The following is a 57671-nucleotide window of genomic DNA, read 5'->3' as shown; positions in this document are numbered from 1 at the left end:
TCATAAGGCGCGATACTCGGATGCGCATTGCCCAAGCGCGGCGGCGATTCACCAGTGGCTACGGTACTGCTGGCTTGATTCGTGAGTCCTGCCAGCATGGATGTCATCAGCGAAATATCTACCTTTTGCCCTAGGCCACTTTGTTCGCGTTCGCGCAGGGCAAGCAGGATTCCGGTCGTTGCATTCTGGGCCGCAAGTACATCGACTAAAGCCACACCGACTTTGCTTGGCGTCCCCTCTGGTTCTCCGGTAATACTCATCAATCCGCCGACAGCCTGAACCAGAAGGTCAAACCCTGGAAGAGTGGCACCACCCCGGTCACCGAATCCGGATATTGAGCAATACACCAGGCCGGGGTTCGTTTCCTTAACAGATTCGTAGTCGAGTCCGAATTGGGTGAGCACACCGGGACGAAAGTTTTGTACGAGCACATCTGCATCGTCAATAATTTTGCATAATTCGCGCAGTTCGTCGGAGTTTTTGAAATCAACGACAATTGCCTGTTTATTACGGTTCACTGCCGAGTAGTACGTGCTCACACCATCGCTGGTGACAGGTGGCAACCACCCTCGCGTTTCGTCCCCCGCGCGACTTTCGACTTTGAGCACCTCGGCCCCGAAGTCGCCCAGCGTCATGGTACATAACGGACCGGCAAGAATCCGCGACAGGTCTACGACCTTAACGCCTTGCATTGGTTGAGTCATGGGCCACCTACGATCTAATCCTAAAAAGTACAGTTACATGTTGCATGCAACTGTATGTCAATTAGATCTTGTGTTCAATAGCACAGGGAATAATCGGGGCTAAAAGATGAGCTCTTCCAAACGAGACAAGTACTGCTCATCGTCAAGCCCTGGCGTGCGTGCGCACACGGCTCGTACGAGCATTTGTGCAGTGCGCAAAACGTGATTCTGCATGGCGATCTGCGCGCCGGACGAATCACGATTCAAGATTGCGTTCATGAGCTCGTCACGGTCACCCGCTAGATCTTGGCTAGTTCGCGCCTGTGGGATCGTGACCTGCCCATGGGCTAAGACCAAATTGCGCAGCTCTCCGACAATGCCGTCAAGTTTTGCGTTACGCGCCAGCCCAAGTAAGTAAAGATGGAACTTTTTATCCGCCTCTAAGGTGGCGCGGCCATCTCCGGTTTGCCCCACCAGGATCATCTCGTGGTGCAGTTCGCGTAAGACTTCGAGATCAGCTTCACTGGCATTAAGTACCGCACGGGCTGCGGCTGGCGGCTCCACAACCAAGCGAAGTTGGAATACCTCGACAATATCGTCCAAGGAAATCTGATTCACGCGCACACCACGATTTTTCGCGACGGTCACAATGCCTTCTTTTTCGAGCAACTGCAACGCTTCACGTACCGGAGTACGCGAAACTCCAAGCTTCTCAGAAATAGCAATCGCCGAGTAGTGATTGCCCGGCGTCATTTCACCGGAAACAATCGCCGCACGAATCTTGGTGGTGACTTGATCCGTCAATGACTCTTTAGGCAAAATCGGTTGCATGCTACTCATATTGGAAGTCTAACTGTCCGGACTTCAATAACCCCGCAAAACTGACCGATGACCGCGCACCGAGTAGGGTTAAACCGTGACTTCACACAAAATAGCTTCCCTGCCTGAACTGGCTGAGACTCTTCGACTCACGGCGCTGAACGCCGCGCTACAGGCTGCTCCCGTAATACAAGGAGCATTTCGAAACAACATCACCGTTGAAGAGAAAACTAACAGTCATGATCTAGTCACCGCCGTGGACAAGCAAAGCCAGGAGATCATCACCAGCTCGCTGCGTACCGCTTTTCCGGACTCTTGGGTTCTTGGTGAAGAGAATATTGACATGGATTCGGGAACACCGGCGGCCGCCCAAGTGCAATGGATCGTTGATCCAATCGATGGGACCAGCAACTTCGTGCACGGCATTGCGTTTTTTTGCGTCTCTATCGCTGCGGCCATCGACAATCAGTTGGTTGCCGCAGTAATCGTCGACCCGATCTCTGGCGATCAATTTAGTGCTAACGCCGAGGCTGCATTCCTCAACAATCAGCGTCTTAGCCCGGGTCAACGTCCCGAGCAGGCACGAGCGAATCTGATGACCGACTACCCCGGCGCTGAATCCATGATTAAAGACGGACCTCTGGCTTTGGAACTATTCGGAGCATGGATTCACGACTTTGCCACGGTACGTCGCAAAGTGTCGGCCGCGCTGGCGCTCGCGCACGTGGCGGCCGGATGGTGCGACGCTAGTATCGGTTTTGATACCAAACCGTGGGACATCGCCGCCGGCGCACACCTAATTCGGATGGCTGGCGGGACTTATCGAGGTTTGGCTTTCGGCAAACAGGTCACTGCCGATCACCTCTGCGAAGGGTTCATCGCCCAAGGCCCCGGAGCTAATTACGAATCACTCAACAATGCTGCGCTGCGAGTACATCAACTGCGCACTCAGACGCGCTCCAATCAAATCTGACAATAGCGAATTTTTTACCAAAGCAGGGTAATTTCGCTGTCTTCGGTCGTACCATGAGGGCATGGCACCACATATCCAAAGGACTGCACATTCCGCCGTGCAGCATCATGGTGGCGGAGGGGTGATCATCGGAGGTATTGGGGCAATATTGCTCTTCGCGACCTTCGCAGTGATGTTGGCGATCCAGTCTCTGGACTGGGAACCATTGCTCATCGGTGTAAGTATGGGCGTTTCCACATTGCTATTCGGAGTGGTTTACCACTTCACGCATTAGCACAGACACCTTCGGCGCCCCCTTTCGAGGGCGCCGAAACTAGGTGCTATTCCCCTAGGTGGGTCGGCGCAAACATGCGTAGAAGCGTCTGCACAACGATCACATTAGGTCCTTCGCCCGCAAATGATTCACGTAGCGCCTCACCAATCTGATCTACTTCCACCAACCGCGCTGGAACCCCGAACGATTGAGCAAGCGCCACAAAATCGGGACGCGTTAGCTCGGTAGCTGTTGCCTTACCAAAAGCCCCTTCCATATATTCACGCAGAATTCCGTACCCGCCATCATCAACGATTAGCCATGTCACAGGCACGTTGTGTTGCTTCGCGGTGGCCAGCTCAGCGATTGAATACATGGACGAACCATCGCCCGATACAGCTAGAACTCGCGATTGTGCGGCCGAGGCACCCTTGATTTGCAGGCCAATGGAACCGCCAATGGCCGACGGGAATCCAAAGCCTAATCCACCGGCGCCTTGCGCCGAATGGAATTCACCATCGCGAGAGTCCCAGCAGCTCCAGCCCCAGTAAGCCGCAATCGTCATATCCCAGAAGGTCTGCATATCCGCTGGCACCGCTTCACGGATATCGGCCATGAACTTCTGTTCGAGGTCCAGCCCTTGTCCGCGCAATCGGTCCTGCACCTTGCCTAGGGTTTGAGCAACCAGTTGCGCCGGGCTTTGTCCGTGCCAGTCAGGGGTACTAGACAATTCAGTGGCGTTGAGTTTCGAGATTAGAAATTCCAACGCAGTCTTGGCATCAGCGCGGATTCCCAGGGCCGGGGTGTTTGACTCCAGCACCCGTGGCTCGGCATCGATTTGAATCATGTGTCCTCGAGGAGCCAGGGTGAAATAGTTACTGGACACTTCGCCTAGCGACGAGCCCACAACGACCAAGACGTCTGCGTCCTCTAAGACCTCGGTGACGTAGCGGTCCTCCACCCAAGACTGCAAAGAAAGCTCGTGTTCCCAAGGGAATGCACCATTGCCACCAGGGGTACAAAGCACTGGCGCATTAAGCTTCTCGGCGACCTGCAACAGTTCACTTGCTGCTGAGGCCCGTCGCACTCCACCACCGGCGACAATGACTGGTCGTTTAGCATCTGAGAGCCAGCGAACTGCCTCATCAATCAGCTCTACCCGGGGTGGATGCTCATAAGCCTCGGCCAGAGCATCGTGCACGGGTGGAACAAAGACCGGTGCTAGTAGGACGTCCTGCGGCACTTCAACCCAGACCGGACCCATCGGTACGGTTACCGCCTGGGCCCACGCATCTTGGATCGCCGAAGGTATACCGGAGGCGTGATGCACCGTTTGCTGGAACTTGGTGACGTTCGCAGCCGAAGCCTTCTGGTCATCAAGTTGGTGCAACATGCCTTTACGTCGTGCGCCCAAGCCATCCAGCGGGATCTGGCTTGCAATAACCACCATGGGTACACCGGTGGCGTAGGCTTCCTGCAATCCGGCCAGCGACGTCAGTGCTCCGGGGCCGGTGGAAAGGAAAAGTACTCCTACCTCACCGGTGGCGCGACTATAACCATCCGCGGCGAATGCCGAGTTGTTTTCCACCCGCGAAGAAATGAATTGCAGATTGGAGCGGGACAATGCGTCAAAAAGACCCAATGCATGTTGCCCGGGAATCCCGAAGACTGTTTTAGCTCCGAGAGCACTGAGCGTTTCAACAACGAGGTCACCACCGTTACGCTGCACTTCGTTGCTCATTAGCTGTTCTGTCCATTCAGCTGACGGTATTCACTGATCAAGCTGATCAAGTCATAGGTGACGTGCGAGGCCGCAACGCCCGTGAGCTCTGCATGATCATAGGCAGGTGCCACCTCAACGATATCGGCGCCCACAATTTTCATTCCACGCAGGCCGCGCAAAATCTCCAACAGTTCGCGGCTAGTAATACCGCCGGCTTCTGGCGTGCCAGTGCCAGGGGCATGTGCTGGGTCAAGAACGTCGATATCTACCGAGATGTAGAGCGGACGGTTGCCGATACGATCTCGCAGTTTGGCAACAATTTCTTTAACGCCCTGATAGTAGACATCTGAGCTGGTAACGATACCAAAGCCGAAACGCTTGTCATCTTCGAGGTCCTTCTTGCCGTAGAGGGGACCACGGGTTCCCACATGGCAGATCGCTTCAGTATCGAGGATGCCTTCTTCAACAGCACGACGGAATGGTGTGCCGTGGGTATATTCGGCGCCGAAGTAGGTATCCCAAGTGTCCAAGTGCGCATCGAAGTGCAACATAGCTACCGGTGCTCCTGCGCGCTGTGAGGCGGCACGCAGTAAAGGTAGTGCAATGGTGTGGTCACCACCGATAGTCACCAACGTTGCACCGTCCTCGGTCAGCTCCAGTGCGTTGTGTTCGATGGTCTCAATGGCTTCATTGATATTGAACGGGTTGACTGCCATATCCCCAGCGTCGGAGACCTGGCTCAAGGCGAAAGGCCAAACGTCGATGGCCGGGTTATAAGGACGGATCAATCGCGACGATTCACGCACGTGGTTTGCGCCGAAGCGGGCCCCGGGGCGGTAAGAAACACCGGTATCGAACGGAACGCCAACAATTTTGATATCCGACTTTGATACCTGATCTAGGCGTGGCAACCGTGCGTAGGTTCCACCGCCTGCGTAACGGGGAATGACGGCGGCATTGATGGGGCCGATGTTCCCATTTTCTTCGATCCGTACTTCTTTCATGAATGATTCCTCCCGGCACACCCAATCAAGAGTTGCCTAATATGAAACATGAGTTTCCTCCCATGCTATTTATTGGCGCGCCTACCGTCAAGGTGTATTCGTCCAGAATGGGGACAAGTTTGTAAACATTGAGAGCCCCACTCTCCCGCGCTAACGGAAAAGTGAGGCTCTCAAACGGTCACTTAGGCAAATTTTTAGTCGTGTCCATGAGGTCCTGCCTTGGAACATCCAACTCGTCGCGTAGTCGATGCCCCGGCTCGCCCTGCAGGAGAATGACGTGGGCCCCTGCAGACAGACCGAAACATTATCTTGAATATCAAATCTGGACTACAGGCCGCCCTACCCTCTTTCAGGTTGCTTAGCGGCCATGCCGTGCTAAATCCGCGGCACCGATCAACCCGGCATCCGCACCGAGCTGCGCACGGACAATGCGGGCATAGGGTCTATATCCACGTCCCGGGAGGAGTTTTTGGTACGTTGCCTCGGCCGTTGCAATCAGGGAAGTAGAAGCAGATCCCAGTCCCCCACCAATCACCACGACACCAGGATCCAGAACTGCTGCAAGGTTTGAGATCCCCAGTCCTAACCAATGCCCCATCTCTTCAATGAGTTCCATACAGGCTAGGTCACCATCGGCTGCCAAAGATGTCACCATCGCGCCGGTGACCAACGCAGGGTCCGAGGAGCAGGCGTCACGAAGATTATGCGCCCGGGGAGAGTTGAGCCGGACAAGCTCTGCGGCTTCGCGTCCCAGCGCGTTGCCTGAGGCATATTGCTCCCAACACCCGCGGTTGCCGCAGGGGCAGCGGTGCCCCTCTACTACTAAGGTCTGATGGCCGAACTCGCCGGCAACGCCAAAGCTGCCCCGTAAAATTCGATTATCAAAAATGATTGCGCCGCCAATGCCGGTGCCAAGCGTTAGGCAAACGCTGAGCTTTTCGCCGCGTGCGGCACCAAAACGATGCTCTGCCCATCCAGCAGCATCCGCATCATTGTTCAAGCTGACCTGGCGGTTCATTTTAGCTTCGAGACGTTCCAACACCGGCTCATCGCGCCAAGCAAGATGAGGTGAAAAAAGGACGTGAGAGCCACTTCGATTAATCCACCCGGCAGCACCGATACCTACTGGTAGGTGTTGGTTACCATCGCTCAGCTCAGTAACTACGGCGGCGATAGCATCTTCAGTCAAGGCTGCGTTCTGGCCCGGAGTGGGACGGAAACTTCGGCGTAGGATCTGGCCATTACCATCTACAACGCCCCCGGCAATTTTAGTTCCCCCGATGTCGATTCCGATCGCGAGGTTCTCGGCAGGCATGGTTTCCTCCCTCTGAGTGAGCGCTGTCTGGTGGTTAAGCTTTAAAGGACTTCTTACTGCTATCAACTATGGCCCGGTCCACTTCATGGAACCCGAGGGTGAAACCTAACGAGAGTACTAACGACTTGATGGCAATCTCGTCGAGTTCGTCTGCCACATATATGAGTTGTACCGGGCCAGCAAGCACCAGCAGCAACACGGTCCAAAGCCCATATACCCATGAAGTTTTAGCCTGAGCCATCTGTGGGTAGCGTGAGCGCCGGTAAATAGTGCGAAGCCCCAACACTAAAATTACGCCGGCAAGAATCCCTGCACCTAGAATGAAAAAATTACGTTGAGTGCGAATCAACGTCATGGTTACGCCAATGAGGACACCGAGAATTGCAGACATCCACCAATTGGCAGAGCGTAGTTCCGACTGTTCAGCCCGTGGCTCACTTTCCGTCACGGAGCTCCCTTCGGTTATTTAGCGGTGTCGATTAAAGTTGTTAACAGTGTTTCAAGGATACGCTTTGGAATTTATCTAGCTAAAACGGTCAGTTGAGCGTGGTGAAAATTTTCCCCAACAAACCGTTCAACCTCGCTCACAGTAAGAGAGTCCACGTGACTACGGCCGTCTGATCAGTTGTATTTTCCCAACTGTGTGGCTCGCGGCCCGGAAAAGTCACGGTGTCCCCGGCCTGCAATTCGATACGATCCTCGGGCAACACCAAGGTGAAACCTCCGGAAATCACATGCAACACTTCCACTTTGCAGTCCACCGAATATAGTTCGGCTTCACCCGCACCCTGTGGCGCGACCTCAGCCCTAATCATTTGCACACGTGTTTCGGTGCGTGGAGTAACAAGCTGTTCGGTGATTCCCTCACCGCCGAGGGCAATGCGTGGTGCGTCTTGAAGCCTCACTAGTTTTGTTTCGGGTACAGAAAAAAGTTGGCCAATTTCTAGTCCCAACACGTCGCAGAGCTTGAGCAATGTCGACACCGATGGGCTTGTCAGGTCTCGTTCGACCCGAGACAAGAAACCTTTAGTCAACCCCGACATCTCGGCAACTTGGTCGATTGTTAGCCGGCGCGTTTGTCGTACGCCTCGCAAGCGGGCGCCAATATTGATCGCTGTGCCGGTGGGTTCTACGGGCAGTGTTTTCATGCGCTCCCACCATTCTTGTTGCCAAGACTCCACGGATTGGTGGCCCTCGGTCTCAGATGTGGCCAAACCATTCTGATCAGACCCTTACATTGGGTCAGTTTACCAATAGGAAACCCGGACCCGCCTTAAGCAGTCGCGGTCCTGCTAGCCACACCACCTTAATGTCGTTTCGGTGCTATCCATTAGACGCGACTGAAATTAGACTCAGCGCATGGACACCAAAAACGATCCGTCCGCCCAAAGGCTTCGCGCATATTTGAATGAGGCGCGTAGCAACGTGCTGTGGAAGTGCGAGGCGCTGAGCGAAGAACTGGCCCTCCGTCCGATGACGCCTACCGGCACTCACATGCTAGGCATCGTGCACCATCTAGCAGTGACCGAATATGGTTATTTCGGTGAATGTCTAGGGCTGGTCCCTAACGATGATCAGGTACTCCAATTACTGCAAAGCACGGATTCACAAATCGATTTTTTGCCTCCGGCAGATTACTCGGTTCAAGACGTATTAGACCTGTACCGAAAATCCATCGCCTTCGCCGAAGCGGCGTTGGATAATTCAGAGTTATCCTCTCCGGCCCTCATCCCTTGGTGGTCGGTCCATCGCCATAGCACCGTAGAACATCTCATCGTCCATATGATCTCAGAGACCTCTAGGCACGCGGGACAGCTTGATATCGTTCGTGAGTTGCTCGACGGTCAGGTTGGTCTTCGGGAACAGGCCCTAAATCTCCCGAGCTACAGTTCCGCTCAATGGCAAGAACAATATCGGCACTTGCAACAGCTTTCGCAAGAGGCCATCCAGCGTTAGTAGGGCGTCCAGTGGTTACGTCTTCGGCGAGCGCAGGGCCGGTAATCCTAGTATTACGTAGCACTACGCGGGCGCAGCTGGCGTCGGTGTAGCATCGTAATGTTGCTTCACGAGATGCGGCGTCAAGCTCCGACTGGCCGCACACCAACCCCAGGTTCATGGGTGGTTCGGATGAAGAAGCGGTCCGTACGCCGACCGGCTGCGGGCAAGAGCTCTCTTGAGGGTACGTGCTGCCATGAGTATCAATGTTCTTCCGATTATCGATCTGCAAACCGGTCAGGTGCAGTTTCCGCTGCATGGGGTCTGGGTCAGTTATTTTGTTACTAATCCTCGACGTCTCGCCGAATCACTGACGCGCACCGTACAAACCCCTAGTTTTGATGTTTCCCGAGAAGAACTCTCTGTTTTCATCGCATGCTCCGGGCATAATCGCGGTATTGCCCGTGTATTTAGCCTTGCCAAATTCCCAGCTCTGACTTCGCTCACTAAACTGAACAGTTGAACCTACCTCGGATCATTAGCCTGCCTACTAGATCCACTCTGTCTCAGGAGACTCATCCCCGTGATGACCCAAAGCTCAACACCCCAACCAACCAAGGTACAAGTACGTCGCTGGCGTAAATATATGGCCGACGAAGTCGCCGAAGGTGCGATCTACCGCGAACTAGCGGTCAAACGCACCGGGCAAGAACGCCAGATTTTGCGCGGACTGGCCGAAGCCGAAGAACGCCACGAAAACTACTGGCGCGCAAAACTAGGCGAGCATGCCCGACCGGTCCGCCCCTCGCTGCGTCGGACTATGTTGCGTTTCATGGCCCGCCATTTTGGTTCCGTCTTTGTTTTGGCGTTAGCCCAGCGCGCCGAAGGTAATTCTCCCTACGCCACCGATCAAGATGCCGCCCCGCAAATGGCTGCAGATGAACAGGTGCATGAGGAGGTTGTTCGTGCCTTGGCGACCGCGGGCCGAACCCGTCTATCTGGCAACTTCCGCGCAGCGGTCTTCGGAGCCAACGATGGTCTAGTTTCAAATTTGGCGTTGGTCATGGGTATTGGCGCTACGGGGGTGGCGTCCTCATTTGTGCTCTTCTCCGGTATTGCCGGTTTGCTGGCAGGTGCGCTGTCCATGGCAGCCGGCGAGTTCGTCTCGGTGCGCTCCCAACGTGAACTGCTCTCCGCATCACGTCCCACTCAGGTCACACTCTCTGCGGCTCAGAACCTAGATTTGGACGCGAACGAATTGGTCCTGATTTATAAGGCCCGAGGGATGAACGATGAGGATGCAGAGCACCGTGCCGCCGAACGCATGGGTCTATTCACTTGCGATTGCAACCCCTCGTTCTCGCTCCACCCGGAAGTACACTCGGCTGAACTTGAACGCGAACATGAGGAACTTGGATCGGCTCCCGGAGCGGCCATGTCATCCTTTATGTTCTTTGCCTCTGGCGCGGTTATTCCAATTCTTCCCTATATCTTTGGGCTCTCTGGCCTTGCCGCGGTGATTGTAGCCGTCGTCTTAGTCGGTATTGCGTTGCTTCTCACCGGAGGTATTGTCGGTTTGCTCTCCGGGGCTTCCCCAATCAAACGCGGTATGCGTCAGCTTGCCATTGGTTTGGGTGCTGCTGCGGTTACGTACTGTCTGGGTCTGCTCTTCGGAACTTCGGTAGCGTAGCGCTCGCTGCTTGTCTGGCCGTTGCCCATTGGGGCGGCGGCCAGAAGTTTTTTAAAACTGTCTTGTCTCAAGACAGCGGTGACACTTCTGTATCAGGACATCGGTAACACTCGCTGTCTCAAGACTTCGGTAACACTTACCCCTTCTCGGAGCTGGTTCGAAAGCTGACAGTCGCTTGAGCGATACCGACATACTTCGTTCCTTGAGCAGGTCGAGGAAAATCTGCTATCAGCTCACCGTCTTCAGTTGAGACGAGGATATTCTCCGGATCCCAATCCACCAGCACCACGCGCGAACCCATACGGGAGGTCAGGTGGAAGGTGATTTCACCCAGTCTCAATGTTCCGTTCGTGTAGACCTTCATCTTCCGGTGCCCGTTCTCACCCAGAGATTTGATTGCGCCGCGTAGCTTGCCAGGATCAACCACCTGATTGGTAACTGCTGCAGTCTCGGCTCGTGCAATAGCTTCTGTATTGCTGATCGCATCATCAATCCGCTCGGCATACACAGCAACGATTCGGGCTGTGGCATCGGCTTCGATTGCTTGGTCAACCACAGGTAGCTTCAGGCCGGAGCCCCCATCGCTGGGGCGAGGCTCTGCCGCGAGCTCGGTAGCATCCCACGATTGTTGAGGCGTAATCCTCCCCGGCAACCCTTGGTGAGGACGCTGGGTGTTGTAGATCAGGTCGAAGCGATCCACGAATTCTTGCAGTTGCTCAAGGCTCTGCGCGATTGGCTGCTTGTCCAGCCATTTGAACAGGGTCTGATGGAAGCGCTCGTTCTTGCCCTGAGTGGTAGGCCGTCCCGGCTTACCAGTGATGGCCTTGACGCCCAAGGAAGTTACATACGCGACCAGCTGACCGACCCACCCATGGCGAGATGGATTTAGGGCCAGCCCGTTGTCTGATAAGAGCCTTTGCGGAACACCATGTGCTGCGATACCTTTGCGCATCACAATCAAGGCGTCTTCACTGTTTTCGCTGCGTGCCACATGCGTGGCGACGGCCAAACGGGAATGATCGTCTTGCAGTTGGAAGATCACGCATTTACGCCCACCGGTGAGGACATACTCCGTAGCATCCAGCTGCCAACAAGCATTCGGTGCCGGATAGACGAAACGGCGGTACGCAGCGCGTGGCCGCTTATTCGGAGAGGAACGAGCCACGTTCATTTCACGAAAAGTTCTCGCTAATGAAGCGATGGACGGCGCCGGGAAACCCAAGGAAATCATCTTGTCATGCACACTGATCGGGCCGTGGTCCAGACCGGAGGCTTCTAACGCAGCACGTACTGCTACCGCCTGCTTTTTGGAGTCTTCGGTGATTCGGGTCGGAGAGGTTTTCGGGCGGCGTGAACGCGGCTCCAAGACGGCGTCTTGCCCATCGGCTTTGGCGATCGCACGGAGCTTGTAGAAGGTTTTGCGGCTGAGTTGATGCTCGTCGCAGAACGTGGTCACGGCACCACGTGGGGCATCATCAGGCCATTGGGCTATTGCTAGACGGGTCCGCGGATCAACCGGTTCGTTACTCTTCACTGACCTAGTCGAGCGGATGCAGCGGGTTTCATGCCAGTTACTGCTGGAAGTTATTAATTATGGGTGGAAGTGTCACCACTAAAAACCCCGGAACTGTCACCGATGTGTTGATACAGAACTGTCACCGATGTCCTGCGACATAACAAAGTTTTTTAAAACCGTGTGCGGCGACGCAACGGAGTCATGGTTTCAATGAATGCGACCGCTTCATCCACGGTGTCTACCAACGCAATTCGCTCTTCCATGGCGCGGCCCACGGCCAGCGCTTGCAACAGAGGCCAGACCGGTAGCTCCTCGCGCCAATGTTTGTCTCCGACCAAGACGATAGGGGTGACGCGCGCACCGGTCGCATAGTAGTTTTCGCAGGCATCTTGGAAAATTTCTTGGACGGTCCCGGCGGCTCCTGGCAACACTATGATTCCGCCGTTTGATTGTTCGAGCAAGATCGCTTCACGAATTGAATTCGTGAAGAACTTGGCAATATGCGTGGCAAAGAGGTTCGGAGGCTCATGCCCATAAAACCAGGTGGGAACGCCCAACGAATGATTTTTGCTAGGAAATTGCTCACGCACTCGTACCGCCGTGCGCGCCCACAAGGTGCGGTGACGGATGGCATCAGGCGCCTGCGCCAAAATGTCCAACGCCGCAACGATGTCTTGGGGCTCATAGTCTGCAAGCCAAGCACCTGCATTGGCGGCTTCCATCGCACCAGGACCTCCACCGGTCACAATCGAATAGCCCGTACGGGTGAGGCTGGCCCCTAGCTTAACTGCATCGGCAAATTCTTGGGTTCCGCGTTGAACCGCATGCCCACCCATGACCCCAATCATCGGGGTGTTGGCGAAAACTCCGTCGTACACCGCGTTTAACATTGCCTGCCCAATATGGTGGTCATGCAATGTGCTAGCCATCGCCATGTCGTCCGTAGCAAATTTCAGCGGTGATTTAGCTTGTGAATAGGTATATATCTGCGCATCAGGCACCTGCGCATATGGAACTTCTTTGATCCCTGAATACAGTTCATACGGGGTATATAAATCTCGTTCGGAAATGTCAAAAGGCAGTTGCGCTCCGCTACTCATGCAAAGCCCACCGGTAGCTTCAACCAGAGCACGCCCATGGGAGGAGAAGACACAATCGATAAAAAGACAGTCTGCTAGATCAAGAGCACCCAGGACCGAGTCTCTTGTCTGCAAATCAACCCGGTGTACACGCCAGTTCCTGGCACGTGCCAACTGGGTATCGAGAGCTTCGGCGGCTAGCCTGTCGAATTCCACCAAAGTGGTGATATTGACTGCACGGGCGGGGATATACGGCCACACTTGAGACATGTAACTAAGCTACCGCGAATACGGGTGATTATTCACAGTTAGGGTTCTCAACTTCCACCAGCGCGCGGAACGTGAAACGATGAGAGGATGACTGATTCTGTGCCACCACTCATCGACGCAAGGCACCTACTGGCGTACTTGGGCGACGTTCCATTCTTCTTCGGGCAGCAGCTCGCCAAAAAAGACGAATCGGTAGTTGACGTCGCTTTTGATGAAAGCAGTAGCGTCATCTCCGGCACTATCGTAGAAGACGACCAGCAGTTTGCCTCCACTATCACGGTGGTTCGAAGTGCAACTGGCTGGACCGTAGAAAGTACCGACTGCAGTTGTAACAAAGGATCGGTCTGCCCTCATGTCGCGGCTCTCGCGCTGACTGCAAATAAGATTGCAAACCAACCACGTCCGTCAATGGCCGAGGCGAAAAGAACCGTTTCTGCTTGGTCAACTCAGGTAGATACCTGGTTTGAGGAACCAGAACCGGGTCCATCCGAGGGACTCTTAGGTTCTCCCAATGATCCTGTAGTGGCTATGGCCCTGCAGTTCATGGTTTTTGACTCTAAAAATACTTCTCAGCAACAACAGTGGATGCCCTCCGGTTCGGTGCCACACCCCACTCGGAACAAGCGATTCCGCTTAGGCGTTCGCCCCATGGTGCGTAATTCTGAGGGCCGCTGGGTTCGTGGCCAGCTTCGGTGGACCACCATTGCCTTTAAAACTTACGGCTGGAACTTGCTTCGCGGCCAGCACCATTGGTTTACTCGCTTTGCAGCCCTGGCACGGGGCAATACACAGCTGCAGTTCAAGGTCGATGAAGATTGGCTGTTTTTAGACGAGTACGCTTCCAACTTGTTGTGGCCAATGCTCGACGAGGCGCAAGAGCTTGGAATCGAGCTCATTGCCACCCGTCACGAGACCACCGTAAACATTGATCGCCAGTCTCGTTTTGAGCTTCTGGCCAGCCTGACGGAAGATCAGTCTCTCAACGTTGCGGGCCAACTGCACATTGCTGGACAAAGCCTAAGCCTTAACGCAGAGTCCCCCGCGGGAACCGTCGCTGATCATGGTTTTTACGTCGAACTTGATGCTCCAGACCAAATATGGTTGGCGCCTAGCGACGAAATAATTCCTGCCCAGCACCGCCGTTGGTACCAGAATCGTGAACCGCTACAGATCCCTGCAGACCAAATGCAGGACTTCTTTAATGAGTCGTATGCTCGACTTGCGCGCCGCTTTAGCTTGCGCAGCATTAGTGAAGGACTGGTACTGCCCTCGCTGGCGCCACCTGAGGTTCATGCCACGGTGAATTTCAGTCGTGAAGAACAAGCCGACGGCACGGTCAAAGATTCGGCAGCTATTTACTTCCAGATCCGGTACCCAGGGGTCCCCTACGACCACGAAGTTTATGATGCGCAAGCAGAGCAAGCGCTATACCGGACCGTTAACGACGTTTTTGAGAAGCACACCGACACCAGCAACCACGATCTGTCCTCAAGGTTCTTCGCCGGAGAACATATGATCACGTTCGTTTCGGATCTGCTTCCTGCGCTGCGCGGTCTATCCATTATGAAAATCACTGAGGAAGGAATCCGCCCGGTATACCGTCAGCTGCGTGAACTTCCACAGCTGAAAATCAATGCCGTGAGCCACGAACGTAATGACTGGCTGGACTTAGGCTTGCTCATCACCGTTGGTGACCACGAGGTTCCTTTCTCCACCATCATGGAGGCACTGACCAGCGGTTCCATGAAGGTCAAGCTGCCCGACAACACCTGGTTCTCATTGGATCATCCTCTGTTTGCCAAGCTGAAGTCGCTTGTCGACGAAGCACAATCCCTCAACGACAAACCAAAAGACGCGGACTTGAAGCTCTCAGTCTTCCAAGTCTCGCTCTTTGACGAGTTTGATGAGCTGGCCGAAGGTATCGACGGGGCTGACCTCTTTATAGGGCGCATGCGTTCGCTGCTACGTGTGGCAGAGGGCGAAGAAGCTCAAGTACCGGACACCCTTAACGCTACGCTTCGCCCTTACCAGGTTGAGGGATTCCAGTGGCTTGCGCGTCTGTATCAAGGCGGATTCGGCGGAATCCTCGCCGATGATATGGGGCTGGGTAAAACCTTGCAGACCATTGCTTTGATGCTTCATGCCCGCAAACTCTGGGACGACCCAGAGCATATGGCCACTCTTCCCGCAGCACAACGAATGAGCGCGCCGTTCCTTGTCGTGGCTCCAAGCTCGGTTGTATCAAACTGGGAGATGGAAATTAAACGATTCGCCCCAAGTTTGAGGGTGATTACGGTGGAGGGAACTTTCGGTTCAGAACATGAGCTGAAAGAACTGGTGGCAAACTATGATGTCATCCTGACGACCTACACCTTGCTTCGCCTGAACGATGAGGTCTATGAGGGGCAACGCTTTGCTGGCCTTATTCTCGATGAGGCACAGTTCGTGAAGAACCGTTCAACGAAGGCTCACCGCAGTGCGGTCAATATCCAGACAAACTTCAAACTGGCTGTGACTGGTACTCCTATGGAGAATAACCTCTCTGAACTAGGGGCATTGTTGTCTCTGACCTCCCCGTCGCTGTTCATGAACTCCAGTCGTTTTAACCGTCAGTTTGCTCGACCTATCGAGGTGCTCGGCGATCGCGAAACGCTACAGCTTTTACAGCGCCGCGTGAAGCCATTCATGCTGCGCCGTACCAAGGAGTCTGTGGTGCTGGACCTTCCTGCTAAGCAGGAGCAGCAGGTCCTAGTTCGTTTGAGTGACGAACATCAGCATGTCTATGACACTCATCTGAACCGCGAACGCCAGAAAATTCTGCACTTGGTTGAAGACCTGGACCGCAACCGCTTTACGATCTTCCAGTCGCTCACTCATTTGCGGATGCTTGCGTTGGAACCATCCCTAGTGGATCCTGAACTTTCAGAGATCCCAGGTTCGAAACTGGAAGCGCTCTTTGAGCAACTTGAGGATGTGCTTAGCGAAAATCACCGCGCCTTGGTCTTCTCGCAGTTCACCTCTTACTTGAAGATTTTTGCTGCGAAGCTAGAAGCGCAGGGTATTCCCTATGTGTATCTGGATGGCAATACTCGAAACCGCGCCAAGGTAATCGAGCAGTTCAAGGACGGCGAAGCTCCATTGTTCTTGATCTCGCTGAAAGCCGGTGGTTTCGGTTTGAACCTGACCGAGGCTGATTACTGCTTCCTCCTTGATCCATGGTGGAACCCTGCCGTGGAAGCTCAAGCCATTGACCGCACACACCGCATCGGTCAGACCCGTCAGGTGATGGTCTATCGCATGATTGCTCAGGGAACCATTGAGGAAAAGGTGGTGGCCTTGCAGGACACCAAACGGAAGCTGATCTCTACCGTGATGGATGAGGCCGATGGTTTTTCCAAGGCTTTGACGGCTCAGGATATTCGCGGGCTGCTTGAGTAACAGCTTGATTACATCTGTGCTGTTTGACGGGCTTTTACCAGCGAATCGCGCTATATTCAATATGTCTCGTTGCGTGTTCTCTGCCACACTGAGCGTACGCAAAGAGGTAGCCTCGGAGGTCTTCTCCGGTGGCATAACGCAAGATGAAGGCGGTTATAACCGTGTCCCTGATTAAATCGGAGACTCTGAGTGCACCGAGCGACGACTGGATGAGCGCGTCGGTGAGCACCGAACAAGACCGTGTGGTGATTGAAACCGAGCAGGAACGTCTATCCCTAGACAACGAACGACTCCTGGAAAAAATCCGGCGAGTTATCGCTTCGCCGCTCGAGGAGATTTTCTATAACCCGAAGCACCGCATGCTGTTAATTCCGGGAGCCTTCGCTGTCATCGGCTCCTCCTTTTTGAGGGTAGACACCGATGCGGCGGCTGGCCTACGCGGCTAGTATTCTTCCCACCGTATGCCCCAAGATACCTACAGGCAGTCTTGGGGCATCTTTATGCCCTGAAACTTCGTGAAAAACGTGCGTTATCCGAAGACTACTGAGGGAAAGTCTTGGCATTTGCCTCATTCAGGACACTGCTAATCTTCATTTTTCCGACGTTTTCGCTAGCTATCCGACTCGATATCCCAAGTATTGACGAGCACTAACCCTTGAACCGCCGTAGCAGAAACCAACCACGAGACTTTGAAACTGGGCAGATCTCGGTTTGATCTGTGTTATATATCGCAAATTCCTCATGGAAGGACTGGGCTATATCTGCTGGTTCTCGGTTATTATTCCCTTCTGCACGTTGATAATTCGACGTGGTTGATCCTAAAATTTCGACGTGAAACTAGCCGCGCAGATCGATTGCATTATGCAACTAATCGCCTAGTCAGCCTATATTCCTCGGGGTTCTTCCGTATTGCAATTGGACTCATGGAGCATGGCGCAACATTCGAGCCCCGCTGACTCGGATGCATTAACCTCCAAAACCAATACAAATGCTTTACTCCACGCGCAAGTGCCATTGCGTATTTTGCTAGTCTTGTTGCTTGTCCGATTATGCACTTCATCGTTCGTTGAGCAATCGTCGCCAGTGATCTGGGGAGAATTCGATCCAGCCTGCAGAAAGTTTCTGAGGCTAGGCCATCATGTGGCACGATTCCCCGTAGCCTTTCAGCACAGGAAAGCTGAGCGACCTAGAGCATACGAGAAGATTAAGAAAGATATGAGGAGTGAAGCTTATGGAAGCAGCGAATACTCGTGGGCCGAAATTTTTCAAGAAACGCCGGCTGAAGGTAGAGGACGTCAACGTTGTTGACGATTCGATGCTCAAAAAAGCAATCGGCGGTACCGTTGTCGGCAACTTGATGGAATGGTACGACGTCGGCGTCTACGGATACCTAGCGGTAATTATCGGCAAGTTATTCATGCCAGATACCGTTGCCCCGTCCATGCAGACCCTATTTAGCCTCGGTGTTTTCGCCGTAACCTTCGTGGCACGCCCACTAGGCGGCGTCATCCTTGGACAGCTCGGTGACCGTGTCGGCCGCCAGAAGATTCTTGTCTTCACACTCCTTATGATGGCCTTGGCGACGTTTGGCATCGGTATTTTGCCAGACTACTCAGTTTGGGGCGTCGCAGCACCAATTCTTCTCGTCGTCCTGAAGCTGGTTCAGGGCTTCTCCACCGGTGGTGAGTATGCCGGCGCCACAACCTTTATCACCGAGTATGCACCGGATAAGCGTCGCGGTTACTATGCGTCGCTTCTGGATCTCGGCTCATACATGGGCTTTGCCGTGGGTGCAGCCTTCGTCTCGATCCTCCAGCTAACCCTCACCGAAGACGTGATGGAAGGCTTCGCTTGGCGCATACCGTTCTTAGTTGCCTTGCCCCTTGGTGTCATCGCCCTGTGGTTCCGTTCCAAGATCGAGGACACTCCAGCATTCAAGGAAGCTCAGGAAGCAGCCAATCAGGTCAGCGACGACGCCAAGAACTCTGCAGATGCTCCGAAGGGTGTCATCGACCTGGTCAAATCCTATTGGCGTGAACTGCTCACCGGTTTCGTTTTGGTTTCAGCGGCAAACACCGCGGGCTACGCACTAACCAGCTATATGCCAACGTATCTGACTGAAACCTTGAAGTACGATCCGGTGCACGGTAACTTGCTGACCTTGCCTATTCTGGTGGGCATGTCTTTGTGCATCCCATTAGCGGGCCACTTATCGGACAAGATCGGTCGCCGTCGCGTGCTGTTCATCGGTTCGGTCTCCGCGGTGCTACTAGCCGCTCCGGCATTCTTGTTCATGATGCACGGAGCCATCTGGTCCACTCTGCTTGGCCTAGCCCTACTGGCGATCCCAGTGACATTCTACGTCTCTAACCTCGCCTCCTCGCTGCCTGCGCTGTTCCCTACCTCTTCTCGCTATGGTGGAATGGGGATCTCGTATAACTTTGCAGTCGCTATTTTTGGTGGCTTCGCTCCGTTCATCATGCAAGCCCTTGTGACAATGTCAGGCTCTTCACTGGCTCCTGCCTTCTGGGTTATGGGGACGTCCGTAGCCGGCTTTATTGCCGTGTGTTTCCTCAAAGAATCAGCACGCAAACCACTTCCGGGTTCTATGCCGTCGGTAGCTACCGATGCTGAAGCCGTTGAACTAGTGAAAACTCAGGATGAAAATCCAGATCTTGACGTTGATGCTTTATTTGATGAGGCACCAGCGAACCCCTAACGCACTGGTTTTTGATTGACCAACGGCCACCGTCCCAGATATCTGGGACGGTGGCCGTTGGTTTCTGCTCTGTCTATTCCCCTGGGATCCCGCAACACTGCGAACCCTATAAAATCTTCACGGGATACAGAAAGGGCCTGGTTGCGGATCTTTACCGATCCGCAACCAGGCCCTCAACTTAGTTTCAGCTTAGAGAGCAGCGAAAACTTCGCGTAGCAAGCGAGCAGCCTCTGAAGGAGTCTTGCCCACCTTCACGCCTGCAGCTTCCAAAGCTTCCTTCTTTGCCTGAGCGGTACCGGCAGAGCCGGAGACGATGGCGCCTGCGTGGCCCATGGTCTTACCCTCTGGGGCGGTGAAGCCAGCCACGTAGCCAACAACTGGCTTGGTGACGTTAGCCTTGATGTACTCAGCGGCGCGCTCTTCAGCATCGCCACCGATTTCACCGATCATGACAATAGCCTTGGTCTCTGGGTCAGCTTCGAACGCTGCCAGTGCATCGATGTGGGTGGTGCCGATCACTGGGTCACCGCCGATTCCGATTGCGGTCGAGAAGCCAAGATCGCGCAGTTCGTACATCATCTGGTAGGTCAGGGTACCGGACTTGGAAACCAAGCCGATTGGGCCCTTCTGGGTGATGTTGTTCGGGGTGATACCGACCAACGCTTCACCTGGGGTGATGATACCTGGGCAGTTAGGCCCGATGATGCGGGTGATCTGGTTACCGTCGGCGTCAACCTTCGACTGTGCCAGAGCCCAGAACTCAGCGGAGTCCTGTACTGGAACACCTTCGGTGATGACAACAACGAGACCAACTTCAGCCTCGATAGCCTCAACTACAGCGTCCTTGGTGAACTTAGGTGGCACGAAGACGATCGATACGTCTGCGCCGGTTTCAGCCTTGGCCTCAGCCACGGTGCCGTACACCTTGATGTCCTGGTCACCGTGGGTGACGGTGGTGCCAGCCTTGCGGGCGTTCACGCCACCGACAATGTTGGTGCCAGCCTTGAGCATCAGGGCGGTGTGCTTGGTGCCTTCGCCGCCGGTGATGCCCTGGACGATGACCTTAGAGTCCTTGTTCAGGTAAATGCTCATTGTTCGCTTATCCCTCTTACTTCGCTGCGTTGGCGAGCTCGGCAGCCTTGTCGGCGCCCTCATCCATGGTTGCTGCCACAGTTACCAATGGGTGGTTGGCTTCGGCCAAGATGGCGCGACCCTCTTCAACGTTGTTGCCGTCTAGACGAACAACCAGTGGCTTGTTCGCTGCGTCACCCAAGGTGTTCAGCGCGCCAACGATGCCGTTTGCGACAGCGTCACACGCGGTAATGCCACCGAAGACGTTAACGAAGACCGACTTGACCTGTGGGTCGTTCAGGATGACGTCAAGGCCATTAGCCATGACCTCAGCCGATGCTCCACCACCAATGTCCAAGAAGTTAGCAGGCTTGACCGAACCGTGGTTCTCGCCAGCGTAGGCAACAACGTCAAGGGTCGACATAACTAGGCCAGCACCGTTACCGATGATGCCTACTTCGCCGTCCAGCTTGACGTAGTTCAGGCCTGCTGCTGCAGCCTTGGCTTCCAGTGGATCAGCCGCGTCCTTGTCTTCCAGAGCTTCGTGATCTGGGTGACGAACCTCGGAGGCGTTCTCATCCAGGGACACCTTGCCATCAAGGGCAACGATGTCACCGGCACCGGTCTTCACCAGTGGGTTAACCTCAACGAGGGTGGCGTCTTCTTCCTTGAATACAACCCAGAGCTTCTGGATGGTATCTGCGACCTTGGCGCGCAGTTCTTCAGGGAAGTTAGCTTCAGCGACGATCTCGGCAGCCTTGGCTGCATCGATGCCAACCAACGGGTCAACGGCGACCTTAGCCAAAGCGTCGGGGCGCTCGACAGCGAGCACCTCGATCTCCATGCCACCTTCTACCGAGCACATGGCCAGGTAGTTTCGGTTTGCACGGTCCAGCAGTACCGAGAAGTAGAACTCCTCAGCAATGTCGGCGCCCTGAGCGATCATGACCTTATTGACGGTGTGGCCCTTGATGTCCATACCGAGAATGTTGGTTGCGTGCTCGAAAGCTTCGTCTGCGGTCTTGGCAACTTTAACGCCGCCAGCCTTACCGCGGCCGCCAACCTTGACCTGTGCCTTAACTACAACTACGCCGCCAATCTTCTCAGCTGCGGCTTTAGCTTCTTCCGGGGTGTAAGCGACGATGCCGGCAAGCACGGGAACGCCGTGTGCCTCGAATAGATCGCGCGCCTGGTACTCATACAGGTCCACGGGTTTGTGTCCTTCGTTCGAAGTTCATGCTGACTCGCGACATGGCCATAGATCGAGATCTATGCCATGCCTTAGAGAGCGCACCGCAACTATCGGCAGTCATACGGCGCCGTAGCCGTGCGCACTTCTCAGACTATCCCTAGTTTTGCAAACTTCCCACTTTTACAGCACGTAGAGAACTTTCCGTGAAGTTTCCGCGCAAGCGAAAACTTCATTACTTACCCCAAATAATTCGCGGTTATTCGACGATTTCCAATGGTGCATAGCGCAGTAGGAGCCGTTTTTCAGAATCCACAAATTGCACTTTTGCAACCGTTTTGTCTCCGGCTCCTTCTATGGCAATAACAACTCCCAAGCCAAAGCCGGAATGTTTTACGTTTTGTCCAACCTTTGGAACGACAATTTCTTTGTTTTGCTGTACACGCTGTTTTGCGACGGGCGCGGCGTTATGCCCCCGGGAGATTGCATTAGATGCGGTACCTGCCGCCCAATGCGATCCACGATCATAACGACTGGTGGCGAAATTCACCGTTCCGCTACCCGAACCCCACCCGGAAGACATTGACCCTTCACGTTTCCATTCCAATAAGTGGGACGGAATTTCGTCAAGGAACTGGCTTGCAGGGTTGTACTGCGATTGCCCCCAGAGGCTACGCTGTTCAGCCCGAGTGAGGTACAAGCGTTCTCTGGCACGAGTTAAACCTACATAGGCCAACCGACGCTCCTCGGCCAGTTCTTTTTCGTCGGTCAGGGACCGCTGATGCGGGAAAATACCGTGTTCCATACCGGTCAAAAAGACCACAGGAAATTCTAGGCCCTTAGCCGTATGCAAGGTCATCAAGGTGACCACACCTTCGCGAGCAGCCATTGCGGCACCCTCGTCATCTGCGGGAGCTTCAGGGATCTGGTCAGCGTCGGCTACCAAGGCCACACGTTCCAAGAATCCTTCAAGCCCACCTTCTGGTTCATCTTTGACATAGTCTCGAACCACCGCGATCAGCTCTGCAAGGTTCTCCACCCGTGACTCATCTTGAGGGTCACTGGACGTGCGAAGTATCTCGAGATAACCGGTCTGCTCCAAGACAGCTTCGAGCGCCTCGGCAGGACTGGAACCATCGGCTACGACCTTGAGGTCATCCATCAATGACACGAAGGCCGCGGTCATTTTTATACCGCGAGTACCTAACCCCGGGGCCTCATCCGAGCGTCGCAAGGCATCCATGAACGAAATCCGATCCCGTTCGGCGAGCGCTGCCACGGCACCTTCAGCACGGTCACCGATACCGCGCTTGGGCTCATTGAGAATTCGACGAACGTTTATGTCGTCTTCCGGGTTAACTAGTGCACGAAGGTAGGACAGCGCGTCTTTAATCTCTTTACGGTCGTAGAATCGGGTTCCGCCGACGACTCGGTATTTCAGGTCCACACGCATTAGCTGTTCTTCCAATGCACGCGATTGAGCATTGGTCCGGTAGAAGATAGCGACATCGCCAGGGCGTACGCTTTGCTCATCATTGAGTCGCAGAATTTCTTCCGCAATCCAGCGAGCTTCATCGCCTTCGGATTCACCTACGTACCCAATGATCGGCTCGCCATCTCCGCTGGCGGTCCACAGACGTTTGTCGTTGCGTTCAGGGTTGCGCTTGATAACCTCGTTGGCTGCAGAGAGGATGTTCTGCGTCGAACGATAGTTCTGTTCGAGTTTGATCGTGGCGGCGTCCGCATAGTCTTTTTCGAATTCCACGATATTGCGTATATCTGCCCCGCGGAAAGCATAAATAGACTGGTCGGAGTCGCCAACCACGGTGAGCTCCCCTGGTGTGGTTAACCCGTCTGGGCCGGTGAGCTCACGCACCAGCGAGTACTGTGCGTGGTTTGTATCCTGATACTCATCGATTAAGACATGACGAAAACGCCGACGGTAGTTATCCGCCACTGCAGGGAACGCCCGGAACATGTACACGACCTGACCAATCAGGTCGTCGAAGTCCATGGCGTTCGCGGCACGCAACCGGCGAGTATAGCCACGGTAAACCTCGGCCACGGCTAGGGCGAAGGGGTCATGGGCGTTAATCGTCGCGGAGTAGTCTTCTTCATCAATCAATTCATTTTTGAGTGAAGAAATCTTATGAGCGATAGCCTTCGGGGCAAACCGTTTCGGGTCGATGTCTAGACCCTTGGCGATTAACGTAATAAGCCTCAGTGAGTCCGCAGAATCGTAGATCGAGAAATTCGATTTCAGGCCAATAGTCGCGGCCTCTCGGCGCAAGATGCGCACACAGGAGGAGTGGAAGGTCGAAATCCACATTTTCTTTGCCTGCGTCTCACCAATCAGTTCAGCGGCTCGCTCACGCATTTCTGCGGCTGCTTTATTCGTGAAGGTGATGGCTAGAATTTCGTGCGGCCGTGCCCGGCCGGTAGCAAGCAAGTAGGCAATGCGATGAGTGAGCACGCGAGTCTTTCCAGAACCCGCACCGGCAATGATTAGAAGCGGTCCACCGTGATAACGAACCGCTTGATCTTGCTGTTCGTTCATCCCCACCAACAGTTCTTCTGGAGTTGGTATGGTGCGCTGTGCCGGCTCCGCGGCGAAGTCATCGTTAAGGAAATCCATGGTGTAGTCAGTCTACGTGGGCTCTACGACGGTTTCAGTGAACTACCCGGCATAATGGACGGTATGGCAAAGAACGTTAAGAAGAGTAAAGAGTATCGCAAGCCCTCACAGTTCCAAGATCATCAGGTCAAGGGAATGCAAGCGGCTGCGCAGAAACGCGAATCTTCATCAAACCCAATGCTGCTCATCACGGCGGGCTTAGTCACCTGCGTCTTCCTCTTTGTCTACTACCACTTGCTGGTAATGCACCAGATGACCGATCTCAGCAATGGGCTCGCTATGCCTGACCAGCGTGTCTTTGGCTACACGGTCACTGACATTGAGGCACTGCGTGGGGTCATGGATGCAGATGCCACCGGTCAGTTGAACTACCTTCACAAGACTGCAGGGCTGCTATTCCCTCTCTTGACCGCTTTGTTCTCCATGCTTGTTTTTATTCGCTGGATCCCAAATCGTCAGATGCGCTGGTTTGCTTGGGCCGCACCATTGCTCTTCGCGGTCACCGATCTTTGGGAGAATTTCGCCATTGACTCGCTGTTTGGAGCGGATCTCAATGAAGGGACGGTTGCCCTAGCGTCGGTACTGACCACTGTTCGATGGGTGACTCTATTTATCACGGCAGCGTTGATCATTGGCCTTGGAGCTCGCCGGGCTAATAAGGCGCTGATTAATAAAATGGCCGAGGTTCGTAACCAACAATCATGAAAAATTCATCATCAACTTCCTTGTAGGATAGTGTTGATGTGGCGCTTAGCGCCTTCGCCTCTGTAGCTCAGTTGGATAGAGCGACCCTCTCCTAAAGGGTAGGCCAGCGGTTCAATTCCGCTCAGGGGCACCACATAAGATACCGACGGATGCCCACCGAAGTGGGCAGTCGTCGGTATTCTTTTTTCGGTGATGATGTCCCCGATGAATTTTCGAATACCGCCTCTTCGCGTCGCCTGGCGAACATTATAGTTTTCGGCGACTTCGAGCCTGCTTAGCAAGTTATTACCCTGAAGCTCGCATCTATCTAAAAAGACCGTGGTCCCCTTCCTCAGAGGAAGGGGACCACGGTCTTCAGACTTGCGAGAAAGCTTAGCGCAGTAGTAACGCGGTGGCTTTCGGTGAAAGGGACGCATCCATGACTACGCATGCGCCGCCAATCGCGCCGACCTGCGAGCCAAGAGTTGAGCTTCGAGTACCAAGCTCGTGCACTCCGCGTAGGCCAAAGCGACGCTTTACGGCCGCATCAACGTCGTCGGAGACTAGCTCGCGCACCTTGTCCCACTGTGGGCCGCCAAAAACAACTTCGCTTACGTCTAGCGCGTTTGCTAGCTGACCGGCAACTTCACCAACGCGAACCATCGACTCTACGATAAGTTCCTTGGCAACAGTGTTGCCTTCCAGAGCAAGTTCGGTGAGTCGGTTTAGACCCTCTGAGCGCTGCTCTGGGCCCATGATCTCGTAGGAAGGCAATTCCAGGCCACGCTCCTTGGCCTGTGCGGCCATGAACTCGTATGAGGTGCCTGCAGCCAAGCAATCATCCGCACCGCACTCTTCGCAGGTAACCGATTTCTGCCCGGTGGAGAAGTGCCCGATTTCGCCAGCGTTATTGCTTGAACCGTGGTGGACTTCGCCATCGATGACGATGCCTGCACCAAATCCATGTCCGCAGTAAACGAAGACGAAGTCATCAGACTTCTCTTCCTTGGACTGCCATAGCTCGCCGACAGCGGAAGCGATGGTATCTTTCTCGATGATGACCTGTAGGCGCAACAGCTTACGCAACGGAGTTACCAGCTCAACGTCAGCCCAACCGTCCAGTAGTGGTGGGTTTAGTACCACGCCGTCTTCAACGTTGACCGGCCCTGGCACTGCGATACCCACACCAACGATGTGCTTCTTAGGTATGCGAATCTCGGCAATCATTTCCTTGACCGTGTCAGCCATCAGCTGGATGGTCTCGGTAGCTACCTCAAGGTTAGGTAAATCGATACTGCGCTCGCGAAGAACTTCACCGCGCAGGTTCATCGCTACAAAGGTCAGAACGCTAGGGTCAAGGTGGATACCGATAGAAACTAGGCGGTTTCCCTCTAGTTCAAGAACGGTACGTGGCTTACCCGGTCCGGACACGATGGTGCGGTCTTCGCGGACAATGCCGTCGTCCAGCAGACGACGCACTACGTTTGAGATTGTCTGTGGTGAAAGTCCAGTCGAACCTGCAAGCTCCACACGGCTGATGCCGTCTGGGGCTCGTCGGATGGACTCTAGAATTACCGCCTGATTAAAATCGCCTAGGCGGCCTAAGTTTGTACCCCGTCGCATTAAAGCTCCATAGATCTATAAAGTTGATGGATCGATCTCTCCATTCCAACGTACCGCCAAGACTGCGACACCTGATTCGAAACTGCGAGTTGTCGAATCATGGTGCCTCTCAACTAAAAACGTTGGAGATCCATTAATGCACGTTACCATTGGTCATGCGTTTTCACACGCGATATTGTGTTTTGATGATGAAAACTTTAACTATTTCAGCAGCGTGTTTAATCAACGACCAAGGACAAATACTCCTAGTTCGGAAGCGAGGAACATCAAAATTCATGCAGCCTGGCGGGAAACCAGAGCCCGGCGAAACACCCATAGAGACCGTGATGCGTGAGGTCTTCGAAGAATTAGGCGTGGAATTTGAACTAAAGGACCTCGAACCATATGGAGAATGGAATGGTCCTGCGGCGAATGAAGAGGATACTTCAATCCAAGCTTATTTATTCGCCGCAAGATTTAATGGTTCACCCCAGCCCTTAGCCGAACTCGAAGAGCTCTTGTGGATTGATCCGCGCGATGCACTACTACGCGATGACATTGCACCGCTGCTAAGGGAACACGTTTTACCTACGTTGTTGGCCAACGCGAATGACAATGGTGCCTAGTTTAATCAACGATTTCCAAGTGATGAAATACCTAATGTCTTTCGTATCGATGCCGTGGGCACTTTGACCGATAGATTCTATTGAGGTTCTGCACCCTGATCAGAGCTGAACTGTGTCTGGTAAAACTTTGCGTAGGCACCATTTTCGCCTAGCAAACTTAGATGGGTGCCTCGTTCGACAATTCGCCCACCATCAATCACAAGGATTTGGTCCGCTTGGCGGATCGTGGACAAGCGGTGGGCGATCACTAACGCCGTGCGGTTTTCCAAAGCGCGGCTCAATGCTAGTTGCACTGCAAGTTCACTGCGTGAGTCCAAAGCAGCAGTGGCTTCGTCCAGTATCACCAGCCCTGGGTTCGCTAGGATCATACGAGCGATAGTCATACGTTGACGTTCCCCGCCCGAAAGGCGGTACCCGCGTTCTCCGACCACCGTTTCCAGCCCGTCCGGTAAGGATTCGATCTGCGTTCTTAACTGCGCATCTTCTAAAGCAGCCCAGAGCTGCGCTTCCTCGGCTTCAGGGTTGGCCAACAGTAGGTTTGAACGTACTGTCTCGTGAAGCAGATGCCCGTCCTGAGTCACCATCCCCAATTCGTGATACAGAGATGCGAGCTTTAGCTGGCGTAGATCATGCCCGTTGAGCGTAATCGCTCCCCCGCGCACATCGTATAGTCGAGCGAGTAGCTGAGCAATGGTGGATTTACCTGCACCGGATGAACCGACAAGCGCCACCGTTTGCCCTGGTTTAATCTCGAAGGAAATATCATGCAAAATTTCCTCACCGCCACGCCCGTCAAGTACCGCGGTCTCCTCCAGAGATGCGAGGGAAACTTCCTCGGCACTCGGATATGCGAACGTCACCCGATCAAATTTCACTGCCACTGGTTCGCTGGGTAAAGCGATCGCGTCTGGAGCATCCTTGATCAAGGGTTCAAGGTCTAGTACCTCGAAGACTCGATCAAAACTGACCAAAGCGCTGGTAATCTCCACTCGAGCGTTCGCAAGCCCTGTGAGGGGTGTATAGAGCCGAATTATGAGCATCCCGAGCACCACTACGTCTCCAGCGGCCATGTCTCCACGCAGGGCGTAGAAACCACCAAGCCCGTAGACCAGAGCCAATGAGAGTGCCGCGACAAAGCCCAGTACCGTCACGAACGCAAATTGTCGCAAGGTCATCTTGATACCGATATCGCGTACACGTGCGGCGCGCAGACCAAACTGCGTTGATTCCTCGTGCGGGCGGCCATAAAGTTTGATCAGTGTCGCCCCGGGTGCCGAAAAGCGCTCGGTCATCTGGGTACTCATTGAGGCGTTCAGATCCGCAGACTCCTTGCGCAAGCCCGCCAAGGATTTACCAAAGCGTCGGGCCGGGAGTAAGAAAATTGGGAACAGTACCAGCGCCAGCAGCGTAACTTGCCAGGAGGTCGTGAACATGACGATCGCCGTCAAGACCAACGCCACCGCATTGGAGACGATCCCTGACAGCGTTCCCGCGAAGGCGGCCTGTGCGCCGATAACATCTGAATTGAGCCGCGACGTCAGCGCACCGGTTCGAGTCCGTGCGAAGAAAGCGATCGGCATCTTTTGTACGTGGTCGAACACCTTTGTACGAAGGTCATAGATGATCTGTTCGCCGAGGGTTGATGATTGCCAGCGGACGAGCATTGCAAAAATGGAGTCAAAGACTGCAACTATCACCATAGCAATGGCTAAATTGCGAATTGTCGCCCAGTCCCCCTGACCCACAATTGCGTCCACGACTCGTCCGGCGAGTACGGGAGTGATCACGGCTATCGCTGCAGAGAATACGGAGAAAATCACGAAGACTATGAGTCTGGCTTTGTAACTCAGCGCGAATCTATAAACTCGTCCAGGGGTATCGGGCCGATAAGCCCGTCGCTGCTCACTTTTAGACAGCTGCCACAGCGTGCTCCACGCCGCGCCTTCCATACTCACAAGTTACCTCCGTGATTTGTTCAGATAGTACTAACGTCTCAACATCTCACGGAGTCTAGATATTTCCTAGCTGGCATGAAGATATTGATTCCACGAAGCATCAATATGTTCTAACCCGGAAACTAGGTGCCCGCCCACTCGCGGCTGATGTGGTGTGAGTAGCAATTGCCAACCGAGCTGAGCGAGCATTTTGTCAGCCTTACGACTATTGCATGACAGGCACGCTGCTACTAGATTTTCCCAGGTGTTCTGCCCTCCCCTACTGCGCGGGATCACATGGTCGATTGTATTGGCAGTTTTCCCACAGTATGCACAACGAAAGTGGTCCCTACGAAGAACGCCCCTACGGGTCACATGGATCATGTTCCTGTAGGGGCGTCGCACATATCGTTTTAACACGATGACGGTGGGTCGGGGTAATTCCCTGTCGGTACCGCGAACCGGTGATTCATCGTCTTGCAAGATGATCGTTGCTTTTTCTGTTAGCACAAGGATAAGCGCTCTACGAAAGGTCACCACGGCCAGTGGCTCAAATCCTGCGTTCAAAACCAACGTTCTCATGCGTTTACTTCCTTCAATGAATTCGTACGCATCACTTGAAGTTGATAACGACGAGCTCGTCTCGGTTAGTCCTCTTGCCGTTAGCCTATGCGATATGTGGCATATTCGGGGCTAAAAATAGGAAGATATTCGCTGATTTTCATCGCGAAGTAGCATGGAGTTCACTGTGTTAAACGACCATTGGCCACCGAACTTTACGTTCGATGGCCAATGGGAGCAGACTGTTTAGCCAGCTAGGGTGTAGTACCCGTACAACGGGTTGCGTGTTACCGAGTGGATCATGGTACCGACGCTAGGGTTCTGTGCACCGATCATCTGGCCACCGCCGAGGTAGATTCCTACGTGGCCGCCACCGTTCTGGAACACCAGGTCGCCAGGCTTCGGGCTGCTGGTGCGCTTGAACTGGCCGGAGCCTAGAATCGCGGAGGTGCCACGAGCGATGTTGATGCCGTGCTGTGCGTAAACATACTTGACGAAGCCCGAGCAATCCCAGCCGCTTGGAGTGTTGCCGCCCCAGACGTATGGAACGCCTGAGTACTTGGCTGCAGTTCCTGCAATACCAGTCAGGTTCTTGCTAGGAGCCGAAGTTTCCTTCTTGGTTTCCTGCTTCTGAGTTGGTGCGCTCTGCTGGCTGTTGCCGCCACGGTTCTGGCGGGTCATCGGCGCCATGGAGTCAGCACTTCCCGAAGAATCGGAGCTGCCCGAGTTCTGACGGGTGGTTGGCTCAATGCTGTCAGCAACAGCGATAACGACTGGCTCTGGCTCAGGCTTTGGCTCAGCGGTGAAGCTGGCGCGCTCGATGTCGAGCTTGTCGGCCTTCTTGGTGTCGACCTTGACGGTCTTTACCGATACGCGCTCAGGGTTAATGGTGTCAACCGGTGCAGCGGATACATCGCGAGGTGCGGTAGCCTGTCCTGGAACGCCTAGGGTGACGATCAAACCGGACGCAGCAGCAACAACGGCTGCCTGTCGACCGACTGAGCCCGCGTTAGACGCTACGGCCTGAGAAATCGCCTCTAGCGAGTTAGTGCGTGGCACGTCGGCGCGGCGACGTCCATGGGTTTGACGCTTGGTCACAATAATGCCTCTCCTTGATTCCTACGAGGTAAGCTGTCGGGTTCGAAGTGGAGTTACCTCGGTGGATTCGAAGTTTCCTTCTTGTCCACTTAACCCCTAGGGCTGTTAGTCAAAACTAACGACCCGATGATGGTTCCCCCGCCACTGCCGTACGAGTTGTGTATAACTGCTCATTGCATGCTGGCAGTGCTCGGATCACATGCAATGTTGCTCAGGGCTTCCCCCTGGCACGCAGATAAGCCTATAGGACTATCTTTCAAATGTCACGTTTTGATCACGGTAAGGTGACGTTCAACGTTATAACCAACCTGCTGGGTCTTTGAACTGCCCATCAACGATGACCTCAAAGTGCACGTGAGGGCCCGTCGAGTTACCGGTACTGCCGGCCAGCGCGATCACATCGCCTCGCTGCACCTTGTCTCCGACCTTGACTAGGACTTTGGAGTTGTGGCTATAGCCAGTTTCCAGCCCATTTCCGTGACCGATGGTAACGCGTTGGCCGGAGTGACCGGCCCATCCTGCGACCTCCACGGTGCCCGAAGCAGCCGCGTAAACCTTTGTGCCGCTCGGCACACCGTAATCTGTGCCACTGTGGACCATGAAGCCGGCGCCGGTTGGATTCTTGCGGTGCCCGAAGGGTGAAGTGATGCGGTTGCTTTCCACGGGACGCTCTAGCAGACCGCCCGTAGAACCGATCTTCTGGATATTTCCACCGGAAGCGGTCAGGATTTCAGAAAGCTTGTTTTCTTCGGCCACGCTTGGATTGATATCCGACTTCAATGCGGCACGCTGAACCTCTAGCCCTGCATTTTCCGGTGCTTTAACATCAACCACAGCGGAAGTCGCGGTGCGCTGAGCACTAGCCACGGAAGCCGGCTCGTCTGCCTCGGTTCCGTTTAGTTGCGGGGAAACTGCGGCAAGGGCCAGCCCGGATACCGCGGCAACGGCAGCGATCTTATGCGTGAACCCTAAGCGGGAAGCTTTTTTAGGTGATGCATGGAGACTCTGAACGAGTTCCCCATTACTGGCTACTGCACCCTCGGAAGCCATGACCGGCTTGGCCGTAGGTAGGGCAATGACGTTTCCGTCAACATCCTGAGCAGCAAGAGTTTTCGATGTTGGTGCGATACCGTAACGCTGTCCCGAGGTGAATCGGCGTCCAACATAGTCAGCACACACTGGTGCGAGAATTTCTAATGCTTCGACAGTGGCTTCGCGCGATGCGCGGCGGCCAACGGGTCGTTCGGTAGCGGCCGTTGCGATTTCAGCAATCACGTCAATTTCGACATTTGCTGCGCGACGTCGACCAGTCGTCCTGATTTCTGCCAAAGCATTCCTCTCACATCTACACCTGCGAAGTTAGCTGTCGGGTTCGGTCCTGTGATTGGTCCGGTCGTGCTTATTTGCATGACTTCACCCCAAGACGAATGACTCGTCAGATGAGTGGGTTCCCCGCTATTGCCCTAAAAGTTCTTGTCACATCCGGAAGGCAGGGCAATACTCGGTGTTTGCGCTTTCGGAATCGGCATTAGATAAACCTCTAACGCCCTCGAACAACCTTACCGGTCGATCGGAAAAGTTACAATTTCGTTATCTTTGATTTGTGCGTACAAAGACGTGTGCGCTGACCTCAACGGGCAACTCTAGGGCACCTTCGATACCCTGCACACGAACCACAACGTAATCATCTGCGCGCTCTAGATTGACTATCGCTCCGGGACGGATTCCGCCCTCATTCAGTTGTCCGAGCAGGATTGGGTCCGTTTGGATCGGTTCAGCCAAGCGGTCGATCGCCAGCGGGCCGACGTTTCCGGAGAGCAATGCGTTATCTAGGTTCTCAACCTCAGATGAGATATCCGTTACTTTCGGTCCACCTAGGACCTCAAGGCCCGGGATCGGGTTGCCGTAAGGGGAAACTGTAGGCTTGCCCAGCAAGTCATAAAGTCGACGCTCAACACGTTCGCTCATGACATGCTCCCAGCGACAAGCCTCGTCATGCACGTACTCCCACTCAAGACCAATCATGTCCGAAAGCAGACGCTCAGCTAGACGATGCTTGCGCATCACGCCCGTAGCCAGTTCGTGACCTTTTTCAGTCAAAGCCAAATGACGGTCGGTGGAGACTACAACGAGTCCGTCGCGTTCCATCCGAGCGACAGTTTGCGACACAGTAGGCCCTGAATGCCCAAGACGTTCCGCGATTCGCGCACGCAAGGCCACGATCTCCTCTTCTTGAAGTTCAAGAATGGTGCGCAGGTACATCTCAGTTGTATCGATAAGGTCAGACACGTTAGCCACTCCTGGAAGTCACAACAGTTAGGTTCGCTAGAAAAAACGGAACGTCAGTATGCAACTCTACTTGGTATGGAAGCGTTCCCTGCGACCACAGCATAATTTGCATGTCGTAACCGACGGTCCTGTTTTTCTCTCATCCCCTCGCAATTTGCGAAGATGTTAACTGAAACGTCAAAACTATCCTGAACTATTCCATATTTACGGAACACCGTCGGGATACCAGCACTTTCAACCAAACGCTAAATGAGGAGCGCGATGAGCACCGGCATCAACATTCCAAAGAACCTTCTGCCTGCCGACGGAAGATTCGGCGCAGGCCCTTCAAAGGTTCGCCCGGAACAAATTCAGGCAATCGTAGACGCGGGTGCCAACCTACTGGGCACCTCCCACCGTCAGGCGCCAGTCAAAAACCTGGTCGCTTCCGTGCAGGACGGTCTTAAAGAAATGTTCAGCGCCCCGGCGGGCTACGAAGTACTTCTGGGCGTCGGTGGATCCACAGCGTTCTGGGACGCTGCTACATTCTCCTTGGTACGTAATAAGGCACAGCACCTGTCCTTTGGCGAGTTCGGTTCGAAGTTCGCCAAGGCCACCGATAAGGCACCATTCCTTGCCGCTTCATCGATTATCACCGCCGAGCCGGGCTCAGTACCGACTCCCGTTGCCGATGCTGACGTAGATCTCTATGCATGGCCTCAAAACGAAACCTCCACCGGAGCCGCAGCCCCAATCAAGCGTGTGGTAGGGGCTAATGAGGATGCACTCGTGGTCATCGATGCCACCAGCGCTGCGGGCGGACTAGCTGTCGACCTGTCAGAGACCGATGTCTATTACTTTGCGCCTCAAAAGAACTTCGCCTCCGATGGCGGACTGTGGCTAGCCTTCTTCTCCCCCGCCGCCATGGCTCGCATTGAGGAAATCGCAGCGACCGACCGCTGGATCCCGGACTTCTTGAATCTGAAGACCGCCCTCGATAACTCGCTGAAGAATCAGACGTACAACACGCCTTCACTGACCACGTTGGTCACCTTGGACGCTCAGATCAAGTGGATCAACTCTAATGGCGGTCTCAAGTGGGCTGCGGAACGTACCGCGGAATCTGCAGGGAAGATTTACGCCTGGGCTGAGGCTTCTGAGTTTGCAACGCCTTACGTCACCAACCCGGAGCACCGCTCCAATGTCATTTCGACCATTGACTTCGATGACTCGATTGACGCCACCGCCATCTCCAAGGTCTTGCGCGCTCACGGAGTGGTCGATGTAGAGCCTTACCGTAAGCTTGGCCGCAATCAGCTGCGCATTGCCACATTCGTGGCGATCGACCCGAGTGATGTTGCTGCCTTACTGCAGAGCATCGATTACGTCGTCGAACAGCTCTAACCACGCAGTTAACACAACGGTCCGCGGTTGAACCCTTCAAGGATTCAACCGCGGACCGTTGCGTAATATCTCAGTTTTGTTCAGTCTTGTGTCAGTCCAAGTTATCTTTACGTGGACGACTGCGCTGCGCAGCACGGCGACGAGCAGCAGTACGCTGCGCTGTGCGACGTCGGCGAACTTGACGTCGCGCAGGAGTCTTGATGCTCTCTACAACATTTGCTTCAGCAGACTCAGCCGACTCTTGCTGAGTAACACCGTCGGTTCCTTCCTCTAAACCGCTCTCGGCTGGTTCCTGGGTAGCTTCCGACTCTTTTTCAGTAGACACACCGTTTTGCCCCTCGGGGCTCACCTGATCGGATTCATCTGTCGCGTTGTCGGCCTCGGCTGCTTCGATTTCTTCCTTTGCTAAACGATCCGCCCATGGCAGCCATGCTGGAGCGAGAAGAGCGTCTTCGCCGGCAACAATGCCGGCTTCACAAACGGTGAGATCTTTTGCTTTCGCCCGTGGCACCCGTGCGAGTGTCGCGAACCACGTCCAGCCTCGGTAACCCTTTTTCTGGGAGACAAATCGATGGGTGACTAATCGTTCACCCTCGGACGTAGCTCCGAGATACTCACCGATTTCCGTGTCTACCGCGATCTCCGTGAGCGCATTTCGCGCTACATCAACCGCGTCAGCAAGGATGGTGTCTAATTTGGGTTTACGGGCCATTAGTTAAACGTCCAGATCATCGGCTACCGCGCGAAGCACGGTAGCAACCTTTTTGCCATGCGCTTGTTCAGGGTATCGTCCCTTGCGCAAGGTATTAGATACTTGATCAAGGACCTTGATCAAGTCCTCAATCATTGCGGCTTGCTGCTCCGGGTTTTTGCGCTTTGCGCGCGCTACCGAAGGAGCTTCTTCCAAGATGCGCAGACTCAGCGCCTGCGGGCCCCTACGGCCCTCCGCCACTCCAAACTCCAAACGCATACCTGGGCGCAGATCATGAACACCTTCCGGCAGTGCCGTGGCGTTCACATATATTTCCTTGCCGTCCTCGGTAGTAATGAAACCGAAGCCCTTGGACTTTTCGTACCACTTAACCTTGCCGCTAGGCATGATCCTCTACCTCGTTCGTTTCTCGTGCTGTAGCGCGTACTGTGCAATGTACCTCACGCCACGCTTTTTTATGTCTCCGAATCCATGGAGCATTCAGCCGGGCTATCTATTGTTCTTGCACCGGGTGCTCAACGTACGGATTCGAATAAAGTCCGATACCTAAGATTATGACACTTTGGTGCCCGTAACTTCACCTTGAGTCACGGGAGCCGCTTCAGATTCGCTGTATCGTTAAGAGACGTGAGCTCTTCTTCGATTACCTTGTCCGTCATTTCGCGCACAGCTATCGTTCTTGCGATACTTTCGGCGCTATCACTGGTGGCGGTATTAGTTTTGTATTTCCAAGAAATTTCCATCCCGCCAGTAGTCATGGCGTTTGGCATTTTTGGCCTGCCCATTGCTTTCATCTTGGCCGGTGTCGTAGTAGTGGCCAACATCCTTAGGCGGCGCAACAGCTAATCGCGGTACTCAGTTAGCTCTCAGGCGACTCCCAGACTTCACGTGCACACTGGGATTTATGAGTGCAAAAACCCCAGAGGCCAAACTTCTTGTTGTGGATGATGAGCCAAACATCCGCGAACTCCTTTCCACTTCCCTGCGTTTTGCGGGCTTCGAAGTGGTCGCCGCAGCTAATGGCCGCGAAGCTCTGGCAGCAGTCGAAGCAGAAGAGCCAGACCTTGCCGTATTAGACGTCATGCTTCCGGACATGGATGGGTTTACCATCACCCGCAAGCTGCGCGCCGCAGGGCGTCACTTCCCAGTATTATTTCTGACCGCTCGTGATGACACCACCGACAAGGTCACTGGCTTGACCGTCGGCGGCGATGACTACGTCACCAAGCCATTTAGCCTCGATGAGGTGGTGGCCCGCATTCGTGCCGTATTACGTCGTACCGCCTCGGGCGAAGACGAGAACGCGACCATCGTGGTTTCAGACCTAGAGCTTGATGATGATGCCCATGAAGTCCGTCGTGCAGGTGAGGTCATTGACCTTTCACCGACCGAATTCAAACTACTGCGCTACCTCATGATGAACCCGAATCGGGTGCTGTCCAAGTCGCAGATCCTGGACCACGTGTGGGAGTACGACTTCAACGGTGACGCATCGATTGTGGAATCTTATATTTCCTACCTGCGTCGTAAGGTTGACCGCCCAGAGTGGCCAGCCCTGATTCAGACTAAGCGCGGTGTTGGTTACCTCATGCGCACTCCCGACCGACGCTAAGCACAATGCCGCTTTGCGGCCCTAACGGATTGTAAAGTCATTACATGCAGGCTTTAAGAACACTGTGGCGTCGTACATCCTTGCGCACCAAATTGGTGATGCTGATGTGCGCCTTGATGATTTGTGGCATCGGCGCCACAGCGTTCGGTTCAGCACACACACTTCGCATTTCGATGACTAATCAAATCGATGATCAGCTTAATGTCTCGGGTCCCACAATGGGCTTCGGCCTAAATAAGGCCTACCAGTATTCCCTGGATAATGACCAGTCCGGCGACAACGGCGGCATTGATCCAACTTTGCTCGGGCTCAACCGCTCGTACGCTGATATTCGCGATGAAAACGGCAAAATCGTTTACATTATGCCGCGTAGCCGCGTTACCCCCGGCAACAACGCTGACACTCCTTTGCTTGCACCGGAACAAACGGCTGAATTAGCCAAGACCCCCTGGTCCCCTGTCACCGTCCCGGGCATGCATGCGGGTTCTGCAGGCTGGCGCGCGATGGTCGTGCCACTGCCCACCAGCGGGTTAAGTGTTTTCATTTCCTTACCTCTTGAAAACGTCAATGATACGGTCCAAAAAACCGCAATTCTCGTTCTCTCCACCGGCCTGCTTGCCACATTAATCATGTCAATGATCGCCTATGGTCTAACTTCGCGATCGTTGCTTCCGCTCATTCGCGTTGAGCGTACCGCCGCAATGATTGCCGACGGCGACCTGTCCCAACGTGTACGAAATTACCCGCCGGAAACAGAAGTCGGCAGACTCTCGCGTTCATTGAATGCCATGCTTGCGCAAATTGAGCGAGCCTTCCGCGACCGTGAAGCCTCGGAAACCAAAATGCGCCGGTTCATCCAAGACGCGTCCCACGAGTTACGCACCCCCTTGGTCACCATTCAGGGCTATTCGGAGTTCTATCGTCATGGAGGACTGGCAGATCCAGAAGCTTTGGACTCGGCCATGGGCCGCATTGAAGCTGAATCCAAACGCATGGCACATCTGGTCGAAGATCTGTTGATGCTCGCTCGCCTCGATGAACAGCGCCCACTGGAGAAACAATCTGTAGACCTCTTGGTTCTCGGCCAAGACGCCGTGGAAGACACCAAGGTCCGTGCACCGTTGCGCAACGTGAGCCTGGTCGGATTAGACACGAAATATCCAGCTCCTGCCAGCACCGTCGGAGACGACGCACGAATCCGCCAGGTCATCGCGAACCTGATCACCAATGCGCTGCGCTACACCCCGGAAGACTCAGCGATTGAGATCGCGGTGGGTGTTCGTTCGCTTGTAGCCGGCGCATTAGACGCGGTACTTGAGATTCGTGACCATGGGCCGGGCATCCCGGAGGAAGACGCCCACCGGATCTTCGAACGCTTCTACCGAGCGGACAGCTCGCGACAACGCGAGACCGGTGGCTCGGGTCTTGGACTAGCTATAGTCGTGGCGATCGTGCAGCAACATGGTGGCTCGGTAGCGCTCAGCGAGACCGCTGGGGGCGGAGCGACTATGGCGATCTGCTTGCCCTACGTGCCGCTCCAAGAACCACGAGAACTCGACGAGGACGACCAGTAGGAACCACCTGCGCCTAGTTGTCCACAAAGGGCTCAGGAAAGCTACGCTACTGCCGCGGCCGGAATTATGGTGATCTCATCAATCCGATCTCTCCTAAGGCAGGATCTCCCATGAGCACCTTTTCAACCAACACCGGCGAAATGCAGGTCAAGTCCCAGGCTGTCATGAACACCATCGACCGGTTGCGGTCAGAAGTCTCCACGATGCAAATGAATTTGGACCAACTGCAGAGCACCTGGCAGGGTTCCGCCGCCACCTCGTTCCAATCCATCGTTGCCGAGTGGCGCAGCACCCATGTACGCATCGAGGAAGCGCTCAGTAGCATCGCCACCGCGCTGAACCACGCCTCTATGCAGTACGAAGAAGTCGAACAGGTGAACACCTCGCTGTTCCGCTACTGATTGGTGTAGGCGGGCGCTCGGTACGCTTAGTCCATGAGCTTATTGATCGACCCGCCGCGCTGGCCCGCTCACGGCACCGTCTTTTCCCATTTGGTCTCGGACTCGTCCCTAGAGGAGCTACATCAATTCGCCCTCGCACTGGGCATTAGTCGTAGAGCCTTCGACAGGGATCATTATGATGTGCCCCGCGAACGCTATGCCGAGATTGTCGCCGCGGGTGCGCGCGAGGTCAGCGGTGGAGAACTTGCTCGGGCGCTCGTGCGTTCGGGACTGCGGATAGCCGCGCGCTTGCGCCCCGAACGGTTGGACCCGGCCTTGCGCAAACGCTGGGAACGCACTTTTCCCGGGCACTCTGAACTTGCGACGGTTCTTTTATCCACATGGAGTCAGGAACACCGCTATTATCACGATCGGGTGCATCTGCTCGCCGTACTTGAAGCACTAGATTTATTGTGTGGCAAGCAGGTCTCTGAGCAGGACCGGCAAATCCTTGAATTAGCGGCCTGGTTTCATGACGCCGTTTATGAAGGTCAGAGTACCGACGAGCATCAGTCGGCTCAGCTCGCAGGGCAATGCCTACAAGGTCTCTTACCCGAGCACGCGGTAGCTTCGATTCAGCGGCTAATTATGCTGACCAGCACCCATCAGCCACAGGCTGAGGACCTACTCGGCGCGCTACTGTGCGACGCTGATCTAGAAGTTTTGGCTCGCCCTGCCCCCGCCTACCTGCGTTATACGCAGGCCGTTCGTGCCGAGTACGCTCAGGTGTCCGAGGCAGACTTTGCCCGTGGTCGGTCCAAGATACTTCGTGAGTTACTGGACAAGGACCAGTTGTTCGGCACTGCACAGGGCCGACAGCGTTGGGAGAGCGTTGCTCGCAGCAATTTGGCCACTGAATTGGAACAGCTCTCCACACAGTTCTAACTACGTGCCGCCCAACGGGTCGGGCTTAACGACCTGAGGGCCTGCTTCATAATGAAGCAGGCCCTCAGGTTTGCTAGTACCGCTTGCGCGATCGCTGAGCGAGGTACGGGGGCTTAGAAGCCGCCCATTCCGCCCATGCCACCCATGTCGTCGCCACCTGGCATTGCAGCGCCAGCAGGAGCTGGCTTATCTGCAACGACTGCCTCGGTGGTCAAGAACAGGCCAGCGATCGATGCAGCGTTCTGCAGAGCCGAACGGGTCACCTTCACTGGGTCGTTCACGCCTGCTTCAAGCAGGTCGACGTACTGTCCGGTTGCAGCGTTCAGGCCGTGGCCTGCTGGCAAGCCCTTGACCTTGTCGGCGACAACGCCTGGCTCCATGCCAGCGTTCAGTGCGATCTGCTTCAGTGGGGCTTCGATGCCAACGCGAACAATGTTCGCACCGGTGGCTTCGTCGCCTTCCAGCTCAAGCTTTGCAAACGCTAGGGCGCCAGCCTGAATCAAAGCCACGCCGCCACCGGCGACGATACCCTCTTCAACTGCTGCCTTGGCGTTACGCACAGCATCTTCGATGCGGTGCTTGCGCTCCTTGAGCTCCACCTCGGTTGCGGCGCCGGCCTTGAGCACAGCGACACCACCGGAAAGCTTTGCGTGGCGTTCCTGCAGCTTCTCGCGGTCGTAGTCCGAGTCGGTGTTCTTGATCTCGGCTGCGATCTGAGCCTTGCGGCCTTCGATGGCGTCGGCGTCGCCGCCGCCTTCAACGATGGTGGTCTCGTCCTTGGTGATAACGACCTTGCGGGCGGTACCTAGAACTTCGAGGCCAACGGTGTCTAGCGACAGACCGATTTCCTCGGAAACAACCTGACCACCGGTGAGCAGTGCGATGTCGGTCAGCATAGCCTTGCGACGGTCGCCGAAGCCCGGAGCCTTGACGGCAACGGACTTGAACAGACCACGGATCTTGTTCAAGATCAGGGTAGCTAGTGCTTCGCCCTCAACGTCTTCGGCGATGATCAGCAGCGACTTGTTCGACTGCATGACCTTCTCCAGCAAGGAAACCATGTCCTTGACCGAGGAGATCTTCGAGTTGACGATCAGGATGTAAGGATCTTCCAGCACGGTCTCCTGACGCTCAGCGTCGGTGACGAAGTATGCGGAGATGTAGCCCTTGTCGAAGCGCATGCCTTCGGCAAGCTCCAGCTCAAGGCCGAAGGTGTTGGACTCTTCAACGGTGATAACGCCCTGCTCGCCAACCTTGTCCAGTGCTTCGGCGATCAATGCGCCGATTTCTGGATCGCCAGCGGAGATCGAAGCGGTAGCAGCGATCTGCTCCTTGGATTCGATCTTCTTAGCAGCTGCAAGCAGCTCAGCGGTGACGGCTTCTACTGCCTTGTCGATACCGCGACGCAATGCGATTGGGTCGGCGCCGGCAGCAACGTTGCGCAGGCCTTCCTTGACCAGAGCCTGAGCGAGCACGGTTGCGGTGGTGGTACCGTCACCGGCGACGTCGTCAGTCTTCTTGGCAACTTCCTTGACGAGCTCGGCGCCGATCTTCTCGTATGGATCTTCGAGCTCGATTTCCTTGGCGATGGACACACCGTCGTTGGTGATAGTAGGTGCGCCCCACTTCTTCTCCAAAACAACGTTGCGACCGCGTGGGCCTAGGGTTACCTTTACGGCGTCCGCCAGAATGTTCAGGCCGCGCTCAAGTCCGCGGCGTGCTTCCTCGTCAAATGCAATCATCTTGGCCATAGTGGCTTTCGGTCCTTTCGGGACGATTTTGCGAAAATGCAACCGACAGACAGCGCCCGCGACGGACGAGCGCACCGGTATCGGCATCGGGCCGACAACCGAGATGAGCTCTCGCTATCTGAGGTATTCTTCACGCTCCGTGCGTTAACAAACCGCGAGGGTCGAAAGGGTTCGATTTTTAAACGAACAGCCGATCGGCATTAGCAGTCGTAACGCATGAGTGCTAATACAAATATTGGCACTCTCGCATGGCGAGTGCAAGCTGATCGGCTGTGAGCGAAGCGAAATATTACTTGGAGTTCAACGTATCGTCGGCACCAAGGACCACCGTGACACGGTTAGGAATGTTCTGAGTCTGCAAAACCTGGTCGATACCTAGGACCTCGGCGGCTTTTTCTGCGGTGGTCCGGTAGGCCTCGGACATGTAATAGACGGTCGAGGTTTCCGCATCTCGGGTCCAGTTATCCGTGACGATGTTTGTAAAATCGGCCTCGGTCAATAATTCTTCACCTGCACCGGCCGTGCCCGCAATATTCGCGCCGTTGTACACGCCAATGAGCTGACCGTACAACACGTCGGCGTCATCAATGGTGCTTGAGGGGGTAGCGCTTTCGGTAGGTTCGGCGCTAGGACTTTGCGAAGTTTCGTTTCCTGTCGCTTCGGTATTCTGTGTCGATTCGGAACCGCTGAGACGATCGGCGACGCTTGGACCATAGAAGAAGCCCACTCCACCGATGAGCAACACCGCTATTGCGGACAGGACTACCCAACGAAGCTTGCTGTCCTTGCCCTTGGCGGCGGCAGACTGCGCCCAGCCGTGGGCATGATGCGACCCCACACGGGTACTAAACTCCGGAACGCGATCGAATTCGTCACGTGGGTAGTTGGTCATTCTTGTCCTTGCTCGAGGTCTGGCTGGCCGAGGCCGACTAAGAACTTAACGTTCTCCGCCGACGGTACCGCTCACACGACGCTTGGTAGATCGAAGTCTACGCAACCGCTTTACCAGCATTGGGTCATAGGCCATCGCCGCGTCCGTGTCGATCAGCTGATTGAGCAACTGATAGTAGTTCGTCGGCGAAATTGAGAACTGCTTAGTGATGGCCTGTTCCTTGGCTCCGGCATATTTCCACCACAGTTTTTCCATGTTCAAGATTTGCTGTGAACGCTCATCAAGCTCTGAATCGGGATTCATTACAAAATCCACCAAAACCTCATTGCCTGCCATGCGTCTCACCTCTTCCTTGAACACCGATTAGCCGGGTCTCTTTATGCTTTCATATCCACACATGGTGGACACACCACCGATATTCTAACCAATCAATGAACTCGATGCCGTGTAACGCGGCACAACCGCGCCGAAAACGGGCAGAATAGTTGTTATGAACAACCAACAGCCAGCGCTCTTTGAGGCTCCTGCCCCACAGCCTCTGCCGGTGTATTCAGCCACTGACTTCCCGTTCTATTTTGGTGCAAAATCACTAGCCAGCAACGGGTTTATCGCAGAAGACTGGGTGTCGACAGTGGAGCCACTTGATGGCGTGTTGCGGGATATTGCCCAACACTTAGCACTGCGTTCGCAGGCTGGTGAGCAGATATTGCCGGCCCCAGAGGTGATGTTGCGCGCACTGTTGCTTCCACTAGCCAAAACTAAAGTTCTGATTATCGGCCAAGACCCTTATCCAACCCCAGGACACGCAAATGGGTTGGCCTTCGCCGCAGAGAAAAATGTTCGGCCACTACCTCGCAGTTTACGCAATATCTATAAGGAGCTCCGCGCCGACCTTGCGATTCCTGAAGCCCCGCATCCGGACCTCAGCCCCTGGCACGAACAAGGAGTCTTGTTACTCAACCAGCTCTTCTCGGTGACCGCCGGGCAGGCAGGAAGTCATCAAAAGCTGGGCTGGGCTCCGCTTGTTGAGGCGATAATTGGCGCCCTCAATTCACGTAGAGATCCGGTAGTTGCCGTGCTATGGGGCGCCCACGCGCAAAAGCTGAGTCCTTTGATGAGCAATATGGCACAGGTGCACAGCGTCCACCCTTCTCCGTTGTCGGCCAGCCGGGGCTTCTTTGGTTCAAAACCCTTCTCACAAATTAATAGGCACCTGACCGATTCTGGTCAGGCGCCTATTAATTGGATGTTACCGACTGCCTAGCGGCGGCGGATCCAGCGACGTTCACGTCGAGCATTTGAGGTCAATGGCCGACAGAGCGTATCGCCGAAGACCACACCGCCGGCGATGGACAGCATGATGGCAAATGCGTTGAACATCTCCACCAAGCTAGAGAACATATCTTCCACATCGAAAACGATGCCGTACATTGCACGGAAGATCATCAGCCCGGGGAGCATAAACATGACAGCAGGCGCTGCAATCACTAGCTGCGGTGAGCGTAATTTATCCGCCAAGAAACGCGCTGCGAAACCGATAATTGTCGCGACAACGGCCGGGGTAGCCCGAGAGCCCAATCCGATCTGCTCGGCCAACAACAAGACTAGGTAGCCGCCCACTGCTATCAACGCGGTAGGGATCAGCAGCCGCTTCGCGGTCTGCTCGGTCACCGCACCGGCAAGGATAGCCACTGCTACCAAGCTAACAAGCATCCACGTTGGATAGTTGATTGCAACGATCCGGTGAACGTCCACCTTGTCGCCGCCGAAGACCGAAGAGACGACCAAGGCTGATGAAATCCCCGAGAGGATCGCCGTATAGGTCAGACCGGCGGAAAATAGGCGCCCCACGGCAGTCACCGGGAACCCATTGATCGCATCTTGTAACGCGGAGACGAATCTACCCGAAGGTAAGAGCAACAAGATCCCGCCGGAAACAACCAACGCAGGATCCAGTGGGGCGTGCACTTGGTGGCTAAGCAGGGCAATTACGGTCACGGTAAAGGTTGCTGTGGCGACGGAGAAGAACTCCGGCACGCGCCAGCGGGAGCCATAGCGCCCGATCTGCGAGATCAGCCATGATGAGGCCATCGCGACCAAGGCGCCAAGCCACGAACCGCCAATGAAGAGCACAAAGGCTGCCGCGAAGATCGACTGTCCCGAGGCCACCACCCAGCGTGGGAAGGGTTTCGGTTTCCGCGTAATTTCTTTCAGTTGTTTGGCTGAAGAAGTCCGCGATACACCGCCGGCAATAATATCCGAGACCAACTCGTGAACCATTACCAGGCCTGCATAGTTGGTGGTGTAGGAACGCACCACGCGCAAAATCGAATAGCTTTCAGCGTCAGGTGGGCTGTAGTTCAGATGTAGGGACTGGTTAGTGATATCAACATCTAGATGGCTGAGCCCCAAGGCGGCGGTCACCGCGATAATGCTGGTTTCGACTTCCAGTGCGCCAGCACCATAACGGATCAGTGTCTCGCCGAGGTCTAGGGCAAATTCCATGGTCCGTCGGGCCGAGGCATCTTGATCGACGTTCACCTTTGGATTGGCGTACGGGGTTCCGCGTAACCGGTCAACCACTTTTAGAGCTTCGGTTGGTGGCGTGTCTGAAATCCACATTTTTGCCAACAGACGACGGGCTACCGGGTTGGCGCGCGTTGGCATTAAGGTGATGCCCTCATCTGAGGTATGAACCTGACCGGTGCGTGACTCGATGTCGGTAGCGTCAGCTGCTGCGACGCTTGCACTTACTGCAGTATTTAACGGCAGTTCTGAAGCCATCGTCGTTTCAACGGACACCGTTTCTGGTAGGTGTCCCATGTTGATTTCGCTCGTCAAAATACGAGGCAGCGACCCGGCCAATGGCGATGGATCTTCTCCCGCATCTTTCGATTCCACGGACTTCTCGCCATGGTCTTGCTGCGCCACGAATCACTCCCCCTGAGGCTCTTTTTTACTCGTCTTCCTCACGATACAACCATGGCCTGTCAACCGGCAGAGGGGAACCCCCCATCCGCTGAGTATCCCTGAACACATCTGTCATTTTTGTTCTCGGAAATAAAAGATGACTCCAACGAGTTACCTAGTTAGATGCAATTGCATGAATTTTTTTGGAGAAGAGGAAAATCGTGACTTCTGTTGTACCGACCCCGCAGACGCCCGAGATTGGCGTGGAAACCTTCGGAGATATCACCGAAGACTTACAGGGCAATTCGATGTCCCCTGCACAGGTAATTCGCAACGTCATAATCGAAGGTCAGCGGGCCGAGCAGGTTGGGCTGGATTACTTTGGCATTGGCGAACACCACCGCGATGATTATGCAGTGTCGGCTCCGGAAATTATTCTCGCTGCGCTGGCTCAGGCCACCGAAAAAATCCGTTTGGGAACCGCGGTGACCGTCTTGTCGAGTGATGACCCGGTGCGAGTCTACGAACGATTTGCAACCTTGGACGCCATTTCTCAGGGCCGTACCGAAATCATCGCAGGTCGAGGATCATTCATCGAGTCATTCCCACTTTTCGGGCTCAACCTCGATGACTACGAATCACTCTTCGAAGAAAAACTTGAACTTTTAGCAAAGGTCCGCACCGGACTACCGGTGACATGGGCCGGTGAGCATCGCGCAGCCCTTGAAGATCAACAGCTCTACCCACTGCTAGAAAAAGATCCACTCACCACCTGGGTTGGTGTGGGCGGTAGCCCACAGTCAGTGATTCGAGCCGCCCGCCATGGGCTTCCCCTGTTCATGGCGATCATTGGCGGACAGCCGGCTGCCTTTGAACAACTTGTACAGCTCTACCACCGTGCGTTGAAGCAGTTCGGACAGCCAACACAGCGGGTAGGGGCGCACTTCCACGGGCTTGTCGCCCCGACCGACAAAGAAGCCCTGGAATTGTTGTGGCCGCACTATCAGCGGACCATGAACCGTTTGGGTGCAGAACGAGGATGGCCACCAGCAAGCAAGATGCGTTTGGAGGCTTCCATGGGACTTGATGGATCCATGATGGCAGGTAGCCCACAGACCGTGGCCACGAAAATGGCCAAGGTCGCCAAGAGCTTAGGCCTCAGCCGGGTGGACATTAAGTATTCGGCAGGTTCGTTGCCACACGAGACGATGCTGGAGAGCATCGAACTTCTTGGTAAAGAAGTCAAGCCGCTCGTACACGAGCTGCTCGCCAAGTAAAACCGAGCCAAAGAGCCCACACAAAAGTAGAACGAGGAAGCCGCCGCATCAATGCGGTGGCTTCCTCGTTCTTTGGTGGATCTTACTGGACTCGAACCAGCGACCTTTCGCGTGTGAGGCGAACGCTCTAACCAACTGAGCTAAAGATCCATCTGCGCGCTGACCTGCCGGTCAAGCACCTAAATGATCTTAGCGGTCTTTGTCCTACGCACAAAATCGATTTTGCCAGTGCAGCCGTCTGGGCAACCGTGGTCCCACCATTTTTTCTATCACTGCCACACTAGTCAGCAAGAAAAGAGCCAATGACAAGCACGAAAATATGGAGTCATTTCGTTTATCTAGATTTAACATTTTGGCCCCCTTTTTAGCTTGCCAATTAGGCCCGCTAAACCGCATAATTTTTCTAGCTCATCGAGCTCAAGCTGGGCCCTACAAGGAAGCTACCGGAACCCACCGGTACCGGTCCCCTGAAGGCCAACGAAATCCGCCGACTGGCATACCGCCACAAAGCAAAAGCCAAATCTTTCGTTCGTCTTAGCCTTAGGACCGATCCCAGTGCACTCTTTTCTGCGCTATGCCCTCTCCACTTCCATACCGTTTGGTGCTGCTCGTTCCGAACTGGAAAGCCTGTACCCAGTGATTGATGACCGCTGGAATCAGAAAATCGACCGTGCCCGCTATATTGTTTCGGTCTACGATTCTCACCTGCTCATTGCTGCAGGAATCGTGCACGACTCGGTGATTGCTCCGACGAGCGTCATGGGCGCGCTCGAGCTCGGTTGCATGAGCGTACGTCCAGAGTACCGACGCCGAGGAATCCGGCAGCAGATCACCGAGCTACGGTTGGATTTTGTGCTCAAAACCGGATGCACACCCATCACCGTCATTGACTCTGCCAATCCAGGATCTTGGGCTGCCTACGAACGGTCAGAGGTATGGGAGCGCGAACGTAGCTTTGAACATCAGGGGCAGATCAAATATATTTACCGTGCTGTTCCAGCTTTAGCCGAACGCACAGCTGCTACGCCCGATTACGAGTTTCCGTTGGTGGCTGCTCAAAGAAATTCCACTCCAGTTCTCGCAGTGCGGGGCCGTGATGAGCCATGTGAAGCCAACCAGATGAGCTAAAAGAGCGCTTCTTGTAACTCATCTATTGGGTCATGCCCCGGAAGCGGGGCCACTTCTCCAGCCCGGCGAGCGCGCGCTGCTTCATGCAGGTCGATGGGCGTGACCTTCAAGACCGAATCGACCATTGCATTCATGAACTGAGCGGTTCCAATATCATCCGGGACGGGACTGTGCACGACTTTAACCTCGGGCTTCTCGGCCTGGTCATCCCAGTCCACCAATAAGAGTCCCGTGGCGCTGTATCCAAAGCCGTCACCGAAGTCGCGTAGTTTCCGGATCATATCAACGGTGCGTCGGAATGCTGCGGGCTCGGATTCGAGGATTGTCGCGCGTTGGACAAAATAGAATCCGACGGCAGCCAGAGGGTAACGGGCACGGAGGTTTGCCGCATCCCCATAGGCTTCTTCATATCGATTGGAGAGGTTCTTTCCAAATGAGGAAGTCATGGCCTTCGTGCTCAATAGCAGTTCGGGTCCGGTGGACCAGTGGGTCATCACCACGTCGGTTTGTTTCATATAGGCGCGGCCTAGGATTCTTGCGTCGGTACTTCCTGCTTTACCTGCCAAGATCGCGTCGTGTAGCTCCTCAGAGAGCCGTTCGGGTAATTTCCGCAGCAGTTCAAGAATGTCTGAGGACAGCACCCGTGGCGCTTCGGCGCGTGGCCAGACTAAATCTGCGTCAAACCCGGCCCTGCGCAGTTCATGCGCTAACCAAGCGTCCACGCCTTGCGCGAAGCGTCCGGAGCGCGTCGCTGCTTTAGAGCGCACTGGAATGCTCAATAACCGCTCTAAGGTCTCAAAGGACGGGTTAAACTCCTGGGTGACAGCCCCGTTACGGATCCAGGGAGAATCTTTCGGTGCAGATAGCAAAGTCGCATCATATTCTGCAAAGGCTAAGGTTTTTTCGACTGCGCCAGTTCCCACGCTTAGTTCTCCACTGCCTTTGCTCGTGACTTCCGTCGTTCTAACATGTCTTGGCGGGCTCCGTGCAATGCACTGAGTGCCGCATCATCTAAGCCCAACATTTGACCCAGCACAATATCGTCAACTAACGCAGTGGCTTCTTGTTTTTTACCGTGCTCCAGATAGACACGAACGTCGTCTTTGATATTTAGCAGCTGTTGCTCGAATTGGGCCACAAGATGTGCCGCGGGCACCGGGAGCTTATCGGCTTCGCTCGGTTCCAGCTTCAAAATTCCCCCACCGTAGGAGCGTCCCACCATCTCGGCACCGAGCATCGTTAAGGTATTGAGCGAGGCTAAAGGCAGTAAGTCACACCCCAACTCGCGAACTTCTGCGCCCAGGTACACACCGTGGATTGAGTTAATGTGGTGCACCCCCGCATGGTTAGTTGTCAGGCGTGGAGTGTCGGCATTCATATAGGTCATGAACAAGTCCGGAACAGACAGCAACGGCACTCTCCACCATGGGGTGCGCATCCGGCATTTGTAGGCTTGATCCACCAGATCTAGTTCGCCACTGTTAATCAGTTCTTCCCCGGCGGTGGAGGCCTCGGCCAAGGGACGGAACATTAAGGTCGACATGCCGTGCTCACCCAGGCGTTGCCATTGGTCTGTGTTCAGCTCCAAACCACGAAGGTGCCGTGAGCCTGGTGGAGAAATCTTCACTAGTTCGGCCTCGGTCAGACCTAGCTCTTCGGCCCGTGCGGGGCTGAGCGTAAACCACTTGTTATTGCCGGTCACGGCACCCAATGACGTTTCGCCCCAGCCTTGGAGATTGCTAAACGCTGCACTGGACAATGCATGGTTCAAGATCCCTTGGGCTTCTAGGGTCACCAGTGAACCGGTCCACCGGTCGCTAGGTGTTGTTGGTGTGTGTTTACTACCCTCTGTCAGTTGAGTCAGATCATCCGCGTTACGGAATTGGTGCAAGCTAAAAGAAGCGCTAGAGTCACTGCGATATCCCTCGGCCAGTAAAAGCACCACTTCTTCCTGAGCATCGGCAAAGAGCCGCTGTTCAAAGACGACCAGGTGAACATTTGCGAATCGTTCGAGCAACATAGCTCTAACCGGTCCCGCATAGTTGACGAACATCAGTTCAGCCGGAAGAACTAAGGCCAGACGTCCACCAGTATTCAGAAAACTCGTAGCATGAACTACAAAGGCAGCCCAGACGGAGGAAAGCTCGTTGAGCTCCACTCCGCTTCGTCGGGCGGCTTCACGCGAAAGCTCTCGCTGGGCCCCGCGGTGTAATTGGTAACGCACGTAGGGTGGGTTACCAATGACGGCATCCATATCTGCGGTGCCAGGGACATCAAAAAAGTTTGCGTGCCGGATCTTAGCCGGGGCGCCTTGCGCATCCAGCAGTGCCCGTGCGGCGAGTACGGAAGGTTCGTGAAGTTCCACTCCGCAGAGCTCTACGTCCCCGCGGCCGTCATTGGTCACTTGATGTGCAGTGGTTAAAAATTGTGCTTCTCCGCAAGAGGGTTCAAGCACACGGCGACCGCGCTCACCGAGCGCCCACTGGGCCATAAAGCGAGCCACAGGTTCTGGGGTGAAATACGCGCCACGCTCATGCCTTGCGGTATCTTTCACGCTACTATTTTTGCTCTTCAACACACATCGATCTTTCCATGGCCGGCAGACGTTTTAGCCAGACAGCAACGGGGGTCATCCACCGGGCTAAGCTCCAACGGTTTTCGCTGGCTCGCAGATTCACGGCGGGAAGGTTTCTCTCACCTTCTATTCTACTGGCCCGGGGTACAAAGACCGCTTAGTGCTTGGCGCGCAACTTGTTGATGCCCACAACCACCACGGCGATCACGCAGCCAATCAAGAATCCGGCGACACAGGAGAACGCGGTATTTGTCAGCCACCCCAAGACGGCACCTGCCGAGCCTGTCGCGTCATGAACCAAAAGTTCCATGTGGTGCACAAAACCATAAGGGGCATGCCACCCAAGTTCGTCCATGCCCACAAGGATGAGGTGTCCACCGACCCACAACATGGCCACAACACCGACCTTGCTCAAGATCGACATCACGATCGGCATGGCCTTAACTAGGCCACGGCCAACCTTCTGCGAAAGCGTAGATGTTTTCTGAGCCATGTGTAGCCCAATGTCGTCCATCTTAACTATCAGTCCCACCGCGCCATAGACGACCACCGTCATGAGAACCGCAATGACAAGTAAAATCAATGCACGATTCAGGAAGGGTTCATGAGATACCTCGTTAAGCGAGATGACCATGATCTCCGCAGAGAGCACTAGATCGGTGCGGACGGCGGAGCCAATAATTGCTTTCTCGTCCCGCTCGCCCTCCTTGCCACCTGGGCTGTGATGCTTGATCACTCCCATGGCTTCGAGTAGCTTCTCGGCACCCTCAAAAACCAGATACGCTCCGCCGAGCATCAAGATGGGAGTCAGCGCCCACGGCGCAAACTGAGAAAGAATCAAGGCGAGCGGCAAGATGATCAGCAGCTTATTCCGAATGGAACCTACCGCGATCTTCCAGATAATTGGAAGCTCCCGCTTGGGCGATAAGCCCTTCACATACTGGGGTGTGACTGCAGCGTCGTCAATGACCACACCGAGGGACTTAGTACTTGCCTTAGCAGCTCCCAAGGCGATGTCATCTAATGACGCCGCGGTGACCTTTACTAGGGCTGCGACATCATCGAGTAGGGCTACGAGTCCACCGGCCATGTCTGGCTCCTTGAATTGTTATGTTGTCTTTTGTCTGCCACGTTCCCGCTAAGAAAACAACAGCAAAACTCATCTGAAGTTTAGCGCCCCGAACGACAAAAAACCTGAATAAACCAAGCCTTTGCAAAATGCCCAGCGCACAGACGCCACGTGTCGCACGGATAATGTGAAAAAAAGACCCTCGTCACCGTTCATTTCAAACGTTGACGAGGGTCATTCGAGCCCCCTATCGGATTCGAACCGATGACCTACGCTTTACAAGAGCGTTGCTCTGGCCAGCTGAGCTAAGGAGGCGTACTAAATAAGAATATCCGAAGACTAGGCTCTACTGCGAATCGAGCGGCCGAGGCGGTTAACGCAAGCAAGGCAGCGACTCACGAATGAGACACTGCCTTGCGTTAGCGCAGGAAGTCGATTAGCGAATTAGCTACATGCTGCCCGCTATGAGCGCCTGTTTAGGCGTTGGCTTTGATAGCCGCTTCGACTGCTTCAGCGAAGTCCGTCGAGGCAAGATCAACGCTCTTACCCTGAACGAAGATGCTTGGGGTGGCAGCTACGCCTTCGTTCTGCGCGGTCACTGTGGTCTTTTCAACGAAGGGACGGAAAGTTCCCTTATCGATGCAGCTCTTCACCGAATCGGAAGCTCCAGCAGCAACTGCCATGTCAGAAAGCTCAGCATTCTTCATTTCACCCTGGTCGTAATGCCCCCACAGCGCGGTAGCAAAGTCTAGGTACGCCGCTGGGCTCTGATCGGCAACACAAGCCAAGGCGTTAGCACCACGTGAAGAGAAGTTCGATGGTGAGCCACCGTCAAGGAATCCGACATTGCGGTATTCCAAGGTGATCTTGCCATCGGTCAGCCACTGCTTGAGCTGGGGACCATAAGTGCTTTCAAACTCTGCACAGTGAACGCAGTTCGCATCGACGTACAAGGTTACGTTCACTGGTTCGCCCTTGGCCCCCACGGTCAGCTCGCTAGGTTCCGGCGTCGTAGGTCGATCATCTTTAAGAGCAAGATTGGTGTTGTCGATCTTTATCCCGGAGGTATCTGCCACCGTGGTAGGTGAGGTCAGCAGGATGCCGCCGGCAGCGTTACCACCCTGAGGAGCCGAGCCGGTTTCGGAAATCTTCGCGTTGTTATTTTGTACGATAAGCACAACGACGAGCGCCACGACCACCACGACCGCTGCCAGCACACCGAGCTTAACCATCAATGACTTTCGCTTCTGAGCGGCAGCCTGAGTTGCCTGCATCTGCGCAGCCTTTTCGCGAGCGCTAGCGCTGCGCTCCGCTTTGGACGGACGCGAGTTGTTTGTCGACATAAGTTTGCTTGTTCCTTGGCTCAACGGAAATACTCTAATCTGCCTTCTAGCTTAGCCAATGCAATGGCTCAAATACCCAGTAACCCGCACTTTTTCCAACCTTCACAGGATGCGCATAAGATTCACCAACACGGCGCAAAGCCGCTAACCGTGGATATTTGAGACTTCAACCAAGTCATCACGCGATAGTTCATTATTCGTCTTGACCATGGGTTAAAAGAGCAATAGGGAGCCTTGTCACGTACATTGAGTGGTAGAACACGGTTTCACCCGGATTCCGGACTTGATCCGAAAACTGGGGCAAAAGCGATGTTGGTTTACTTAGACCATCATGTGCTGACAACCGGCAAACTGCGGTGCTTCCATTCGCAGTAGTTACGTGGCCAGGAGGTTTACGGTGAGCAATGAACTAACAGTCGCTAGCGAGAACAATCCCTACGATTTTGTGGTGGTAGCTAACCGGCTACCGGTCGACAGGATTACGCTGCCTGATGGGACTCAAGGTTTTCAGCGTGCACCAGGCGGTTTAGTAACAGCATTGGAACCCGTGATGGCCGCGTCCGAAGGTGCGTGGGTGGGCTGGCATGGCGGTGTTGATGAAGAACTCGCCGAATTCGACAAGGACGACATTCATCTCGTCCCGGTTCCGCTCAGCGAGCAAGACCTCAATCTCTACTACGAGGGGTTCTCAAACTCCACTCTTTGGCCGCTCTATCACGATGTCATCGTGCCACCGGAATACCACCGCACCTGGTGGGACCGGTATAAGAAGATCAACCAACGTTTTGCCGACGCAGTGGCTCGCACAGCTGCACAACACGCCACCGTGTGGGTCCACGATTATCAGCTGCAGCTAGTGCCACAGATGCTACGGCGGGCCCGGCCAGATTTGAAGATTGGATTCTTTCTTCATATTCCATTCCCGGCCGCCAGCTTGTTCTCTCAGCTGCCATGGCGCACCCAGATCCTCGAAGGACTCGCAGGAGCCGATTTGGTGGGCTTCCAGCGTGAGACCGATGCCTCGAATTTCCTGCGCTGCCTACGCCGCTTCACCGACTACTCCACCAAGGGCCATGAAGCCACACCTTCGGCCACGCATGGCATTCAGAACTTGTGTCGGGCCGAAGCCCATCCAATTTCAATCGATACTGAAGAAATTGCGAAGCTTTCACGCGATCCACAGATCATTGCCCGAGCGGCCCAGATCCGTTTGGAACTGGGCAACCCAAATACCATCATGCTCGGCGTAGACCGACTCGATTACACCAAAGGTATTCGGCACCGGCTTAAGGCCTACGGAGAGCTGCTCAACGATCAGTCGCTGCGCGCCGGAGATGTCTGCCTGATTCAGGTCGCCAGCCCTAGCCGTGAAAATGTCGGCTCGTATATGGAACTGCGTGACCAGGTAGAACTAATGGTCGGGCAGATCACCGGGCAGCACGACACCTTGAGCCACACAACCCTTCGCTATCTGCACCACTCCTACCCGCTACGCGAAATGATCGCCTTGTACCTTGCCTCTGACGTACTGCTGGTCACGGCGCTACGCGATGGCATGAACCTTGTCGCGAAGGAGTATGTGGCCTCGCATCAAGACGGACGAGGTGTTTTGGTGCTCTCGGAATATACCGGGGCAGCGGATCAGCTGACCCAAGCAGTACTAGTGAACCCGCATGATATCGATGGGATGAAAGCGAAGATCATCGAGGCGGTCCACATGGATCAAAATGAACAAGCCCGACGTATGCGGCGTATGAATCGTCACCTGTTAGAAAACGACGTCACCAGTTGGTCCGCGCGCTTCCTTGCAGAGCTGGCGGAAATCAATTCACGGGCAAACCAGATTAGCCCCAGCCCAGCCCACTAAATACCACGCCTAGTCTGAACGGAACGATCGTGCCAAAATTTGCCCCGGAGCTCTATGCTGCGCTGTCTACTTTCGCCGGACATCGCAGAATTTTAGTCGCCCTCGATTTTGACGGAACACTTTCGCCACTCGTGGACCGACCAGAAGATGCCAGGCCCACCCCGCAGGCAGCTCAGGTCTTTGAGGAACTCTCACAACAATATGGTGTGCGGACAGCCGTGGTCTCGGGTCGAAACCTCGATTCACTGACCGAAGTTTATCCGGCTCCCCGCCCCGAGAACCTCATTGGTTCCCATGGCGCGGAGCGGCGAGTACCCTCGGTGCCCAGCGACTCCCCGGAACAGCCAGATTTGTCCGCCTCGCAACGCGCTAATCTCAAGGAATTGACCGCCAAGCTCAGCGAAGTGGCGCAGCGACATGTTGGGGTCAGCTTAGAATATAAGCCCTCAGCTACCGTCCTTCATGTGCGTCAGGCACCCAGTATCGAGGTGGCCGATGCAGCTATCATCGAAGGGCAGCAGGCCCTTGCACACCTAGACGAACTACGACTCATGGCAGGCAAATCGGTATTAGAGGCTTCGGTCCATTCTGGTAACAAGGGACAGGCCTTACAGTGGCTTCGCGAGGTCCTTGACGTAGATGCATTGCTGTTCATTGGCGACGATGTCACCGACGAAGATGGCTTTCGAATATTGAACCGCGAGGATCTCGGAATTAAGGTGGGCGAGGGTCCAACTTTGGCCACGCATCGAATCGCAACCCCAGAAATGTTGCCAGAACTTTTGGAATTGCTGCTTTCCATGCGACACTAGAGTGTCCCATATCACTTTCACTATGGATCGTCGGGCACGTACCTGCCCGTGAAAGGATTGTCATCATGGCAACTGTGACCTTTGAAAAGGCCACCCGAATTTACCCGGGCGCACTTGTGCCCTCCGTCGATGCAATTGATTTGCAGATCGAAGACGGTGAATTCCTGGTATTAGTCGGCCCCTCGGGCTGCGGAAAATCAACCACCTTGCGAATGCTTGCTGGACTTGAGGAAGTTAACTCAGGACGCATTCTCATTGGCGATAAGGACGTAACGAACGTTCCGCCTAAGGACCGCGATATTGCGATGGTCTTCCAGAACTATGCGCTCTACCCACATATGACCGTCGCCGAAAATATGGGCTTTGCGCTCAAGATTGCAGGTATCGACAAGGAAGAGCGCAATAAGCGTGTCCTTGAAGCTGCAAAGCTATTGGATCTTGAACAATATTTGAATCGTAAACCCAAGGCCCTCTCCGGTGGCCAGCGCCAGCGCGTGGCCATGGGCCGCGCGATCGTTCGCTCGCCTCAGGTATTCCTGATGGATGAGCCGCTGTCTAACCTCGACGCCAAGCTCCGTGTGCAGACCCGCACGCAGATTGCCTCGCTGACCCGTCGTTTGGGGGTCACCACCGTGTATGTCACTCACGACCAGGTTGAAGCCCTCACCATGGGCGATCGGGTCGCTGTTCTGAAAGACGGCGAAATTCAGCAGGTGGGCACGCCACGCGAGCTTTACGATCGCCCACGAAATGTATTTGTTGCCGGATTCATCGGCTCACCGGCAATGAACCTGGTGGAGCTTGAAGCTGCTAACGGCCAGGTGCTCTTTGGTGACTCATCATTGCCGGTAGTTGGTGCTCAGGGAGCAACGACCTTAGGCATTCGTCCCGAAGATCTAACTCTTGGCTCCTCCACGGAAGGCGTGGAACTAATAGTGGATGTGGTTGAAGAGCTCGGTGCCGACGCATACGTTTACGGTACGGCGCAGTTGGCCGGCAAAGACCAGACTATTGTGGTTCGAGTCAACGGCCGCACACCACCGGCCCGTGGACAGAAACTGAACATCGTGCCCAAAATCGAACATGTACATCTCTTTGATACCGAGTCAGGATTGCGTTTAGCAAACTGATCAACATCAAAACAGCAAGCCCCGATCCAGAGTACCTAAGGTAATTGGATCGGGGCTTGCTGTCGATGTCCGCAGAATCTAAGTTAAACATCGAAGGCCCCGAGAAAATCTCGGAGCCTTCGGCAAAAGATGCCCGGCGATGACCTACTCTCCCACACCCTCCCGAGTGCAGTACCATCGGCGCAGTGGGTCTTAGCTTCCGGGTTCGGTATGGGACCGGGCGTTTCCCCCACGCTATGATCGCCGTAACTCTAACCCTCACGGTTGAACCGTGGGAAAATTACAGTGCCATTCGCAGTTGCGATAACTCAATAACTATAACAGGATTCATGGCGTTCACGCCAATCGATTAGCGCCAACGAACAGTGTCTTTCGCCATACTTATTTGGTCTTCATGCCGGCAACAATAGCCATGCTAGCTTCAGTTCATATTCGCTGAAAATGTAACCGCTAATGCGAATTGTGGACCAACTGTCAGCTAATCATTGGTCGACGGCAGCAGGATTGGACGGCGACCCAGCAGCCCTCGGTGAAGGCATGCATACCAGGTGTCATTCCGGCCCGGTAACGGGCTCTAACAACCCCGTGAGCATGTCCAAACCTGAATACCTGCGCCTCCGCACTCCCTTGAAGGAAGAAAGCGCTGGCAGGGCCTCTTGTCGTGTCTTCTAATTGAGAACCAGCAACTGATCAGGCGAGTTCCTAAGCCTGGGACTGAGTACGTGTCAGTGCGCTGACAATTAGCATCTGAAGATCCGCGGACCATCCCGGCACAACCATTTGGAGATCTAGCTGCCAAAGCCTCCAGACGTCGGCTACGCGAAATAGCTATTATCTGTTTCTACGCTGATGCGGGCGCCTGCGTCGCCGCTTCAGTTCCCAAAGCTAGCTAACGCTTCATTCGCTTTGTGATGCGGCATGGATGATTGTGAATATTGTCCAGTTTTTAGCCGCACCCCGCCGTGAACCAAAAGCGCAGGGACCTGGCCGTGCAGCGGTCTCGTGGATCAGTGTCGTTAAACAGAAAAAAGGGTCCCACCCTTCCAGGCAGAACCCGACACCACAACCACCCCACCAGGCCGGCAACACCCAACAGCATGCAACCGGCAACCAGCACTAAACTGCGGGTTAAACAGGTGAAGCCCCGAACACCACAGTGTCCAGGGCCTCAAACCATCATCATTACTGACTTTCACTTACTTCAA

50 protein-coding genes, 3 tRNA genes, 1 rRNA gene and 3 riboswitches (1 of these 57 running past the window's edge) are annotated in these 57671 nt (G+C 54.7%); of the genes, 23 read left to right on the top strand and 31 right to left on the bottom strand.

All coding sequences use genetic code 11. The features are described from left to right. Positions 1–704, bottom strand: the 5' portion of a protein-coding gene (locus CQ011_RS12700) for a CaiB/BaiF CoA transferase family protein (protein WP_105678099.1). It extends 442 nt beyond the left edge of the window; 704 of the gene's 1146 nt are visible here — the first part of the coding sequence; the start codon lies at positions 702–704; its stop codon lies off the left edge, out of view. 99 nt (positions 705–803) lie between these two features. Continuing rightward, complete coding sequence (locus CQ011_RS12695; RefSeq protein WP_105678098.1) at positions 804–1523, bottom strand: GntR family transcriptional regulator; 720 nt, start codon at positions 1521–1523, stop codon at positions 804–806. A gap of 76 nt (positions 1524–1599) precedes the next feature. Between CQ011_RS12695 and CQ011_RS12690 the strand changes: the two genes are divergently transcribed. Beyond that, positions 1600–2475 (top strand): inositol monophosphatase family protein, encoded by an 876-nt coding sequence (locus CQ011_RS12690; protein WP_105678097.1) that lies wholly within the window; start codon positions 1600–1602, stop codon positions 2473–2475. A gap of 61 nt (positions 2476–2536) precedes the next feature. After that, positions 2537–2749, top strand: a complete 213-nt coding sequence (locus CQ011_RS17690; RefSeq protein WP_146112616.1) for a hypothetical protein — start codon at positions 2537–2539, stop codon at positions 2747–2749. A 46-nt stretch (positions 2750–2795) separates the two neighbouring features. Here CQ011_RS17690 and CQ011_RS12685 read toward each other — a convergent pair whose 3' ends face one another. The 5 genes from CQ011_RS12685 to CQ011_RS12665 all read right to left on the bottom strand — a co-directional run bounded on the left by CQ011_RS12685 (position 2796) and on the right by CQ011_RS12665 (position 7918). Next, positions 2796–4469 carry a thiamine pyrophosphate-binding protein gene (locus tag CQ011_RS12685; RefSeq protein ID WP_105678096.1) on the bottom strand — a complete coding sequence of 558 codons (1674 nt, stop codon included), beginning with the start codon at positions 4467–4469 and terminating at the stop codon, positions 2796–2798. Then, positions 4469–5455, bottom strand: a complete 987-nt coding sequence (speB, locus tag CQ011_RS12680; protein WP_105678095.1) for an agmatinase — start codon at positions 5453–5455, stop codon at positions 4469–4471. The genes CQ011_RS12685 and speB overlap by 1 nt, the downstream gene beginning before the upstream one ends. A 358-nt stretch (positions 5456–5813) precedes the next feature. Next, positions 5814–6770, bottom strand: a complete 957-nt coding sequence (locus tag CQ011_RS12675) for an ROK family protein (RefSeq protein ID WP_105678094.1) — start codon at positions 6768–6770, stop codon at positions 5814–5816. 34 nt (positions 6771–6804) lie between these two features. Beyond that, positions 6805–7161, bottom strand: a complete 357-nt coding sequence (locus CQ011_RS12670; RefSeq protein WP_146112615.1) for a hypothetical protein — start codon at positions 7159–7161, stop codon at positions 6805–6807. Between the two features lie 193 nt (positions 7162–7354). Further along, positions 7355–7918, bottom strand: coding sequence for a helix-turn-helix domain-containing protein (locus tag CQ011_RS12665; protein WP_105678092.1), 564 nt, complete (start codon positions 7916–7918; stop codon positions 7355–7357). A gap of 211 nt (positions 7919–8129) precedes the next feature. Between CQ011_RS12665 and CQ011_RS12660 the strand changes: the two genes are divergently transcribed. From CQ011_RS12660 to CQ011_RS12650, 3 genes are all read left to right on the top strand, one after another. Next, positions 8130–8726 carry a DinB family protein gene (locus CQ011_RS12660; RefSeq protein ID WP_105678091.1) on the top strand — a complete coding sequence of 199 codons (597 nt, stop codon included), beginning with the start codon at positions 8130–8132 and terminating at the stop codon, positions 8724–8726. A 105-nt stretch (positions 8727–8831) separates the two neighbouring features. After that, a riboswitch (SAM riboswitch) is annotated at positions 8832–8944 on the top strand. A gap of 17 nt (positions 8945–8961) precedes the next feature. After that, complete coding sequence (locus tag CQ011_RS12655) at positions 8962–9228, top strand: hypothetical protein (RefSeq protein ID WP_105678090.1); 267 nt, start codon at positions 8962–8964, stop codon at positions 9226–9228. Between the two features lie 63 nt (positions 9229–9291). Beyond that, positions 9292–10395, top strand: coding sequence for a VIT1/CCC1 transporter family protein (locus CQ011_RS12650; RefSeq protein WP_105678089.1), 1104 nt, complete (start codon positions 9292–9294; stop codon positions 10393–10395). A 136-nt stretch (positions 10396–10531) separates the two neighbouring features. Here CQ011_RS12650 and CQ011_RS12645 read toward each other — a convergent pair whose 3' ends face one another. Both CQ011_RS12645 and CQ011_RS12640 read right to left on the bottom strand, forming a co-directional pair. Next, complete coding sequence (locus CQ011_RS12645; protein WP_105678088.1) at positions 10532–11929, bottom strand: integrase core domain-containing protein; 1398 nt, start codon at positions 11927–11929, stop codon at positions 10532–10534. A gap of 152 nt (positions 11930–12081) precedes the next feature. Continuing rightward, entirely contained in the window at positions 12082–13260 is a 1179-nt protein-coding gene (locus CQ011_RS12640) for an LOG family protein (protein WP_105678087.1), read from the bottom strand. 87 nt (positions 13261–13347) lie between these two features. On the opposite strand from CQ011_RS12640, the gene CQ011_RS12635 reads away from it, so the two are divergent. From CQ011_RS12635 to CQ011_RS12625, 3 genes are all read left to right on the top strand, one after another. Then, positions 13348–16698 (top strand): DEAD/DEAH box helicase, encoded by a 3351-nt coding sequence (locus tag CQ011_RS12635; protein WP_105678086.1) that lies wholly within the window; start codon positions 13348–13350, stop codon positions 16696–16698. Between the two features lie 161 nt (positions 16699–16859). After that, entirely contained in the window at positions 16860–17144 is a 285-nt protein-coding gene (locus tag CQ011_RS12630) for a hypothetical protein (protein WP_105678085.1), read from the top strand. A 785-nt stretch (positions 17145–17929) separates the two neighbouring features. Then, on the top strand, positions 17930–19417 hold the full coding sequence (locus CQ011_RS12625; protein ID WP_105678084.1) for an MFS transporter: 1488 nt from the start codon (positions 17930–17932) through the stop codon (positions 19415–19417). A 189-nt stretch (positions 19418–19606) separates the two neighbouring features. Here the strand turns inward: CQ011_RS12625 and sucD are convergent, their stop codons facing one another. From sucD to pcrA, 3 genes are all read right to left on the bottom strand, one after another. After that, positions 19607–20509, bottom strand: a complete 903-nt coding sequence (gene sucD, locus CQ011_RS12620; protein WP_105678083.1) for a succinate--CoA ligase subunit alpha — start codon at positions 20507–20509, stop codon at positions 19607–19609. Between the two features lie 16 nt (positions 20510–20525). Further along, entirely contained in the window at positions 20526–21698 is a 1173-nt protein-coding gene (sucC, locus tag CQ011_RS12615) for an ADP-forming succinate--CoA ligase subunit beta (RefSeq protein ID WP_105678082.1), read from the bottom strand. Between the two features lie 238 nt (positions 21699–21936). Then, on the bottom strand, positions 21937–24312 hold the full coding sequence (pcrA, locus tag CQ011_RS12610; protein WP_105678081.1) for a DNA helicase PcrA: 2376 nt from the start codon (positions 24310–24312) through the stop codon (positions 21937–21939). Positions 24313–24375: 63 nt separating this feature from the next. On the opposite strand from pcrA, the gene CQ011_RS12605 reads away from it, so the two are divergent. Together CQ011_RS12605 and CQ011_RS12600 are read left to right on the top strand one after the other, a co-directional pair. Beyond that, on the top strand, positions 24376–25017 hold the full coding sequence (locus CQ011_RS12605; RefSeq protein ID WP_105678080.1) for a hypothetical protein: 642 nt from the start codon (positions 24376–24378) through the stop codon (positions 25015–25017). Between the two features lie 56 nt (positions 25018–25073). After that, positions 25074–25150 (top strand) — tRNA-Arg (locus CQ011_RS12600). Positions 25151–25389: 239 nt separating this feature from the next. Here the strand turns inward: CQ011_RS12600 and CQ011_RS12595 are convergent. After that, on the bottom strand, positions 25390–26619 hold the full coding sequence (locus CQ011_RS12595; protein WP_105678079.1) for an ROK family transcriptional regulator: 1230 nt from the start codon (positions 26617–26619) through the stop codon (positions 25390–25392). Positions 26620–26774: 155 nt separating this feature from the next. Between CQ011_RS12595 and CQ011_RS12590 the strand changes: the two genes are divergently transcribed. Next, the gene (locus tag CQ011_RS12590) at positions 26775–27224 is read left to right on the top strand and encodes an NUDIX hydrolase (protein WP_353616173.1); all 450 of its coding nucleotides are present in this window, start codon (positions 26775–26777) and stop codon (positions 27222–27224) included. Positions 27225–27301: 77 nt separating this feature from the next. Here the strand turns inward: CQ011_RS12590 and CQ011_RS12585 are convergent, their stop codons facing one another. The 5 genes from CQ011_RS12585 to CQ011_RS12565 form a co-directional block, all read right to left on the bottom strand. Then, entirely contained in the window at positions 27302–29179 is a 1878-nt protein-coding gene (locus tag CQ011_RS12585; RefSeq protein ID WP_105678078.1) for an ABC transporter ATP-binding protein, read from the bottom strand. Positions 29180–29245: 66 nt separating this feature from the next. Further along, the gene (locus CQ011_RS12580) at positions 29246–29740 is read right to left on the bottom strand and encodes an HNH endonuclease (protein WP_105678077.1); all 495 of its coding nucleotides are present in this window, start codon (positions 29738–29740) and stop codon (positions 29246–29248) included. Positions 29741–29965: 225 nt separating this feature from the next. After that, positions 29966–30817: a C40 family peptidase gene (locus CQ011_RS12575; RefSeq protein WP_105678076.1), complete on the bottom strand. Its 852-nt coding sequence runs from the start codon at positions 30815–30817 to the stop codon at positions 29966–29968. Positions 30818–30820: 3 nt separating this feature from the next. Next, positions 30821–30990: riboswitch (cyclic di-AMP (ydaO/yuaA leader) on the bottom strand. Between the two features lie 124 nt (positions 30991–31114). Then, a complete protein-coding gene (locus CQ011_RS12570) occupies positions 31115–32146 on the bottom strand; it encodes a M23 family metallopeptidase (RefSeq protein ID WP_105678075.1) in 1032 nt (343 codons plus the stop codon). A 4-nt stretch (positions 32147–32150) separates the two neighbouring features. Next, a riboswitch (cyclic di-AMP (ydaO/yuaA leader) is annotated at positions 32151–32299 on the bottom strand. A 108-nt stretch (positions 32300–32407) separates the two neighbouring features. Further along, positions 32408–33106 (bottom strand): iron-dependent transcriptional repressor DtxR, encoded by a 699-nt coding sequence (locus CQ011_RS12565; protein ID WP_105678074.1) that lies wholly within the window; start codon positions 33104–33106, stop codon positions 32408–32410. Between the two features lie 261 nt (positions 33107–33367). Here CQ011_RS12565 and serC point away from each other — a divergent pair, with 261 nt between their 5' ends. Then, positions 33368–34489: a phosphoserine transaminase gene (gene serC, locus CQ011_RS12560; protein WP_105678073.1), complete on the top strand. Its 1122-nt coding sequence runs from the start codon at positions 33368–33370 to the stop codon at positions 34487–34489. A 91-nt stretch (positions 34490–34580) separates the two neighbouring features. Here the strand turns inward: serC and CQ011_RS12555 are convergent, their stop codons facing one another. Together CQ011_RS12555 and CQ011_RS12550 are read right to left on the bottom strand one after the other, a co-directional pair. Beyond that, complete coding sequence (locus CQ011_RS12555; protein WP_105678072.1) at positions 34581–35201, bottom strand: DUF3027 domain-containing protein; 621 nt, start codon at positions 35199–35201, stop codon at positions 34581–34583. Positions 35202–35204: 3 nt separating this feature from the next. Beyond that, positions 35205–35588 carry a cold-shock protein gene (locus tag CQ011_RS12550; RefSeq protein ID WP_105678071.1) on the bottom strand — a complete coding sequence of 128 codons (384 nt, stop codon included), beginning with the start codon at positions 35586–35588 and terminating at the stop codon, positions 35205–35207. A gap of 240 nt (positions 35589–35828) precedes the next feature. On the opposite strand from CQ011_RS12550, the gene CQ011_RS17685 reads away from it, so the two are divergent. From CQ011_RS17685 to CQ011_RS12525, 5 genes are all read left to right on the top strand, one after another. Then, positions 35829–36047, top strand: a complete 219-nt coding sequence (locus CQ011_RS17685) for a hypothetical protein (protein ID WP_146112614.1) — start codon at positions 35829–35831, stop codon at positions 36045–36047. 58 nt (positions 36048–36105) lie between these two features. Further along, positions 36106–36813, top strand: coding sequence for a response regulator transcription factor (locus tag CQ011_RS12540; protein WP_096256078.1), 708 nt, complete (start codon positions 36106–36108; stop codon positions 36811–36813). Between the two features lie 44 nt (positions 36814–36857). Then, positions 36858–38387, top strand: a complete 1530-nt coding sequence (locus tag CQ011_RS12535; protein ID WP_105678069.1) for a sensor histidine kinase — start codon at positions 36858–36860, stop codon at positions 38385–38387. A 110-nt stretch (positions 38388–38497) separates the two neighbouring features. After that, positions 38498–38788 (top strand): WXG100 family type VII secretion target, encoded by a 291-nt coding sequence (locus CQ011_RS12530; RefSeq protein WP_096256074.1) that lies wholly within the window; start codon positions 38498–38500, stop codon positions 38786–38788. A gap of 33 nt (positions 38789–38821) precedes the next feature. Next, on the top strand, positions 38822–39712 hold the full coding sequence (locus CQ011_RS12525; RefSeq protein WP_105678068.1) for a DUF4031 domain-containing protein: 891 nt from the start codon (positions 38822–38824) through the stop codon (positions 39710–39712). Between the two features lie 113 nt (positions 39713–39825). On the opposite strand, the gene groL is transcribed toward CQ011_RS12525, so the two are convergent. The 3 genes from groL to CQ011_RS12510 all read right to left on the bottom strand — a co-directional run bounded on the left by groL (position 39826) and on the right by CQ011_RS12510 (position 42691). Next, a complete protein-coding gene (gene groL / locus CQ011_RS12520) occupies positions 39826–41463 on the bottom strand; it encodes a chaperonin GroEL (protein ID WP_096256070.1) in 1638 nt (545 codons plus the stop codon). A 289-nt stretch (positions 41464–41752) separates the two neighbouring features. Beyond that, positions 41753–42355, bottom strand: a complete 603-nt coding sequence (locus CQ011_RS12515) for a LytR C-terminal domain-containing protein (protein WP_105678067.1) — start codon at positions 42353–42355, stop codon at positions 41753–41755. Positions 42356–42400: 45 nt separating this feature from the next. Further along, positions 42401–42691, bottom strand: a complete 291-nt coding sequence (locus tag CQ011_RS12510) for a DUF3263 domain-containing protein (RefSeq protein WP_096256066.1) — start codon at positions 42689–42691, stop codon at positions 42401–42403. A gap of 154 nt (positions 42692–42845) precedes the next feature. Here CQ011_RS12510 and CQ011_RS12505 point away from each other — a divergent pair, with 154 nt between their 5' ends. Further along, entirely contained in the window at positions 42846–43619 is a 774-nt protein-coding gene (locus tag CQ011_RS12505; protein WP_105678066.1) for a uracil-DNA glycosylase, read from the top strand. On the opposite strand, the gene CQ011_RS12500 is transcribed toward CQ011_RS12505, so the two are convergent. Next, positions 43616–45286 (bottom strand): threonine/serine exporter family protein, encoded by a 1671-nt coding sequence (locus tag CQ011_RS12500; RefSeq protein ID WP_286161188.1) that lies wholly within the window; start codon positions 45284–45286, stop codon positions 43616–43618. The genes CQ011_RS12505 and CQ011_RS12500 overlap by 4 nt on opposite strands. A 200-nt stretch (positions 45287–45486) precedes the next feature. Between CQ011_RS12500 and CQ011_RS12495 the strand changes: the two genes are divergently transcribed. After that, complete coding sequence (locus CQ011_RS12495; protein ID WP_105678065.1) at positions 45487–46542, top strand: Atu2307/SP_0267 family LLM class monooxygenase; 1056 nt, start codon at positions 45487–45489, stop codon at positions 46540–46542. A gap of 73 nt (positions 46543–46615) precedes the next feature. On the opposite strand, the gene CQ011_RS12490 is transcribed toward CQ011_RS12495, so the two are convergent. Then, positions 46616–46692, bottom strand: a tRNA-Val gene (locus CQ011_RS12490). A gap of 405 nt (positions 46693–47097) precedes the next feature. Between CQ011_RS12490 and CQ011_RS12485 the strand changes: the two genes are divergently transcribed. Next, positions 47098–47670, top strand: a complete 573-nt coding sequence (locus CQ011_RS12485; RefSeq protein WP_105678064.1) for a GNAT family N-acetyltransferase — start codon at positions 47098–47100, stop codon at positions 47668–47670. Here CQ011_RS12485 and CQ011_RS12480 read toward each other — a convergent pair. The 5 genes from CQ011_RS12480 to CQ011_RS12460 form a co-directional block, all read right to left on the bottom strand. Continuing rightward, positions 47667–48593 carry a hypothetical protein gene (locus tag CQ011_RS12480; protein WP_105678063.1) on the bottom strand — a complete coding sequence of 309 codons (927 nt, stop codon included), beginning with the start codon at positions 48591–48593 and terminating at the stop codon, positions 47667–47669. The genes CQ011_RS12485 and CQ011_RS12480 overlap by 4 nt on opposite strands. A gap of 2 nt (positions 48594–48595) precedes the next feature. Continuing rightward, positions 48596–50224 (bottom strand): HsdM family class I SAM-dependent methyltransferase, encoded by a 1629-nt coding sequence (locus CQ011_RS12475; protein WP_181148110.1) that lies wholly within the window; start codon positions 50222–50224, stop codon positions 48596–48598. Positions 50225–50402: 178 nt separating this feature from the next. Next, positions 50403–51335, bottom strand: a complete 933-nt coding sequence (locus CQ011_RS12470) for a DUF808 domain-containing protein (RefSeq protein WP_105678061.1) — start codon at positions 51333–51335, stop codon at positions 50403–50405. Between the two features lie 220 nt (positions 51336–51555). Then, positions 51556–51629 (bottom strand) — tRNA-Thr (locus CQ011_RS12465). A 161-nt stretch (positions 51630–51790) separates the two neighbouring features. Continuing rightward, positions 51791–52657, bottom strand: a complete 867-nt coding sequence (locus CQ011_RS12460; protein WP_105678060.1) for a DsbA family protein — start codon at positions 52655–52657, stop codon at positions 51791–51793. A gap of 397 nt (positions 52658–53054) precedes the next feature. Between CQ011_RS12460 and CQ011_RS12455 the strand changes: the two genes are divergently transcribed. The 3 genes from CQ011_RS12455 (at position 53055) to CQ011_RS12445 (ending at position 56466) form a co-directional block, all read left to right on the top strand. Then, on the top strand, positions 53055–54524 hold the full coding sequence (locus tag CQ011_RS12455; protein WP_105678059.1) for an alpha,alpha-trehalose-phosphate synthase (UDP-forming): 1470 nt from the start codon (positions 53055–53057) through the stop codon (positions 54522–54524). A gap of 29 nt (positions 54525–54553) precedes the next feature. Then, positions 54554–55336 (top strand): trehalose-phosphatase, encoded by a 783-nt coding sequence (otsB, locus tag CQ011_RS12450; protein WP_181148108.1) that lies wholly within the window; start codon positions 54554–54556, stop codon positions 55334–55336. A 65-nt stretch (positions 55337–55401) separates the two neighbouring features. Further along, positions 55402–56466 carry an ABC transporter ATP-binding protein gene (locus tag CQ011_RS12445; RefSeq protein WP_105678057.1) on the top strand — a complete coding sequence of 355 codons (1065 nt, stop codon included), beginning with the start codon at positions 55402–55404 and terminating at the stop codon, positions 56464–56466. A gap of 131 nt (positions 56467–56597) precedes the next feature. Here CQ011_RS12445 and rrf read toward each other — a convergent pair. Further along, positions 56598–56714: ribosomal RNA gene (gene rrf, locus CQ011_RS12440) — 5S ribosomal RNA — on the bottom strand. Positions 56715–57671 lie beyond the last annotated feature (957 nt).

Source organism: Arthrobacter sp. MYb213 (assembly GCF_002979915.1).
Lineage (GTDB): Bacteria > Actinomycetota > Actinomycetes > Actinomycetales > Micrococcaceae > Glutamicibacter.
Note: the sequence above shows the minus strand (reverse complement) of the source record. Positions and strands in the feature narration are given on the sequence as shown.

What these genes read in the sequence shown, in the direction of transcription:
- CQ011_RS12695 (WP_105678098.1), bottom strand. Translation starts at nt 1,523, where the DNA reads ATGAGTAGCATGCAACCGATTTTGCCTAAAGAGTCATTGACGGATCAA.
- CQ011_RS12460 (WP_105678060.1), bottom strand. Translation starts at nt 52,657, where the DNA reads ATGTCGACAAACAACTCGCGTCCGTCCAAAGCGGAGCGCAGCGCTAGC.
- CQ011_RS12650 (WP_105678089.1), top strand. Translation starts at nt 9,292, where the DNA reads ATGACCCAAAGCTCAACACCCCAACCAACCAAGGTACAAGTACGTCGC.
- CQ011_RS12445 (WP_105678057.1), top strand. Translation starts at nt 55,402, where the DNA reads ATGGCAACTGTGACCTTTGAAAAGGCCACCCGAATTTACCCGGGCGCA.
- CQ011_RS12685 (WP_105678096.1), bottom strand. Translation starts at nt 4,469, where the DNA reads ATGAGCAACGAAGTGCAGCGTAACGGTGGTGACCTCGTTGTTGAAACG.
- groL (WP_096256070.1), bottom strand. Translation starts at nt 41,463, where the DNA reads ATGGCCAAGATGATTGCATTTGACGAGGAAGCACGCCGCGGACTTGAG.
- CQ011_RS12595 (WP_105678079.1), bottom strand. Translation starts at nt 26,619, where the DNA reads ATGCGACGGGGTACAAACTTAGGCCGCCTAGGCGATTTTAATCAGGCG.
- CQ011_RS12675 (WP_105678094.1), bottom strand. Translation starts at nt 6,770, where the DNA reads ATGCCTGCCGAGAACCTCGCGATCGGAATCGACATCGGGGGAACTAAA.
- CQ011_RS12525 (WP_105678068.1), top strand. Translation starts at nt 38,822, where the DNA reads ATGAGCTTATTGATCGACCCGCCGCGCTGGCCCGCTCACGGCACCGTC.
- CQ011_RS12605 (WP_105678080.1), top strand. Translation starts at nt 24,376, where the DNA reads ATGGCAAAGAACGTTAAGAAGAGTAAAGAGTATCGCAAGCCCTCACAG.
- CQ011_RS12515 (WP_105678067.1), bottom strand. Translation starts at nt 42,355, where the DNA reads ATGACCAACTACCCACGTGACGAATTCGATCGCGTTCCGGAGTTTAGT.
- speB (WP_105678095.1), bottom strand. Translation starts at nt 5,455, where the DNA reads ATGAAAGAAGTACGGATCGAAGAAAATGGGAACATCGGCCCCATCAAT.
- sucD (WP_105678083.1), bottom strand. Translation starts at nt 20,509, where the DNA reads ATGAGCATTTACCTGAACAAGGACTCTAAGGTCATCGTCCAGGGCATC.
- CQ011_RS12540 (WP_096256078.1), top strand. Translation starts at nt 36,106, where the DNA reads ATGAGTGCAAAAACCCCAGAGGCCAAACTTCTTGTTGTGGATGATGAG.
- CQ011_RS12665 (WP_105678092.1), bottom strand. Translation starts at nt 7,918, where the DNA reads ATGAAAACACTGCCCGTAGAACCCACCGGCACAGCGATCAATATTGGC.
- CQ011_RS12655 (WP_105678090.1), top strand. Translation starts at nt 8,962, where the DNA reads ATGAGTATCAATGTTCTTCCGATTATCGATCTGCAAACCGGTCAGGTG.
- CQ011_RS12555 (WP_105678072.1), bottom strand. Translation starts at nt 35,201, where the DNA reads ATGGCCCGTAAACCCAAATTAGACACCATCCTTGCTGACGCGGTTGAT.
- CQ011_RS12640 (WP_105678087.1), bottom strand. Translation starts at nt 13,260, where the DNA reads ATGTCTCAAGTGTGGCCGTATATCCCCGCCCGTGCAGTCAATATCACC.
- CQ011_RS17690 (WP_146112616.1), top strand. Translation starts at nt 2,537, where the DNA reads ATGGCACCACATATCCAAAGGACTGCACATTCCGCCGTGCAGCATCAT.
- serC (WP_105678073.1), top strand. Translation starts at nt 33,368, where the DNA reads ATGAGCACCGGCATCAACATTCCAAAGAACCTTCTGCCTGCCGACGGA.
- CQ011_RS12505 (WP_105678066.1), top strand. Translation starts at nt 42,846, where the DNA reads ATGAACAACCAACAGCCAGCGCTCTTTGAGGCTCCTGCCCCACAGCCT.
- CQ011_RS12535 (WP_105678069.1), top strand. Translation starts at nt 36,858, where the DNA reads ATGCAGGCTTTAAGAACACTGTGGCGTCGTACATCCTTGCGCACCAAA.
- CQ011_RS12530 (WP_096256074.1), top strand. Translation starts at nt 38,498, where the DNA reads ATGAGCACCTTTTCAACCAACACCGGCGAAATGCAGGTCAAGTCCCAG.
- CQ011_RS12580 (WP_105678077.1), bottom strand. Translation starts at nt 29,740, where the DNA reads ATGAGAACGTTGGTTTTGAACGCAGGATTTGAGCCACTGGCCGTGGTG.
- CQ011_RS12550 (WP_105678071.1), bottom strand. Translation starts at nt 35,588, where the DNA reads ATGCCTAGCGGCAAGGTTAAGTGGTACGAAAAGTCCAAGGGCTTCGGT.
- CQ011_RS12660 (WP_105678091.1), top strand. Translation starts at nt 8,130, where the DNA reads ATGGACACCAAAAACGATCCGTCCGCCCAAAGGCTTCGCGCATATTTG.
- CQ011_RS12635 (WP_105678086.1), top strand. Translation starts at nt 13,348, where the DNA reads ATGACTGATTCTGTGCCACCACTCATCGACGCAAGGCACCTACTGGCG.
- CQ011_RS12510 (WP_096256066.1), bottom strand. Translation starts at nt 42,691, where the DNA reads ATGGCAGGCAATGAGGTTTTGGTGGATTTTGTAATGAATCCCGATTCA.
- CQ011_RS12470 (WP_105678061.1), bottom strand. Translation starts at nt 51,335, where the DNA reads ATGGCCGGTGGACTCGTAGCCCTACTCGATGATGTCGCAGCCCTAGTA.
- CQ011_RS12670 (WP_146112615.1), bottom strand. Translation starts at nt 7,161, where the DNA reads ATGTCTGCAATTCTCGGTGTCCTCATTGGCGTAACCATGACGTTGATT.
- CQ011_RS12625 (WP_105678084.1), top strand. Translation starts at nt 17,930, where the DNA reads ATGGAAGCAGCGAATACTCGTGGGCCGAAATTTTTCAAGAAACGCCGG.
- CQ011_RS12590 (WP_353616173.1), top strand. Translation starts at nt 26,775, where the DNA reads ATGCGTTTTCACACGCGATATTGTGTTTTGATGATGAAAACTTTAACT.
- pcrA (WP_105678081.1), bottom strand. Translation starts at nt 24,312, where the DNA reads ATGGATTTCCTTAACGATGACTTCGCCGCGGAGCCGGCACAGCGCACC.